Here is a 56,256-nt window from a genome sequence, read left to right on the forward strand (position 1 = left end):
CCATGGGGCCGCTGGAGCGAGTGGCTGACCGCCAACCCCGACCGCGTCCCCGGCACCCAGAGCCGCTGGTCGCAGGGGAAGGACCTCTCCTTCACTGCGCCGACTCGGCTACACGAGACGGGCTTGCGCCCGTTCGCCTCGCTCGCTTCGCTTCGCTCCAAGGCGTGCAGATGCGCCGACTCGGCTGCACACGACGGGCTGCGCCCGTTAGTCGAGCCCGATTGAGAACGCGGCTTCCAGGTCGACCTGGGAGTAGGTGCGGAAGGCGATGTGGGTCTCGGTCTCGAGGACGCCGGGGACCTTGTTGACCTTGTCTGCGACGACCACGGCCACGTCCTCGTGGGCGCGGACGCGCACCAGGGCGATGAGGTCGATCTGACCGGTGACGGAGTAGACCTCGCTGACTCCGTCGATGGCGGCCACGGCCTCGGCCACCTCGGGGATCTGGGAGACCTCGGCATTGATGAAGACGATCGCTGTGATCACGCAGGTCACGTTAGCCGATCGCACTAGAGGGCTGCTGCCCGGCGGCCCGCACCACCGATCGGACAGGTCCAGTCGCCCTCGATGTGGGCGAGGCGCACACCGGGGGACTCCAACCAGCGCAGCACCAGCTCGGTCTCCTCGGCGCTCGCGGCCGGAACCGGACCGGGTGCGTCCAGGACCGTCTCGGCGCTGAGCTGGAGGTCGGCGACGTAGGAGTGCGCGTTGGCCTCGCGCGGGATCACCCCGGCCGCCGCGAGCCGACCGTGACGGACCACATGGACCGCCCAGCGGCCGCTGTCCTCCCGCCGGATCGCGGTGAGGTCAGGCAGCCGGGTCAGCGCGCTGAGCCGCTGCGTGCGGGCGGCGGCGCGCAGGTAGGAGGCCAGCCGGTCGCGGTGGACGGCAGCCTCCTCGAACCGCTCCTGCTCGGCCAGGCCGGTGAGCCGCTCGGTGACCGTCTCGACGACCTCGTCGGGCCGGTGGAGGAGGGACTCGCGGACGCGTGAGACCAGGGCCGCGTACGTCTCCGCGGAGACGCTCTGGTCGCACGGGCTCAGGCAGCGGTGGAGCTCGGCGAGGACGCACGGGGTCCGCTTCGGGAGCAGGGGGAACCGGTCGGAGCATTGCCGGATCGGGAAGGTGTCGTGCAGCGCCTGGAGCGCCTTCTCGGCGACCTTCCTGGAGCCGAACGGGCCGAGGTAGTCGGCGTCGTCGTCGAGCACCTGCTTGACGAGCGACAGCCTGGGCCACGGCTCCCGGGTGAGCTTGACGAAGTGCATCTTCTCCGGCCGTCGCGAGCGGCGGTTGTAAGGCGGCTTGTGCTCGGCGATCAGGCGCAGCTCGCGCACGCCCGCCTCCAGCGCCGTCGCGCACTCGATCGCCTGCACGGTCGTGGCCAGGCCGACCATCTCGCCCATGCGGGACCGCGTCTCAGAGGCGGTGAAGTAGGTGCGTACGCGGGTCCGCAGGTCCTTCGAGGTGCCGATGTAGAGGACCCGGCCCTGGGCGTCCTTGAACAGGTAGACGCCGGGGGCGTGCGGCAGGTCCTCGGCCAGGTGACGCTTCTTGCGCTGGGCGGTGGTGACCTTGGCCGAGAAGACGCTGAGGTCCTCGAGGGTCTGCACCCCGATGTTGCCGAGGCGCTCCATCATCCCGTGGAGGACGTCGACGGTCGCGCGGGCGTCGGAGAGGGCGCGGTGGTTGGGCGTCGTGGGGGAGCCGAAGACCCGGGCGAGCGAGCCGAGCTTGTGGTTGGGCGACTCGTCGCGGGTCACCACCCGGCGGGCGATCTTGACCGTGTCCAGCACCTCGAACCGCGGCCACGGGCGCTGCTGCTCGGCCGCGCAGTGCTTGAGGAAGCCGACGTCGAAGGGGGCGTTGTGGGCGACCAGCACGCAGCCCTCGGCGAACTCGAGGAACGTGGGCAGCACCGACTCGATGGTGGGGGAGGAGGCGACCATCGAGTTGGTGATCCCGGTCAGCACGGCGATGGACGGCGGAATCCCGGTGTGAGGATTGACCAGGGTCTGGAACTCGCCCAGCACCTCGCCACCGCGCACCTTCACCGCCCCGATCTCGGTGATCATCCCGCCGTTGTCGGGGCTGTTGCCGGTGGTCTCGAGGTCGACCACGCAGAAGGTGAGGTCGCGCAGCGGCCTGCCGAGCTCGTCGAACCCTCGCTGCGCCTCCCAGTCCCCGGTGACATGCTCGCGCTGGCGGCGAGCGACCGCACGGGCGCGCATCTCCAGGCGCGCCTCACGCACCGCCGGACTACTTCGCATGCGAACACATTAGCGAGTGCCGCCGACACTCCTGCGCCACTAGGGTGTGGTCCACCTGACAGGGGAGGTGCGGGCGATCGCGGCGAGAAACGGGGGCAACGAGGGCTCCACGGGCGGGAACGAGGAGCGCCCGTGGGCGCGCTGGTTCGCTCGCTCGGGCTCGTTGCAGGTCGAGCCGGCAGAGGCCGGCGAGCAGGCCAGGACGTTGCTGGACGCGGACGGGCTGGCCGCGGCGCTGCGGTTCAACGAACGAGTTCTCGACACGCTGACCGGCGACCTGGCGGGCCTGGTCGAGTACGTCACCGTGCTCGACGGCGCGCAGACCGATGAGGTCCTCAACACCCAGAAGCTGATCGACAACGCCTTCGCGCGGGTCGCCGCCCAAGGTGTCGACCGGTTCGTGGCCTGGCTCGCGCAGCTGCGTACGCAGGGCCGTCCGGCCATCGCGGTCCAGGCCCTGCACGCGTACGGTCGAATCGCGGACGGCGACCCGGCCGCCGCGGCGACCTCCCTCGACTCGGCCGCGGACCGGGTGATCCTGATCGCGGCGGCCGCGTTGCACCGCCCGCCCGAGGACGCTGCCCGGCTGGCGATCGAGACCGAGCACGATGCCTCCATCGCCTATGCCGTCATCCACGACGTGCTCCGGCAGCGGACCGTCCCCGACATCGCGCGGTTCCTCCGGGCCCTGCACCTGCTCGGCGCGACGGCGCTGGTCAACGACACCGTGAAGCAGTTCGCGGCCCTCTCCAGCGGCCGCTCGAACCTCGACAAGGCGCTGCTCTACGTCGCGCTGGACGCCACCCCGAGGCTTCGGGAGATCTCGCTGGACCTGCTCTGGCGCACCCTCGGCGCGATCGGTGATTTGGGCCGGACGCCGGGTCCCGGCCAGCAGCACGACCTCGTCGCCGCGTTCTGGGCGCTGTGCCCGGGCGGCCGCGTGCTCGAGGACTGGTTCAAGCTGCGCCTCGACGGCAGGGAGAATTCCGAGGAGGCGCGTGAGCAGGTGGTCCTCCTGCTGCGTGGGAGCCGGGGACCTGGCCGCGATCGCCTCGTGGCGGCCCTGGCCGCCGACGCGACGCCGACGAACCTGAAGCGCATCTGCGAGACCCTCATGGACGAGGGGAGCGAGGTCGAGGCGGCGCTGCTGGTGCGCGCGCTCGCCCGTAGCGGCCACATCGAGCGGCTCGGCGACTTCCTCGACCGGTGGTCGTGGGCGCAGCCCTCCGCCGAGACCACGCGGAACCTGCTCCACTGGGTCCTCACCCCCGAGGGCACGGACCGCGAGCCGATGGGATCCGCCGTCGTGGAGGGCATCGTGACCTATCTCGCCGACGCCCACGGCAGGTCGCTGGGTGAGGACCTTCGCCGTCAGGCCGCCACCCTGGTCAGGCTCCGCCCGCCCGGGGAGATCGTGGGTCTGCTCGACCGCGTACCTTCCCGGGTCGGCAGGCGGGGCCGGTCGGCCGTCGCCGCGGACGTCGGCTGGCGGCTGGCGGAGGATCTGCTCGGCTATCCGACGCCGACCGAGGAGCGGTACGTCGCCTGGTACGCCGAGTGTCTCGCGGCCCTCGAGGCGGCCGGGTTCACCGACGCGGTGCGTACGTCCTGGCATCACCTCGCCGACGAGGCGATCAGCAGGCGAGGCGCCGGGCCGACTCTCGCCGAGACCGCCCATCGGCTCCGCCTGGCGGCGCCCTCGGCGAGCGATGAGCGCCTCGGGGAGCTGGCCCGCACGGCCGACCGGCTGCTGATCCGCTACCTCGACCAGGCGCAGAGCGTCACGCCCACCGACATCGTCGGCATCACCACACGGCTGCGCCTGCACCGCTATCCGACGGCGAGCCGGGCCGGGGTGCTGCGGCGCTCGGTGGGGCGATGGCAGGACCGTGCCCGGGTCGACGCCGTCGTCGAGACCCTCGTCGCCGCCGGCCAGGAGGAGGAGGCCGAGTGGGTCAGGTCCGGGTCGTCGTGAGCTGGGTCTGCCTGAGGTAGCGGCGGCCCGCGCCGACGAGGAGGACGAACGCGCCCGAGGCGACGATCATCACCAGACCACGCAGGCTCCACACGCTCCAGACGGAGTCGTCGCCGACCCGGTGACGGACGGCGCTCAGCAGCGTCAGCGCGGCGAGGTACACCGCGAGCACGACGAACGGACGGTTCGCCGGGTCGCGGGAGAACAGCCGCGCGCCGTGGTTCTTGGCGTCGTACCAGCCCAGGCCGGGGAACCGGAGGTGATGGAGCCAGGGGAGCACGAGGAGGACGAGGGATCCCCAGGCGATGACCGCCACGCCCTTCCACACCCGGTCCCAGGCGGACTCGTTGACGACCAGCGCGATGGCGACGAAGGCCGCGTACGCCGCAACGGGCAGGAGCTGCTGGAACCCCGCGCCGAGCAGCTCGGACCGCACCGCCAGGACGACGCAGGTGACCGCGTACAGGATCAGGATCGGGATCGTGTTGAGCACGGCCAGGGTGTGCCAGTCGCCGCCGACCGCCACCAGGACGACCAGCGCGAGCACCAGGTTGACGAGCAGGATCAGCCAGAAGGAGTCGCTGGTGCGGCCGGGGAGCCTGGATGCCCGCGGTTCGTGCAGCCCGCTCGGGACGTACCTCTCCGCGCTGAGCGCGTACACTTCGCGGCTGAGGGCGTAGGTGAACACGATGCCCGAGCCGATCGGGGCGATGATCGCGGCGAGGCGGACCAGCACGACCAGCCAGTCCATCGGTGCTCCGATCAGCGTGGCCGAGTCGGTCAGCCGCGCGTACGAGGTGCCGTGCTCGGCTCCGGAGCCTGCCATGTGCTCCGCGTAGACCAGCTGGAGGGCGGAGTAGAGCAGGAACGAGCCGACGACAGTGCCGTAGACCGCCCAGCGCACCCGTCTGGCGACCGCGCGAGGACCGCCACGGACCTCACCGGTCACGTCGAGGGGCGCCTGGAAGCCGATGTAGGCGTAGATCACGCCGCTGGTGATCAGCGCGCTCAGTACGCCGGTCGAGGTGGGCCCGGGTGGCGTGGCCCCGGCCCCTGGTCCCGACCCGGCCAGAGCGGGCGCCGCGAGCGCCAGGCACACCACGAGAACCACCGGAAGCGCGATCTTGACCAGGGTCAGGACCGCGTTCGTGCGCAGGACGAGCCGCCGGGGCAGCAGGACGAAGCCGATGATCGCGGCGGTCACCAGCACCGCCAGGACGGAGCCGGTCCCGGTCAGCCCGCCCGGGCCGGCGAGCGCGGGGACGATCTCGGCCAGCCCGTCGACCGCGGCCGCTGCCTGGGCGGCAGGGTTGATCGCGTACGAGATCCACAGCGACGCCGCGAGGATGATCACCACCAACGGCCCGAAGGCGTCGTGGGGGTGGAACAGGAGCCCGCCGGTGCGCTGGGAGATGAGCCCGAACTCGACCATCACGACAGCGATCGTGAGCATGAGCACGCCGCCTGCGGCCCAGCCGAGGAGCGCGGCCTCGCCCAGCCTCTCGTGGAGGCCGGGGACGGCCAGGAGCCAGCCGGACCCGATGACGCCGCCAGCGGCGAGACCGACGACCTCGACGAGGCTCAGCTTGTCGCCGTCCTCGGCGGGGCTCTCGCTCGGCTCGTCCTTCCGGGGCTCGGTGCGGGCCTCGACGGTCGCCACGGGCTGGGGAGCCCGACCCGCAGAGGCCCGGGGCCGCTGCAGGACCGCGAACGCGATCGCTGTCAGCACGCTGCCGAAGACCGTCAGCCAGAAGATCGGCTCGTGCAGCACCTCACGGAAGCTCAGCGACTTGAGCCGGTCGAGCTGCAGGGTGCCGTAGATGGCGATCACGAATCCCGCGGCGCACAGGAGCACCCTGGCGATCGCGTTGAGGGCGTGCCGCACGCGCTGGTCTCCCACTTTCCGGTGATTCGAACGTGCGCAGAACCTATCGAATCAGGTCGGTGCGGCGCAGGAAGCCGGCTGGATCAGCCCAGCAGGGGCGAGAGGGAGGCGAGCGGGACGGTGCGGGCGCCGGCGCGGCGTACGTCCTTGACGACCTCGGCGTCGTCGGTCGCGACCAGGACGATGCGGCCGGAGGGCTCGGCGTCGACGAGGTCGCGGATGACGTCGTCGGCGATGACGCCCTCAGGGGAGAAGAGGACCTTGACGCCACGAGGCGGCACGGCGGTGGGGCGTACGGACGCCGAGTGGGCGTCGAAGACGACGGTCGTCTCGGCGCCGGTGCGGGCGGCGATCGGCGCGATCGCCCGCAGCAGCCGAAGCCGCTGGGCATCGAGCGCCGAGCCGGGCCACAGGGCCTTGGAGACGTTGTAGCCGTCCACGATCAGCCGGACCCGCGGCATGGCCAGGAACTGCTCGAGGTGGGCGCTGCTGGTCACTCCGGCTCCGGCGACGGGGTCGGCCGAGGCCAGCTCGGACTCCACCCGCTCGCCCGGGGTGCCGGTGACGGGAGGCAGCGCGAGCTCACGTCGGAGCCCGCCCGCGGCGTCGAGCAGGGTGTCGAGCAGGAACCGGGCCCGCAGCGAGGCGTCCTCGCGATCCGTCTTGGACGTACGCCGCTCGGCGGCCGCCTCGCGCTCCAGCTTGTCGATCTGGCTGCGGAGCTGGCGCAGCTGGCGGTCGCGCGCGGAGAGCTCGTCCTCGGCGCGGGAGAGCGCAGCACGGGCCTCGGTCAGCGCCTCGTCCAGTCCGGTGCCGGCCTCGCGGGCGGCGGCCCGGGCCTCCCCGAGCTTGCGCCGCAGAGCGGTGTTGTCGGCCTTGAGGTCGTCGATGCGGACCTTGCGGTCGGCACGCACCTCACGGATCTCGTCCTCGGCCGCGGCGAGCTTGACGCGCAGGCGGGCGACCTCGGCGTCGACCGCAGGCACGGCGGCGGCTTCGAGCCGGTCCAGGGCCTCCTTGAGCGAGACCTCCCAGCCGTCGGGGCGCACGAGCCAGAGGACGGCGGCCGCCTCCGTCGGCTCCTCGGGCAGGACGAGGTCGTCGGGGGAGCCCTCGGTGACGTACGCCGGGCGCAGCTGGCTCCCGATCTTCTCCCGCACCTCGTCGTCGCCGTCCAGCACCGAGGCGATCATCGCGCCACCGGCCTTGGCGCGCCGGGCGGGCGCGAAGTCGGCGATCCGCTTGAGCGCGGGTGGGAGACGCGCCACGTCGGGAAGCACCCCGGCCGTGAGCGCGACGATGCGCCCCCGGACCGTGTCGGGGAGCGTCGCGTACGCGGAGACCTCCATGGTTCAAGTGTAGGGACCCGGTCCGCGATCGCCGCCTCGAATACTCCGCTGCGATGGTGATGACACGCCGGACGCAACCGTACGAAAGCAAAAATGTCGGTGCTCGGTGAGACCGTCACTCACATGACGACGAGAATCGACTGTGACACCTGCCTGGTGCGGGGACTGGCGTGCCACGACTGCGTGGTCACCGTGCTGCTGGGCCCGCCCCCGGAGCTCATCACTCCTCCGGAGCTGATCGAGGACGAGGAGCGCCGGGCGCTCGACGTGCTCGCCGATGGTGGCCTGGTCCCGCCGCTGCGGATGGTGGCTCTGCCATTGGTGGAGGGTATGTAGCCGAACTTTTGGGCGTGGGTGGTTGGCAGGTGGGGGATGGCGTCGGCTAGTGTGCGCAGGGAATTGGCGCTCGTGGAAGTGGGTCAACCGGCCCACGCGGGTGCCGCGCTCAATCCAGGTCCGCTTCGGGGTGGGCCAGGAGCCGGGGAACCACACCGGTCGTACGCCGCAACATGGAGTGCGATCACCTGGGGTGCATCCGCCGCGAGGACGATCTGGAAGCTCAGGTCGAGGAGCGGTGGTAGGGCAGGTCGTGCCTGAACCCGTCAGCTCACCCGGTAGGCGTCAACGACTACACAAGGAGACCGTCCGCTCGTGACACGCGACCGGAAGCGACTCATTGCCGGAGCAGCCGGCATCGCCGCCATCGGTGTCGCCGGGATCATTCCCGCCGCGACCCCCGCCCAGGCCGAACCAGACATCGACGACGTTCGCGAGAAGGTCGACAAGCTCTACACCCAGGCCGAGGCAGCCAACGAGGACTACAGCAACGCCAAGCTGCGGCTGCAGGACATCAAGGACCAGCTCAAGGACCTCAGCGCCGACGAGAAGCGGCAGAGCAAGGAGCTGGACAAGATCCGGGCCGAGCTCCGTGACTCCGTGCTGCGGCAGTTCGAGGGCTCCGACGTCTCCGCCGTCGGCCAGGTGATCACCTCCGAGGACCCGCAGGAGTTCCTCGCCGGGCTCTCCACCGTCTCGTCCTACAACGCTCTGCAGGGCGACCTGCTGGCTCGGTACAACACCGAGGCAGAGGCCCTCCACGTGCGCCGGGAGGCGACCGAGGAGAGCAAGGCCGAGATGGCCAAGGTCAAGACGACCATGCAGAAGAAGAAGAGCGAGATCGACAAGAAGTTCGAGGCCGCTCAGGCCGAGCTCGACGAGCTCGAGGCCGACGAGCTCGAGGAGTTCCAGGCAGCCGGCGCCGGTGCGGGCATCCCGGCCAACCTCCCGCCGCCCTCCGGGCGCGCGAAGGTGGCCGTCGACTACGCCCTCGCCCAGGTCGGCGACGCCTACGTCTACGGCGCCACCGGCACCGCCTCGTGGGACTGCTCCGGTCTCACCATGGGTGCCTGGGGCCAGGCCGGTGTCGGGCTCCCGCACTCCTCCTCTGCGCAGTACAGCAGCGGACCCCAGGTCTCGCGCGGCCAGCTCGCTCCGGGTGACCTGGTCTTCTTCTACAGCCCGATCAGCCACGTCGGCATCTACATCGGCAACGGCATGATGGTGCACGCGTCCAACCCGAGCACCGGTGTGAAGGTCTCGCCGATCGACCAGATGCCCTACACGGGCGCGGTCCGCCCGGGCTGAGCCGTTCGACAGGCTCAGGAACCACTTGACCCAGGACCCCGAAGAGGCCGATCGTTCGCAGGTGCGAACGGTCGGCTCTCTTCTATCCCGCCTTCAGGCCCGACCGGCCCTGATCGGGGCCGGTCTCGTGCTGGTGATGCTGCTGGCGGGCTTCGTCGGCTGGCGGCTGACCGGCGGCGGCGAGTACGTGGCGCCGACCCCGACTGCCGCCCCGGTCGTGCGCGCCGACACCGCAAACGCCCGGGTCTCGCTGGAGGAGCTGGTCACCGGCGTACGTGAGGGGGCGGAGCCCGACGGCGAGGACACCGTCTCGGTGGCGGTGCGCAACGCACACGCCATCGGCGTCGAGGACGTCACCGCCAAGTATGTCGCCGAGTCGGGCAACGTGGCAGCGGACGGCTCTTGGACCGCCGACGTCGAGATGTCGTGGCGCACGCCCGGGGATCCGGTGCTGACCGAGGAGCTGAAGGTCGGGTTCGACGCCGACGGCGCGATCACCGGGTTCTCGGCGGCCCGGGGCACCCGGCTGCCGCTGTGGCTCAGCGGCCCGGTCGAGGTGCGGCGCACCGACTCCACCCTCGTGGTCGTCCAAGCATCCGCCGACGTCGCCGACCGCTACGCCGAGCTGGCCGCGACCGCGGTCGACGAGGTTCGCAAGGTGATCTCCTGGGACGATCCCCGCCTGGTCCTCGAGGTGCCCGCGGCCGGACTCGAGTGGGCGCTCGGCGCGCAGCCCGGGGCCTACTCCGCGGTCGCCGCGGTGACCGCGACGGTCGACGGCTCCACGAAGGCCGGAACACCGCTGCATGTGTGGGTCAACCAGGGCGTCATCGGCGACCTGGACGCCCCCGGCGCCCAGGTGGTCATCACCCACGAGGCGACCCACGCGGCCACCGACGCCCCGACCGGCACCAACCGGCCGATGTGGCTGGTCGAGGGCTTCGCCGACTACGTCGCGCTTCGCGACACCACTCTCCCGCTGAGCAAGACCGCCGGACAGATCCTCGCCCAGGTCCGCGAGAACGGCGCGCCCGACCATCTGCCGGGCAAGGCCGAGTTCAACACCCGCTCGGAGCACTTCGGTGCGGAGTACGAAGCCGCCTGGCTCGCCTGCGAGGTGCTCGCCGAGGCCGGCGGTGAGGAGGCTCTGGTCGATCTCTACGAGGAGACCGGGCGTGGCATCGCTCTGGAGAAGTCCCTGCAGAGCAGCTTCGGCTTCGGGGAGGACGAGCTGACGGCCCGCTGGCGGACCCATCTGTCAGACTCTGCGGCGTGAGCGAGCGTCAGCGAGTGAGCCTTGCGTGCAACACGCCGCCGCGTCCGTATCCTGGCGCTTGCGCTACGGGGGTGGCGGCGTGATCGCAACAAGACGTACGTCCTGGGTGGTTCTCGCTGTCGGGACGGTCGCGTTCGTGGTGCTCGCCTGGCTGCTGATCCCGTGGCAGCCCTATCCCGGTGGCGCACTCGAGCTGCCCGACGAACGGGACGTGTTCGCGGCCGAGGAGCTGGAGCGGATGCTGGCCTACTCCGGCGCCGCTCGCTGGATCAGCCGGGCCGGCCTCGTCGTCTCGCTGGCGGTCGCCTGCGTGCTCGGGTTCACCCCGATCGGACGGCGTCTGGTGGCGAGGCTGCGGGGACCGTGGCTGCTCCGGGTGGTGCTGGCGGTCATCGTGGTCACGTTCCTCGGCTGGATCGCGACGCTTCCGTTCGGGGTGGCGATCCAGCGGCTGCAGCTGCGCTACGGGCTCTCCAGGCAAGATTGGGGGGCCTGGCTGGGTGACTCGCTGCTGAACCAGGTCGTCGGCATCGTGACCACGTCCCTGGCGCTGCTCGTCCTCTTCGCGTGCATCCGCCTCGGCCGGCGCTGGTGGCCGGCGCTCGCCGCCGGCCTGGTCGCCGGCCTCGTGGTGGTCGGCTCGTTCGTCTACCCGGTCGTCATCGAGCCGCTGTTCAACGACTTCGAGCCGCTGCCGCGCGGCCAGTTCCGCACCGATGTGATGGCGATCGCCGAGCGGGAGGGCGTCGACCTCGACGACGTCCTGGTGGTCGACGCCTCCCGGCGCACGACCTCGCTCAACGCGTACGTCACCGGCTTCGGATCCACCCGCCGGGTGGTCCTCTACGACAACCTCGTCGACTCGCAGCGAGGTGCGGCCGCGCGCGGAGCCGTCCTGGCCGTGGTCGCCCACGAGCTCGCCCACGCCAAGCACGACGACGTCCTGGTCGGGACGGTCATCGGTGCCGCCGGCGCGGTCGCCGGGGTCGGCCTGCTGGGCCTGCTGCTGTCCTACCGGCGCCGAGAGGACTACTCCACCCCCGAAGCCGTCCCGATGCTGATGGCGGTCTTCGCACTGGCGAGCGTGCTGGCGATGCCCGTCGAGAACGGGCTCAGCCGGCACGTCGAGGCCCGCGCGGACGTGGACGCACTCCGTGCCACCGGCGACCTGGAGTCGTTCACGAGGCTGCAGCACGACCTCGGCGTACGTTCGCTCTCCGACCCGTCCCCGCAGGCCTGGTCGCAGTGGTGGTTCGGCTCGCACCCGACGACGCTGCAGCGCATCGCTATCGCTCACCGGGTGCTCGACTGACATCAATGCGCAGCACGAGACAGATGCGCCTCGCGGCGCCACGAGAGCTACTTGCTGTAGAGCGCCTCGACCTCGTGGCTGAACTCGCGCATGACCACGTTCCGCTTGAGCTTGAGGCTGGGGGTGAGCTGGCCACCCTCCTCGGTCCAGGAGTCGGGGATGATCACGAACTTGCGGATCGACTCGGCCTTCGAGACCGCCTTGTTGGCGTCGTCGACCGCGCTCTGGACCGCGGCGCGCAGGTCCTCGTCCTCAGCTAGGGCGTCGATGTCACCGGACTTGCCGTTGGCCTCCGCCCAGGTGGGCAGGGCCTCGGGGTCGATGGTGACGATGGCGCCGATGAAGGGCTGACCGTCGCCGACGACGATGCACTGGTCGACGAGCACATGGGCACGAAGGCGGTCCTCGAGGACGGCCGGGGCGACGTTCTTGCCGCCGGCGGTGACGATGATCTCCTTCTTGCGGCCGGTGATCTTCACGAAGCCCTCGTCGTCGACCTCGCCGAGGTCGCCGGAGTGGAACCAGCCCTCCGCGGTCTTGGCCTCGGCGGTCGCCTTCGGGTTCTGCCAGTACTCCTTCAGCACCTGGCCGCCCTTGAAGAGCAGCTCGCCGTCGTCGGCGACGCGCACCGCCGTGCCGGGCAGCGGCCGTCCGACGGTGCCGATCTTGAACGCCTCGGGCAGGTTGACCGTGAGCGCGCCGGTCGTCTCGGTAAGGCCGTAGCCCTCCAGAACGGTGACGCCGATGCCGCGGTAGAAGTGGCCCAGGCGGTCGCCGAGCGGCGCCCCGCCGGAGATCGCGTAGGAGCAGTTGCCGCCGAGCGCGGCCAGCAGCTTGCCGTAGACGAGCTTGGAGAACAGCTTGTGCTTGGCCGCGAGCAGGAACGGCGCTTTCCCGGTCTCGGTGGCCCGGGAATACTCGATCGCGACCTCGGTGGCCAGGTCGAAGATCTTGCCCTTGCCGTCGGCGACCGCCTTCTGCGAGGCGGTGTTGTAGACCTTCTCGAAGACTCGCGGCACCGCCAGCACGAAGGTCGGCTGGAAGGTGCCGAGGTCGGCGACGAGGTTCTTGATGTCGGGGGTGTGGCCCAGGCGGGTGCGCGACTTGATGCAGCCGATCTGGATGATCCGCGCGAAGACGTGGGCCAGCGGGAGGAAGAGCAGCGTGCTGCGACCCTCGAAGGTGAACAGGTCGTCGAGCGAGTCGACGACGACGCCGAGCTCGAACATGAAGTTGCCGTGGGTGAGCACACAGCCCTTCGGTCGCCCGGTGGTGCCGGAGGTGTAGATCAGGGTCGCGGCGTCTTCGGGGGTGATCGCGCTGCGACGGGCCTCGAGCTGCTCGTCGGTGATGTCGGTGCCGAGCTTGCCCAGCAGCTCGACGGCGTTGTCGTTGATCGACCAGACGTTGTTGAGCGCGGGGCAGTCGGCGCGGACCTCGCTGATCCGGCTCATGTGACCGGCGTCCTCGGCGATGACCGCCACGGTCGCGGAGTCCTGGAGGATCCACGCGATCTGCTCGGCCGAGGAGGTCTCGTAGATCGGCACCGTCGTCGCGCCGGCGAACCAGATCGCGTAGTCGAGCAGCGTCCACTCGTAGCGCGTCTTCGAGAGCAGCGCGACCCGGTCTCCAGCGCCGACACCCGCGGCGATCAGGCCCTTCGCGACCGAGGAGACCTCAGCGAGGAACTCGGCGGAGGTGACGTCGTCCCAGGTGCCGTCGGCGCTTGGGCGGCTCAGGACAGCGACACCGGGCGCCTCGGCGGCGTTGCGAACGACGTCGTCGGTCAGGTTGCCGGTGGGGGGAACAACGTACGTCGCGGGCGTGGAGAACTCGCGCACTAGGGCCTCCGCATACTGATGGTAGGTGGGTACGAACCGGAGGTTACCCCCGTCACAGCCCGACCATTTCACCGGGATGCTATCCGGTACGCTCCATGGCACCTAGCAAGTCAGGGAGTGAGGACACCATCGATGGCCGATCAGACCACCTCGACGATCGTGATCGAGGCTGCGCCCTCGGCAGTGATGGCGGTGATCGCGGACTTCAAGTCCTATCCGGCCTGGGCCAAGGGCATGCAGCAGGTCAGCGTCGTGGAGACCGGCGTCGACGGGCGGGCCGAGCAGGTCCGGTTCGTGCTGGACGTCGCGCCGATCAAGGACGAGTACACTCTGGCCTACGACTGGGACGGTGACCGCCAGGTGACCTGGTCGCTGGTCAAGGGCAACCTGCTGCGGTCGATGGACGGCGCCTACGTGCTGCGCGACCTCGGTGGCCGCACCGAGGTCACCTACCGGCTCGCGCTCGACCTGAGCATCCCGCTGATCGGCATGCTCAAGCGCAAGGGCGAGAAGGTCCTGATCGACACCGCCCTGCGAGGGCTCAAGCAGAGGGTCGAGAAAGACACGCCTTCGTGAGAATCCTTCTCTTCACCGGCAAGGGCGGCGTCGGCAAGTCGACCGTCTCTGCCGGCACCGCGGCGATGTCCGCGGCCCGCGGGCTGCGCACGCTGGTCCTCTCGACCGATGCCGCCCACTCCCTGGCTGACGCCTTCGGCCTCTCAGACGGACTTCCCGGCGGTTCGTTGGGCTCGGAGCCCGTCCAGGTCACCGAGCACCTCTACGTCCAGCACGTCGACGCCCAGCGCCGCTTCGAGCAGTCCTGGGCGGAGGTGCAGGGCTATCTGCTGAGCGTCCTGGACACCATCGGGGTCGACCGGATCGCGGCCGAGGAGCTGACCGTCATCCCCGGCGCCGAGGAGGTCTTCGCGCTTCTGGAGCTGCGCCGGACGGCGGTCTCGGGGGAGTGGGACACGATCGTGGTCGACTGTGCCCCGACCGCCGAGACGCTGCGGCTGCTGGCTCTCCCCGAGGCCCTGGGCTGGTATCTCGAGCGGATCCTCCCGGTGCAGCGCAAGATGGTGAAGGCGCTCAAGCCCATGCTCACGAAGGCTGCGGGGGTGCCGATGCCCGGCGACTCAGTCTTCGACGCGATGGTCCGGCTCCACGGCGAGCTCGCGGAGGTGCGAGCCCTGCTGTCGGGACCCGAGGCGTCCGTACGCATCGTGCTGACCCCGGAGCGGGTCGTGCTCGCCGAGGCACGCCGGTCCTGGACGACGCTCTCCCTCTACGGCTACCGCGTGGACGGTGTCGTCGCCAACCGGATCTTCCCGGCAGGCGGATCCGACGACTGGCGCGCCGGCTGGGTCAAGGCCCAGGACGACGTGCTCGGCGATGTCGAGGCATCCTTCGAGGGGCTCCCGGTCTGGCGCTCGTTCTACCGGCCCACCGAGCCGGTCGGGGTCGATGATCTGCGCGAGGTCGCCGAGGCGGCGTACGCCGGCTCAGGTCGTATCGACCCGCTTGCCGTTCCCGAGACCGCGGCTCCGTTCCGCACCGAGACGACCGGTGAGGTCACGATCGTCCATCTGGCGCTGCCAGGACTGGCCCAGTGGGTCGCGCGCGACCAGGTGCAGCTGGGTCGCAACGGGGACGAGCTGGCGATCACGGTCGGCTCCTACCGGCGGCTGCTGACCCTCCCAGCCGCACTCGCCCGGATGGACGTCAGTGGGGCGCGGGTCGAGGGTGGCGAGCTGCGAGTAACGTTTTCACGCCAGACGACGAACACCGAGAGCGAGTAGTGTCGCGTGAGCGAGCAGCAGCACCGCCACGAGTGGGCCGACGAGCCGTTGGGGTCGACCGCCGAGGAGCTCGGCCGGCTGATGGAGGCGATCGGGGAGTGGGCCAAGGACTCCCGGTTCGCCCATCTCGCCGAGTCGTTCGGGGAGCATCTCGATACGGGAGCACCGGAGTGCGCCTACTGCCCGCTGTGCCGTACCGTTCATGTCCTCCGGGAGTCGAGCCCGGAGGTCAAGGTGCACCTGGCCAGCGCTGCCGCATCGCTGATGCAGGCGGCTGCCACGGTGCTCAACGCGGCGGCCACGAGTCCGGGTGCTGGCCCTAGTGAAGACGAGGATGCTCACAGTGATGGCGTGCGGGCTGAGGAAGATGCGACCCGGGAACGGGCACAGCGCTCGGAGAGGGTCGACCGGATCGATCTCGACGGCTGGAGCTGAGTCATGACGACGACGAAGAAGCTCGCCTGCGGCGTCGACGTCGGGGGCACCAAGATCCTCGGCGGCGTCGTCGACCACCACGGCAACATCATCGAGGACCACCGCGTCGAGTCGCCGGCCAAGAGCCCGGAGGCCGTCGAGGCGGCGATCATCGAGGTGGTGCAGGAGCTCAAGACCCGCCACCCGATCGAGTGCGTCGGTATCGGTGCGGCCGGCTATATCGACAAGGACCGTTCGACGGTCATGTTCGCCCCCAACATCGCGTGGCGCGACGTGCCGCTCAAGGAGCGGCTGGAGAAGGTCCTCGAGCTTCCGGTCGTGATCGAGAACGACGCCAACGCGGCTGCGTGGGGCGAGTTCGAGTACGGCGCGGGCGCCGAGGTCGACAACATGATGCTGGTGACCGTCGGCACCGGTGTCGGCGGCGGCCTGGTCCTCGAGGGCGAGCTCTATCGCGGCGCCTTCGGCGTCGGTGCCGAGATCGGCCACATGCGGGTCGTGCCCAACGGCCACCTCTGCGGCTGCGGCAACCGCGGCTGCTGGGAGCAGTACGCCTCCGGGTCGGCGCTGGTGCGCAATGTCCGTTCCGCGGCGCGCGCCGGCTCGCTGCTGGCTCGCGACGTCCTGGACCGCGCCGAGGGCGACCTCGACAAGATCAAGGGTCCGCTGATCACCGAGGCGGCCCGCGACGGGGACGCCTTCGCGATCGAGGCGCTGACCGACCTCGGCATCTGGCTCGGCGAGGGGATCGCCTCGATCGCCGCCGTGCTGGACCCGGCCGTGGTGGCCATCGGCGGGGGAGTGGCGGACGCCGACGACCTGCTGCTCGGACCGGCCCGGCGCGCCTTCGAGGCGCAGCTGACCGGCCGCGGACACCGGCCGATGCTCGACATCCGCAAGGCGACGCTGGGCAACGACGCCGGGCTGATCGGTGCCGCGGACCTGGCTCGCAAGTGAGCGAGCGCCAGCGAGCGACGGTGAGATTCACGCGGCGACGTCCGTATGATTGCGCTTGCGCTACGGAGGTGGCCGCGTGAGCGAGAGCGGGTCCGTCCATGTCGGTGTCGACATCGGCGGCACGAAGGTGCTCGCGGCGGAGGTCTCGCCGGAAGGTGAAGTTCTCCGCACCGCTCACCGCAGCACGCCGGGCCGCCGGGTCGAGCTCGAGCTCGTGGAGGACGCGCTGACCGAGGCAGTCACCGAGGTGGCCGCCGGCCGGCCCGTCGCCGGAGTCGGGCTGGCAGCGGCCGGGTTCGTCGACGCAGCCGGTGAGCGGGTCATGTTCGCTCCCCACCTGCCCTGGCGAGGCGAGCCGACCCTGTCCCGGCTCTCCGAGCGCTGGGGCACCCGGGTGGCGCTCGACAACGACGCCAACTGCGCCGCCCTGGCCGAGCTGGAGCTCGGTGCGGCCCGCGGGGTCGACTCGGCCCTGCTCATCACCCTCGGCACCGGGATCGGCGGCGCCGTCGTCCTCGACGGCCGGGTCGTCCGGGGTCGCAACGGCATGGCCGGGGAGTTCGGCCACATGCAGGTCGTGCCCGGCGGGCTGCCGTGCGAGTGCGGTCTCACCGGCTGCTGGGAGCAGTACTCATCGGGCAACGCGCTGGTCGCCTTCGTGCGCGCCCGCGTCGAGACCGAGGAGTACGCAGGCTGCGCGCTCGACGAGCTTGCCGCGGGAGACCCGCTCAAGATCACCGGCCCGGCGGTCACCGCCGCCGCGGCCAGCGGCGATGCGCTCGCGCTGGCGGCGTACGAGTCGGTGGGGTCGTGGCTGGGGGTCGGGATGGCCGGCCTGGTCGCTGCCTTCGACCCGGAGCTGCTGGTCGTCGGTGGGGGAGTCTCGACGGCCGGCGACCTGCTGCTGGCACCTGCCCGGGCGGCGCTGGAGGCCTCGCTCGTCGGGCGCCACCATCGCGAGGTGCCACGGATCGTGACGACTGCCTTCGGTGCGGAGGCGGGGGTCGTGGGCGCGAGCATCCTGGCTCGCCGGCTCATCTCGAGCCCGGGCCAGGATCGGACCTAGACTCGGGCGCCGTCGTCCCAGGGATCGCGGGGCTCGGACGGCATCGTCGCCAGCAGGTAGACGAACCCGGCCAGGAAGGCGGCGACCAGGCCGCCGATGACCCAGCTGCTGAAGTGTCGATCGGTGATCTGGATGACCACGATCAGGATCAGCACGGCGACCGGCGCGCCGAGCACGCCGATCCAGGCGAGCAGGCGTGCCGGGGTCGGTTTCGGCAGCGGGGGCGGGGGCGGTGGGACGTACCCCTCGTCGTCGTCGCGCCACATGTCGTCGTAGGAATCGGGCTCGTCGACCTCCTCGACGATGTCGATCTTCTTCTCGAAGAGGCCGCTGGAGACGGGCTCCTCGATAGCCGGGCGGTCGCCGTAGTTCTCGACGATCTGGCGCCAGGCCTCGTCCTCCGACGGCTGGCCGTCGGAAGGCACAGAGGCATCATCGGGGGCCCCGGTCGCGTCCTCGGGCCGGTCGTCTCGCTCGCTCACGCCGCCACCCCCGTAGCGCAAGCGCCATAATACGGACGCGGCGGCGTGTTGATCGCTTGGTTCACTCGCTGACGCTCGCTCACGTTCCCAGCCTAGCCCGACTGCATGACAGGGCGCGGGGGTAGAAGTACCTATCTCGTTATAGGCTGACCGGTCGAAGGCAATAAGGGAAGGCGATGGGGTGACGACGAAGCTCTTCTACTCGTTCTTGAAGTGGGTCGCGCTCGGGCCAATCCTGCGAGCGGTGTTCCGTCCGACCTATGAGGGCACGGACAACATTCCGCGGAAGGGCGCGGCGATCATGGCCAGCAACCACCTCTCCTACGCCGACTGGCTCTTCATGCCGCTCGGGATGAAGCGGATGGTGCGGTTCGTGGCGAAGGCGGAGTACTTCACCGGGACGGGTGCCAAGGGGTTCCTGCAGAAGGCGTTCTTCTCGGGCACCGGCAATGTGCCGATCGACCGCGGTGGCGCCACCGCCGCCGAGGGCGCCCTGATCGCCGCCAAGCGGGTCCTGGCCGAGGGCGAGCTGTTCGGGATCTACCCCGAGGGCACGCGCTCCCACGACGGCAAGCTCTACCGGGGACGTACGGGCATCGCCAGACTGACCCTGGACACCGGTGCGCCGGTGATCCCGGTCGCCGTGATCGGCACCGATGTGATCGCGCCTCCGGGCAAGAAGTTCGGCAGGCTCGTGCATCCGCGGGTCGTCTTCGGTGAGCCGCTGGACTTCTCCCGCTACGAGGGCATGGCCAACGACCGCTACATCCTGCGGGCGATCACCGACGAGATCGTCTATGAGATCCTGAAGCTCTCCGGCCAGGAGTACGTCGACATGTACGCCACCGAGGCCAAGAAGCTCGCCAACGACGAGAAGCCCGCGAAGAAGACCTTGCGGCGTTCCAAGTCCGGTCCCGCCAAGACCGGACCTACCAAGGACGTAGCCTGACGATCCACTCGTCCCACCCGTTCCCGACGCCGGAAGATCCCGTGCGCCGGTGGCGAGGTCGTCTGGGGGGACGGGTGTCGCTGTGGACGTCCGGCTCCGCCGGGCTCACGGTCTCGTCGCTGATGGTCGCCAACGGCTCCCCGGGGGCGCTGCTCGGGCTGCTCGATCCGGACTCTGATCTGCGCGACGAGCTCGAGGAGACCGGCCTCGCGGTGGTGTCGCTGCTCCACTGGCGCCACCGGGACCTCGCCGAGGCGTTCGGGGGCACCGCTCCTGCTCCCGGTGGTGCGTTCCGCTCTGGGACCTGGGTCGAGACCGAGTTCGGGCGGCGTCTCGCCGACGCCCCGACCTGGGCGGGGGTGCGGCTGACGTCGCTGACCGAGATCGGCTGGTCGGCCCTGGCGACGTGCGAGATCGTGTCGCTCGAGGTCGGTGACGACACCGACCCGCTGGTCCACCGGCACGGGAGGTACGAACGATGATCGAGGGCTATCTGCGACGGCTCGGCATCGAGGGACGGCCGGAGGCGACGTACGAGACGCTTGTCGATCTTCATCATCGTCATCTCGACACGCTTCCCTACGAGAACCTCTCGATCATGCTCGCGGCCATCGGAGCTGTGGCCTCGCCCGACTCGGTGGACCCGAAGGAGACGCTCGAGCGGGTCGCCGCCGGCGGCAACGCGGGCTACTGCTTCCACCACAACGGCCTGGTCTCGCTGGTCCTGGAGGAGCTCGGGTTCGACGTCGTACGCCGTCCCGGACAGCTCATCGAGACGACCGGACCGAGCGGGCAGCTGGACCATCTCGCCTTCGAGGTCCGTGGGCTGCCGACGGCTGCGAACCCGGGCGGCCGCTGGTGGCCCGATCTCGGCTTCGGCGATGCCTTCCGCGAGCCGTTGCCGCTGGTCGAGGGACATCACCGTCAGAACGGGTTCGTCTACCGGCTGGTGCGGGTGGGCGAGGCCGGCTGGACCTTCCACCACGACCCGTCGGGGTCCTTTCACGGCAACCTCGTCCGCGGTGTGGTGGAGCTCGACGTGGTCGTGGCGAGGCATCCGGAGCTCTCGACGCCGCCCGGCCCTTACACGAGCAAGCTGGTCGTGCAGCGGCGCGACGCGACCGGCGCCGACACCGTCCGCTCGATCCGCCACACGCGGATCGGCGAGGACGCGTTCACGCGTGAGCTGTGGGACTTCGCGGAGTGGTCGGCCGCCCTGGAGGGCCTCGGGCTCTCGTTCGCCGGGGTCGAGGAGGGCGCGCTGCGCACCCTCCACGAGCGACAGGCCGCCGGCTATGACGACTGGCTGCTGACGCGGTAGTCGGCGACGTGCTGAGATGGCGGACATGAGCGACGAACCTGCCCCCGAGCTGCTCGACGTCGCGGCCGACCTCTACGGGCTGCCGCTGGCCGACTTCACCCCCGAGCGTGACGCGCGGGCCAAGAGCCTGAAGGGAACGCCTGTCGCCGGTTCCGTCAAGGCCCTGAAGAAGCCCTCGACCGCCGCTTGGGTGATGAACCTGCTGGTCCGCTACGAGACCGAGCAGGTCGAGCAGGTGATCTCGGTCGGCGCCCTGCTGCGCGAGGCGCAGACGGGGATGGACGCCGCTCAGCTGCGAGAGCTCACCAAGCAGCGGCGACAGCTGACCGCGGCGGTGACGACCCGTGCGCGCGGCCTTGCGCGTGAGCACGGTCTGCGGGTGACCGAGGCGGTGGCCACGCAGGTCGAGGCCACGTTGACCGCCGCGATGATCGACGCCTCCGCCGCCCAGGCCGTACGCAGCGGCCTGCTCGTCTCCCCGCTGTCCGCCACTGGGGTCGACGCCGTCGACGCCGCGGCCGCCGTCGCGCTCCCCGACGCACTCGGCTTCGAGGTCCCCGAGGTCGTCCCGCCGCCCCGCGAGCCGCTGCGGGCGGTCCCCGACCTGCCCGACACGGCCGCGCTCGACGAGGCCCGGGAGGCGCTCGAGGAGGCGGAATCGGCGCTTTCCGGTGCAGAGACGGAGCGCGATCGCGCTGCAGCGGCGTTCAAGGACATCGAGGCCCGCTCGCTCCAGGTGAAGTCGGAGATCGAGGACCTACGCCGCCGCCTTGCGGATCTGGAGGCTGCCGCGCTCGAGGTCGAGGACGAGCTCACCGAGGCGGAGGAGACGCGCGACTCCGCCGAGACGGCCGTGTCGGAGGCTGCCGCTGCCCGTGACTCTGCCGCGGCTGCGGTCGAGCGGCTCGACGGGTAGGCGTCCCTGGTCGCTCGGCTGTTGGAACTGATCAGTCGTGGCAGACTCTGGCGCCGTGAGCACCGACTGGCGCCAGTGGCACGAACACTATGACGATCCGGCCTCTGGCCTGGCGCGACGCCTGGCGGTGGTGCGCGACGAGGTCAGGCGTCTGTTGAGCGGTCGCCGTGGCGCTCGTACGCAGGTCACGAGCATCTGTGCGGGCGACGGGCGCGACCTGCTGCCGGTACTCGCGTCGATGGAGGTCGATGTCGACGCCGTCCTCGTTGAGATCGATCCGGTTCTTGCGGATCGGGCGCGGGCCACAGTTGCAGCCTCGGGATTGGCTCAGGTGGAGGTGCGCACTGGCGACGCCGGACTCGCCAGCGCGTTGGCGGGGGAGACGCCGGCCGACGTCTTCCTGGCCTGCGGCGTCTTCGGGAACATCACCGACTCGGATCTAGAGACGACGATCGGTGCGCTGCCCGGGCTCGTGGCGCCCGGTGGCGCTGTCGTCTGGACGCGGGGCGCGAGTCTCCGCGACGGCGAGCTGAGCGATCACGCCGGTGATCCGGCGGACCTCGTTCGCGAGCTCTTCACTCGTCACGGTTTCGCCGAGGACACGTTCGTGCGTCCGGCCGACGCCGCCTTCCGCGTAGGGGTCCATCGGCGGTCCTCGGACGCCGCGTACGTCGCTCTGCCGGAGCGGATGTTCTCCTTCGCTCGCTGAGCCTCAGCCGGCGAAGGTTTCTCCAGAGTCGGTCGTGATGCTCTTCCGCATCCGGACAAGGGGGACCGGTGCGCCGCCTCGGTCGTCGGTGATCCGCTCGACCGATTCGAAGCCGTACGCGGAGTAAAGCGGCTCGCCGGACAGGGTGCCCATCAGCTCGAGGGTGGTGAAGCCCTCCGCTGCGGCTGCTTGCTCGCAGAGGTCCAGGATCAGTCTGCCTACGCCGCGTCGGGTGAAGGCAGGGTTGGTGTACATCGCTCGTACTCTGGCCGGGTCTCTTGCTGGGTCCAGGAGGGTCGGCTCGCGGCCCGGGGTGTGGTCGCCGCCGTAGAGGGTCGCTCTTCTGCTCCAGCCGCCGCAGCCGGCGATCTCGTGGTCCTCTTCGACCACGAAGTAGGTGCCATCCTCGATCAGCTGGGTGTCGATGCCCATCACTGTCTTGCTCGAGGTGATCTGGGCCTTTGTCAGGAACTCTTTCTGGAGCTCTGCGATCGAGCTGTGCATGATCGCTGTCAGGGCTGGGATGTCCTTGGGGGTTGCAATGCGGTGGGTGAAGGGCACGGGGCGAGCCTGCCATGTCTCCTCCGCTGGTCGAGCCGCCGGCTTCCCGCTGGTCGAGCCGCCGGAGCCGCTGGGCGGAGGCGTGTCGAGACCAACACAGTCGCTCCGGTGGTCGAGCTTGTCGAGACCTCCCCTGAGGAAACCTCGCTTAGCGACCGTTTCTTCGTTTCAGGGTTCGCCGCCGACCCTTCCTCGAGTGTTTCTCGATCATGCGCCGCGTCAAGGACGGGCTTCGCCCGCCGGCTTCGCCGGCCGCTTCGCGGTCCTTGACTCGGCACCTGATCGAGAAAGATTTCGCCATTATCGGGGCGGCGGCGAGGGTGTGGCGCGGGGTTCAGGTTGCTTGTATGCGGACCGCATAAATCGGGTCGGACCAGCACAAACAGGTAGCCATGGACGACTCTTTCACATATAATGGGGCGTATGAACGAGACCGTCGACCAGCTCCTTGCCGGGCCGCCCCTGGGTGCGTCCGAGGGTGAGCTGGTCGACTGGATCAGCCGGCTCGAACAGATCAAATGCGCCGCTGAGGCCGTTCAGGCAGAAGCAGCGGTACGCCTCGAGGAAGCCACCCGCGTCCGGCAGGCCGAGGCTGGGGTTTCGGCCCGGAAGCTGGGGGAGGGCGTGGCCTCGCAGGTGGCGTTGGCGCGGCGGGTCTCACCGGCCAAGGGCGCCAAACTGCTCGGTCTGGCGAAGATCCTCCTCGCGGAGATGCCGCACACCTTCGCTCTGATGAAGGCCGGTCTGTTCTCGCAGTGGCAGGCCACCATCCTGGCCCGCGAGACCGCCTGCCTCTCGCTGGAGGACCGCCGGGTCATCGACCACCGGCTCTGTGCCCTCAGCCCCGACGGTGAACCGCCTGCTGTGGTGGCCATGGGGCTGCGGCAGCTCGAGAACGCCGCCAAGAAGCTCGCCATCACCCTCGACCAGGAATCCGTCGTTGCCCGGGCCGCGAACGCGGAGAAGGACCGCCGCGTCAGCGTGCGGCCGGCACCGGACACGATGACCTGGCTCGGGGCCTTGTTGCCGGTCCAGGACGGGGTCGCCGTATTCGCGGCGCTGGACCAGGCCGCGAAAGCTGCCCAGGCGGCTGGGGATGAACGGTCTCGCGGTCAGGTCATGGCCGACACGCTGGTCGACCGAGTCACCGGCCGCGCCACCGTTGAGAACGGGGCGAGGCCTCGGATCGAGGTCAAGGTCGTCATGACCGCCGACGCCCTCGCCAACGACAGCAACCAGCCGGCGATGGTCGAGGGCTACGGACCAGTCCCTGCCGCTTGGGCGCGTGAGGCGCTCGCGGATGCCGCGGTCTTCGTGCGGCGTCTCTTCACCGATCCCGCCGGGCAGCTGGTCGCGATGGAGTCCCGCTCGCGCAAAGCACCCGACGGCCTGGCGGAGTTCATCACCACCCGGGACGGCGGGATCTGCCGCACCAACGGCTGCGACGCCCCGATCCGGAACGTCGATCACGTCGAACGCCACGCTGACGGCGGCCCCACGAGCGCCGAGAATCTCCAAGGCCTTTGCGAGCGCTGCAACCAGGCCAAGGAGGCCCTCGGTTGGCGGACCAGACCAGGACCCGACGGCAGCATTGTCACCATCACACCCACTGGCCATACCTACACCAGCCCGCCACCCGACACCTGGCGACCGGACCCACCGCGACTGTCGCGGGCGGAGTTCGTGCTGCGCGACGTACTCCTTGATCATCGCCCCGCAGCCTGAGCGGAGCGCTCAGACCTCCTCGGCGACGTCCTCTCCGGAGGCGGGGTCGTAGAGGTAGACCTGCTCGCCCGCACGGGGATCGCGGGCGGAGAGCACGTGGAAGCTGGGGGAGGCCGGGTCGGCGAGGTCGACGACGGAGGCGCCGGCGCCGAGGACACCGCGCACGAGATGTGGGGGTGCGGTGGTGTCGATGCGGGTGACGACGCCGGGGGTCACCCAGACGGGGACGCCGGCGAGGAAGCCGCCGGCCTGGAAGTGGAGGTGGCCGGTGAGGATCGCACGTACGTCGCTGCCGCGCACCGCGCGGCCAAGGGCGGAGAGGTTGCGGAGCACGACGTCGGCGACCCAGGGGAGGGAGGCGAGATGGAGGGGCGGATGGTGGAGGACGAGGACGGTTCCGTCGCGTGTCGGGGTGGCCAGCTCGGTCGTGAGGCAGGCGAGCTGGTGCTCGTCCAGGAAGCCGTGGGTCTTGCCCGGGACCAGGCTGTCCAAGGTGATGATCCGGAGCTCACCGAGAAAGCTGACCGAGGCGCACAGGTCGGATTCCGGATCCAACAGGCGACCGCGGTCGCTGCCGTCTGCGTCCCGGTGCCCGCTGCCGAGCACCTCGCGGAACGGGCCGCGGGCATCGTGGTTGCCGGTCGAGTAGATGTGCGGGATGCCGCGTTCGGCGGCGAAGGCTCCCACCCGCTCCAGGACCGAGCGGCAGCCTGCGTCCGATCCGTCGTCGGCGATGTCGCCGCTGACCACGATCGCATCCAGTCCGGGCAGGTGGCGGGCGTCGCGCAGGATGCCCTCGAGTGCAGCCACGGCGTCGACACCGTCCATGTCGATGCCACTGGCGGTGACGTGGGTGTCGGAGAGATGCAGGATCCGGGTCATGGGCGCGGCCGGGTTCCACCAATGATCGCGGTCAGGAACGTGTCGACCTCGTCGACTGCATAACCGGACGGGCTCACGCCCAGGCCTTCGAGCGCCCGACGGCCTCGGTCCAGGAGGCGTACGCCTCGTCGGCCGCATCGCGACGCGAGGCGTCGGGGGAGAAGGTGCGGTCCAGCGCCCAGGTCTCGCGGATCTCGTCGAACGAGGACCACACGCCGACCCCGAGCCCGGCCAGGAACGCCGCACCCAGACCAGTCGTCTCGACGTAGCGGGGACGGGAGACGTCGACCCCGAGCTGGTCTGCCTGGAGCTGGCACAGCAGGTTGTTCGCCGCAGCGCCGCCGTCGACGTTGAGCGAGGCGACCGGAGTGGGCATGGTCGCCATCACGTCACGCACCTCGAAGGTGATCGCCTCCAAGGTCGCCCGGACGATGTGGGCACGGGTGGTGCCGCGGGTGAGACCGATGATGGTGCCGCGGGCATCGGGATCCCAGTGCGGCGCACCGAGACCGGTCAGCGCGGGCACGAACACGACCCCGTCGGACGAGGCGACCGTGCTGGCTAGGGCCTCGGTCTCCGCGGCCGAGCCGATGATCTGCAACCCGTCGCGCAGCCACTGCACCGCGGCGCCGGTCACGAAGATCGAGCCCTCGAGGACGTAGGTGACCTCTCCGGAGGGGGACATCCAGCCCGGCGAGGTGAGCAGGCCGGAGTCCGACCGCTGCGGTGTGGTGCCGGTGTTGGTCAGCACGAACGATCCGGTGCCGTAGGTGCACTTGGAGTCGCCGACCTCGAACGCGGCTTGGCCGAACAGCGCCGCCTGCTGGTCACCGGCCACCCCGGCGATCGGCAGCGAGAGATCCAGGAAGGAGCGTGCGTCGGTGACCACGCCTTCGCTCCAGTTGGGGCCGATCTCCGGCAGCGCGTCGCGGGGCACGCCGAAGAGCGAGCAGAGCTCGTCGGACCAGTCGTTGGTGTTGATGTCGAACAGCAGCGTCCGCGAGGCGTTCGAGACGTCGGAGACATGATGCAGACCGCGGGTCATCCGGGCGATCAGGTAGGAGTCGACGGTGCCGATCGCGTAGCGCCCCGACTCCACATGCGCCCAGGTGTGCGGCTCGTTCTCACGGATCCAGGCCAGCTTCGTCGCGGTGAAGTACGGATCCAGGCGGAGCCCGGTCAGCTCGCGGACGCGAGTGTCGTGCTCGGCCATGGCCGAGCAGATCGCCGTCGTCCGTCGGTCCTGCCACACGATCGCGCGCCGGGGCGACCCCAGCGTCTCCCGGTCCCACAGCACGACCGTCTCGCGCTGGTTGGTGATGCCGATGCCGACGAGGTCGTCCTTACCGTGGGCCGCGAGGGCCGCACGGCACGCCTCCAGGGTCGCCTGCCAGATGCCCTCGGGCACGTGCTCGACCCATCCCGGACTCGGGAAGAGCTGGTCGAACTCCTCATAGCCCCTGGCCGCCACCTCGCCCTTCTCCGTGACGATCAGCGCGGTGACACCGGTGGTGCCGGCGTCGATGGCGAGGATCGCGCTCATTTCGGGGTCCTGATGATGTCGAGGATGCGCTGGTCGATCCAGGACAGGTCTTCGGCCACCCGCATCTCGTAGTTCTCGGTGGCGACCCAGGCGAGGAAGCCCGAGGCGCCCTGCGCCGCGGCGTACGTCTCCAGCTCGGCCTCGATCTGCGGGGTGACCGGCACCTTCTCCGCCTCGGTCGAGGCGGTCAGGTAGAGGTCGCTGAGGTCGAGAAGTCGCTTCAGCTCGGTGATCGGCGCGGGATTGTCGTCTACTCGCAGGTCGGCCGCGATGTCGTCGTTGCCGCCGTAGCCGGCCTCCTCGCGTACGACCAGGAGGGCCGCGCTCTGCCGTCCACGGCTGTCGCCGCCGGCCTCGTCGCCTGCGGCCAGGGCTGCCAGGAGCCGGTGCTGCAGAGGTTGCTCGGGCGAGGAGGCGAGCCAGGCGGCCTCCATCGCCTCGACCACCTCAGGACCGGTGAGGATGTTGCCCTGGATCGCGTACGCCCCGTCCCCGGTGGAGCCGGTCCGGCCGCCCGCCCAGTCGTAGCAGGACGGCCCGGTGTGGGAGGCGGCGTTGCCGTCGACGTCGACGATGCCGACCTGGCGGTGGTCGCGGCGCTCGTCCTCCTCCAAGAGCCTCTCGAGGGCGACCGAAGCGGTCGCGCCCTCGTCGAGATGGGCGAGTGCGAGACCCTTGTAGGCGACGTTGGCCTCGGCCTGGGTGGCGATCGCACCGACGCCCGCGACGGCGGCCGGGACGGCCGATCCGACGGCCAGGAACTTCGAAGCGACAGCCACACCCCAGGTGGGCTGGCCGGTGCCTGGGTCGACTGCTCTGGCGACGATGGAGAAGGTCATGGCGCGACCCTATCCGTGAAATTTCGACCCGTAACGGCGTGTTGACGAATTGTCGTACACCTGACGGCAACGGTGGGCTTTGATTGAGGGATCCCTTCATCCCAATTTCGGAACCGAGTTTCGATCGTGACCAGGAAGGACGTCATGACGACCCTGGCGAAAGAAGAAACACCCGAGCTGAAGAGAGTGATGGGGCCCTGGCTCCTGCTGCTCTTCATCGTCGGTGACATCCTGGGGGCCGGCGTCTACGCCGTGACCGGGACCATGGCCGGCTACGTGGGCGGCATCTTGTGGTTGCCGTTCCTGCTCGCCTTCGTGGTCGCGACGATGACCGCGTTCTCCTACCTCGAGCTGGTGACGAAGTATCCCAGCGCCGCCGGTGCCGCGCTCTACACCCACAAGGCGTTCGGCATCCACTTCCTCACCTTCATGGTGACCTTCGCGGTCGCCTGCTCGGGCATCACCAGCGCGTCGACCTCGGCCAACACGCTGGCGCAGAACTTCTTCGGCGGCCTGGAGATCAACGGCTGGATGGACGCGCCCAGCGAGGGTGCCGTCACGACCTTGGCATTGGGTTTCATGGTCCTGCTCGCGCTGATCAACCTGCGTGGCGTGGGCGAGAGCGTGAAGTTCAACATCATCCTGACCATCGTCGAGATGGTCGCGCTGAGCATCGTGATCGGCGTCGGTTTCTACGTGATCGCCCAGGGGAAGGCCGACATGGCCGAGCTGATCTCCTTCGAGGACTACAGCAACATGGGCATCGTCTTCGCGGTCACGGCGGCCACCTCGGTGGCGTTCTTCGCGATGGTCGGGTTCGAGGACGCGGTCAACATGGTCGAGGAGACCAAGGAACCGGAGCGGATCTTCCCTCGCACCATGCTGATGGGCCTGGGTGCCGCCGCGCTCCTCTACATCCTGGTCGCCATCTCGGTGGTCAGCGTGCTGAGCCCGGGTGAGCTCGAGACGATCCGCGAGTCCGAGGGTCGGGCCCTGCTCGAGGTGGTCGAGAAGGGCGCCCCGGATTTCCCGATCGAGAAGGTCTTCCCGTTCCTGGCGGTCTTCGCCGTCGCCAACACCGCGCTGATCAACATGCTGATGGCCAGCCGGCTGGTCTACGGGATGGCCAGGCAGCGGGTGCTGCCCAAGCAGCTGGGCGCAATTCTGCCCGGCCGCCGCACGCCGTACATCGCGATCATCTTCACCACGGTGATGGCGCTGGGGCTGATCTGGTACGTCTCCAGCGACCCGGACAGCAACATCGTCGCCAACCTCGGATCCACGACCGCGCTGCTCCTGCTGTGCGTGTTCGCGATCGTCAACATCGCCTGCACGGTGCTCCGCAACCGCCGCGCCGACACCGACAAGACGTTCTTCACCGCGCCGCCCTGGCTGCCGCCGATCGCCGCCCTGCTGTGCATCTACCTGGCCGGGCCGTGGGTGGACCGCGACGGCATCGTCTACGAGATCGCCGGCGGCCTGATGGTCATCGGCGTGATCCTGTGGGCGGTCACCTGGCTGATCAACAAGTTCGCCAACAAGGACGACGAGCCGCCGCACTTCCAGGACATCGAGCACATGGACGTCAAGCCCGAGGACGACAAGTAGCTCAGCTGACCGCGATCGAGGCCGGCGTACGAACTCTCGGGAACGTACGCCGGCCCTGCCGTGTCTGAGATGACTTCGTGACAACCGGGTGAGCCGCGTACCCTGAGGCTCGTGAACGACGCCTTCCCCTCCCTCGAGCAGCTGCACGCCATCGGAGCCCTTCAGCAGCCGACCTATTCGGACCCGGTCGCGCTGACCGCAGCGGTCGAGAAGCTGAGGAATCAGCCGCCCCTGGTCTTTGCGGGGGAGTGTGACCAGCTCAAGAGCTCGATCGCCGCCGCCGGCCGCGGTGAGGCGTTCATCCTGCAGGGCGGCGACTGCGCCGAGGTCTTCGCGGAGGCGACCGCCGACAACACCCGCAACAAGCTGCGGGTGCTGCTCCAGATGGCAGTGGTCCTGACGTACGCGGCCTCCGTCCCGGTCGTGAAGATCGGCCGGCTCGCGGGGCAGTACGCCAAGCCGCGCTCCTCCGACACCGAGACCCGCGACGGCGTGACCCTGCCGGCCTACCGCGGCGACGCCGTCAACGGCTTCGAGTTCACCGAGGCGTCCCGCATCCCGGACCCGCAGCGGCTGCTGGACGTCTACCACGCGTCCTCCTCGACCCTGAACCTCGTGCGTGCGTTCACCACCGGTGGCTACGCCGACCTGCGCCAGGTGCACACCTGGAACTCCGAGTTCGTGCGCAACTCGCCCGTCGGCGCGAAGTACGAGGCGATGGGCTCCGAGATCGAGCGCGCGATCGCTTTCATGGAGGCCATCGGCGCCGACCCGGAGGAGTTCCACCGGGTCGACTTCTACTCCTCGCACGAGGCGCTGCTGCTCGAGTACGAGCACGCGATGACCCGCATCGACTCGCGCACCGAGACGCCCTACAACGTCTCCGGTCACTTCGTCTGGATCGGTGAGCGCACGCGTCAGCTCGACGGCGCCCACGTGGAGTACTTCCGCCACCTCAACAACCCGATCGGCTGCAAGCTGGGCCCCACCGCGACCCCCGACGACGCGCTCGCGCTCGCCGCCAAGCTCAACCCGAAGAACGAGGAGGGCCGGCTCACCTTCATCACCCGCTTCGGTGCGGGGAAGGTGCGTGACGGGCTGCCCGCGCTGGTCGAGAAGATCACCGCCGAGGGCGTCAACGTCACCTGGATCTCCGACCCGATGCACGGCAACACCTTCTCCACCTCCAACGGCTACAAGACTCGCCGCTTCGAAGACGTCCTCGACGAGGTCCAGGGCTTCTTCGACGTCCACCACGCCCTCGGCACCGTCCCCGGCGGCATCCTGGTCGAGAACACCGGCGACGACGTCACCGAGATCATCGGCGGCGGCGAGGAGCTCGACGAGGCCGGCCTCGTGCACCGCTACGAGTCCGTCGTCGACCCGCGGCTCAACCGTGTCCAGTCGCTCGAGATGGCCTTCCAGGTCGCGGAGATGCTCAGGTCTCGCTGAGAGACCAGGCGAGCTGCATGATCTCGTCGCCGTCGCGGAGGGTGCTGCGGTTGCTGGTGTCGGTGAAGCCGGTGCGCTCGTAGAGGCGCTGGGCGCGCCGGTTGTCGGTGCGGGTCCACACGCTGAGGCCCTCCCAGCCGCGCGACTGGAGGTCGCGGATCATCTCGGTGCCGACGTGGGAGCCCCAGACGGCGGGGTCGACGAAGACCATCGAGAGGTGGCCGTAGCCGGGTAGGGGCACGCCGTCGACGAGGTAGGTCTCGGCCACCAGCATCCCCGCGGGACGGGGGCCGTAGTGGGCGAGCAGCGCGAGCTCGGCGGTGTCCAGCTTCTCCTTGATCCTGCGGATCCTGGCCTCGGTCGCGGTGCGACGACGAGCGGCGTTCGCTGCTCGCCAGACGTCGACGGCGACGGCGCGCTGCTCGGCGCTGTCTATCTCGGCGACGATGATTCTCGGCATATCCGGGTGGCCAGGACCTACAGCGTCATCAGCCAGACGCCGAGCACGAGCATCACGATCATGAAGATCGCACCCACCCACAGCAGCACGATCCAGGTCGAGGGGTTGTCCTCGGACTCGCCGGCCATCAGCGAGGAGACGTACTCCTGCTGTGCCCCGTAGTCACCGAAGTCCTGCTCGAGCGGTTCCGGCTCGCCGGCGTACCCATGGCCGGTCTGCCAGTCGCCGGAGCCTTCGGCGGCGAAGGCCTCCTCGGCGTAGCCGGTCGCATAGGCGGGCTCGGCGTCGTAGATCTGCTCGGACGGCGTCTCCTCCGAAGGCGGGGCCCAGTGACGGACCTTCCCGTTCCGCGACTCCTGGACGAGGGTCCCGGAGGGCTCGACGAAGGGCCGGTAAGTCGCTTCGGCGGTGGCCTGGGAGACCGGCTCGGGCTCGGGGACGGGCTCGGGGACCGGCCCCGGGAGCGGTCCCGGCTCGGGATCAGGAAACGGCTCGGGTCCGGGGAGCGGCCCCGGTTCGGGGACCGGGTTGGGCGTCGGCTCGGGGTCCGGGACGGGCTCTGGCCCCGGGACCGGCTCCGGGTCAGGGATCACCGCGCCTGCCGCGGCCGGCGCCTGCGCCGGCGGAGGGGCGGTCGGCGGTGCGTACGTGGTGCGGATCGCGGTGGACTCGTTCGGCTCGTCGGTGTCGAGTCGCTCCTCGACGTCGGGCGACGTGCGCCTCGAGGTGCGCTCCGTGGGTTCGTCGTCCGGGGTCTTGACCGAGCCCGACGAGGCTGACGAGGCCGACGACGCCGGACCCGGCCGGTCGTCGTCGCCGTAGGCGCTGATCCGGGGCAGGCTCAGTGAGGTCTGCTCCGCCTCGGGCACGTCGTCGACGGCCTCCGGGGAGACCGCTGCGACCGGCTTCCGGATCACGGTGGACTCGTTGGGCTCATCGAGCTCATCGAGCTCATCGGGTGCGGGCGTGATGTCCTGGTTTGCAGCAGAGTGCATGCCTTCGGGCTTCGCTTCAGCACTGGACACGGGTGGCGTCCTTTCCTCTACATCGATGGAGTCGGCCTCGGCCGCTCGGTCGGGCTCCGTGGCGACCTCGAGGCCGCACATCGGACATGTGGGCTCGCCGAAGAGCCGGTGCCCACATTGTGCGCAGCTGGTCATGCCACCCCCATGGCGTCGAAGATCACTCCCGTGCGTTCCCAAGCCTAGGTCACACGCCTTGACCCTGGGCCGATGCCCGCAGATCGCGGAGCAGCGCGATATCGGGGTTGTCCGCGTCGCGAGAGCCCGGAGTCTCCAGGATGAAGGGCACCCCGGCGGTCGCCGGGTGCGCGAAGAGCTCCTCGAAAGCCGGTGTGCCGATGTGGCCGCGGCCGATCTGCTCGTGGCGGTCGAGATGCTTGCCGCGTACGTCCTTGGAGTCGTTGGCATGGATCAGCCGGAGTCGCTCGGGGCCGCCGATCTCGACGATCCGGTCGACGCACGCGGTGGCCCCGCCCGGCTCGTCGAGCGGGGCTCCGGCGGCGAAGACATGGCAGGTGTCCAGGCAGATCCCGGCCTTGGGGTGGAAGTCGAGGGCCCCGAGGTAGGCGGACAGATCCTCCACGCCTGCGCACAGTGATCGCCCCTGGCCGGCGGTCGGCTCCAGGAGCAGCCAGGGGGCACCCTCGGCCGAGATGTCGTCGAGCACGGGGAGCAGCGCCTCGCGCACCTGCTTCATCGCGGCGGCGTGCTTCTCGACCGCGTCCCCCTCGGGAGAGACGAACGAGCCGGTGTGGACGACGACGCCCTCGGCCCCGATGTCGGCGGCCCGGCGCAGGTTGTGCGCGACCAGGGCTGCCGACTTCTCGTACGTCGCCGGCGTGGGTGAGCCGAGGTTGACCAAGTAGGGGGCGTGGATGAAGGCACGCATCCCGCGCCGCTCGATCTCTGCCCGGAAGGCATTGTCCTCGGCCGGCTTCCCTGCCGAGAGTGCCCATCCCCGCGGGTTGCCGACGAAGATCTGCAGGGTCTCGCCGCCGATCGCTTCGGTGTTGGCGATGGCGCCGGCGACGAGACCCTTGCCGACCTGTACGTGGGTGCCGATCGGGTTGCGGCCCTGCGGCGTCGAGAGGAGTTGCTGGGTCAAGGTCAGTTCAACCAGATGGTGATCTCGGAGCCGTACGGCGCCTCGCCGCCCGCGGGCTCCTGACGGGTCACGTAGCCGAGGCCGAGGTTGATGCCGCCCTCCTGCTCCTCCTTGACCTTGAACCCGGCGGCCTCGAGGGCCTGCTTGGCGGTGTCCTTGTCGGTGCCGACGACGCTGGGGACCGGCACGGCGGCCGGGCCCTTGGCCACGACCAGCGTCACGGTCTCGCCCTTGGGAAGGCTGCCGGAGCTGGGGCTCTGGCTGAGCACGGTGCCGGGCTGGATCTCCTGGTTCTCCTCCTCCTGGATCTCGACCTTCAGGCCGTCGGCCTCCAGGGACTTCTTGGCGCGCTCGGCGCTGCGACCGGTCCAGTCGATGATGTCGACGGGCGCCGCGCCCTTGCTGATCACGAGCACCACCGACTTGCCGGGGCGCACCAGCGTGCCGGGGCGAGGCTGGGAGTTGATGACGTGGCCCTCGGGGACGTTGTCGTGGAACCTCTTGATCGGGTCGCCGACGCTGAGCCCGAGCTCCTGGATCACGTCCTGGGCGTCGTCGGCGAGCATGCCCTTGACCTTGGGCACGGAGTACTCCTCCACACCCTTGCTCACGCTGATCTCCACCTTCGACCCGGGCAGCGCCTTGTGGCCGCGGCCGGGGTCGGAGTCGATGACGATGCCCTCATCGACGGTCTCGGAGAACTCGGTGTTGGCCGAGACGTCGAAGCCGGCCTCCTGCAGCTGAGTCGTCGCCGCGGCTTTGCTCAGGCCTGCTACCGACGGGACCCGCTCGTAGCGTCCGTCGATGAACCACCACATCCCGGTCGCCACCAGCGCGACGGCCACCACGGCGGCGGTGATCGCGATCGGGCCCTTCCAGCTCGCCGGCATGCTCCGGCGCTGCTTCGGCTGCACGGGGGTCGGCGCGATGCGTACGTTCTCCTCAGGCTCGCTCAGCGAGAGCCGCGCGCCCGCGGGGAGGCCGACGCCGGGAGGCGGGCCCGCCGGACCCGGCGGCCGGCCCGGCGGGGGGCCGGAGGGTCCCAGGCCGAGCGGGGGCAGGACTGCGGTCGACTCGGCGTCGGACTCGTCGTGGGCGCGTGCCGGGGAGTCAGCCGCGCGGGTCGCCGTGTCGGGGGCGCCGGGGGAGGGGAGCGCGAGGTCGGCGGTGAGGTCGGGGTCGTCGAAGATGCCCGCGGACAGGGTGGCCATGACACGGTTGACCATGCGCAGCAGCACCCCGGCGTCGGCGGGACGCAGCTCGGGGTCGCGGGCGGTCGCGCGGGCGACCAGGGCATCGACGTATCGCGGGATCCCGGGCGCCGCCTTGGAAGGCGGCGGGATGTCCTCGTGGACGTGCTTGTAGGCGATGTCGACCGGGGACGGGCCGCTGTGGGGCTTGCGCCCGGTGAGCAGCTCGTAGAGCACGACGCCGGCGGCGTAGACATCGCTGCGCGGCCCCGACTTGGACTCGGTGACCAGCTCGGGGGCCAGATAGGAGACGGTGCCGACCAGGTTGCCGGTCGTGGCGTCGTTGGAGTTGTTGCTCATCACCCGGGCCAGACCGAAGTCGGCGACCTTGACCCGCTGCGAGATCGAGCCGGGGCCGGTGGTGATGAGCACGTTCTCGGGCTTGATGTCGCGGTGCACGATCCCGACGGCGTGCGCCGCGGTCATCGCGCTCAGGATCGGCTCGATGTAGGCCAGCGCCTTCGCGGCGCCCAGCGGCGCCTGCGACGCGATCGTGTCGCGCAGGGTGTGGCCCTCGATGTACTCCATCGCGAGGAAGGCGACGCCGTCGTCATCGTCCTGATCGTAGACGGCGACCACGTTGGGATGGGACAGCTTCGCGGCGGAGCGGCCCTCGCGTACGAACCGGTCGCCGAAGTTGCCCTCCTCGTCGAGATCCTGGTGCATGACCTTGACGGCGACGATTCGGTCCAGCCGGGTGTCGTGGGCGACGTAGACCGTCGCCATCCCGCCCTTCGCGACCTTCTCGACGATCCGGTAACGCATCCCCAGGACCTTGCCCAGAAGGGGGTCGGATGCGGTAGCCGAGCTTCCGCCGTGGCGTCCGATGACGCTGTCACGGGGGTCCGCCTCACTAGCCACGCGATCCTCCTGTCTCCGGTTGGAGAAGTATTCCGGACCGGGCAATGGTACGGACCAGGGGGTCCGACTCACGACTTTCCGCCGTGGCTACCCGGGCCGGTAATGTGATTGTTATGAGCGAGCGTCAGCGAGTGACCATGGGCCTCAGGCCGCCATGTCCGTATCTTGGCGCTTGCGCTACGGAGGTGGCGGAATGAGCGACTTGCGGCTGGCGGAGCAGGACCTGGGTGTCCTGGTGGACGAGTGGATCGACTGGGCCACGGCCGCGTCGCTGCTCGGGGTGACTGTTGGGAAGGTGCGCACCATGATCCGCGAGCACGAGCTCGCCGCGGCGGTTCCTCCAGGGGTGAAGGGCCAGCACATCCCGGCCCTGTTCATCCAGGACGGTCTGCCGGTCAAGGGCCTGGGCGGCCTGCTCCACGTGCTCCACGACGGGCGCTACGACGACCGCGAGATCATCGCCTGGCTCTTCCTCGACGACAACCTTCCCGGCCGTCCGATCGACGCGCTTCGGGAGAACCGCGGGTCGGAGGTCAAGCGCCGGGCCCAGGCCATGGCACTGTAGGAAGACCTGGTCCGTACGTCTCGGAGGAGCCTCGTGAGGTCGAAGTCCGCCCTGGTTGGCCTGCTGCTCGCACTGTTGATGGCGCTGGTCGCCGGATGCGGAGGCAGCCCCGGCTCGGACGGGGGCGCGAAGAGCGGCACCGACCCCGAGAGCGGGCTCGCCTGGATCGCAGAGTCGGACCTGCCGCCCGAAGGAGCCGAGACCCTCGAGCTGATCGACGCGGGCGGCCCCTTCCCCTACCCGGGCAAGGACGGCAGCACCTTCGGCAACCGCGAGGGGATCCTGCCGGAGGAGGCCTCGGGCTACTACGCGGAGTACACCGTGCCGACGCCTGGCTCCGACGACCGGGGTGCGCGGCGTATCGTCGCTGGTGAGGGTGGAGAGTTCTACTACACCGAGGACCACTACGAGTCGTTCTCACGGATCGACCGGGGGTGAATGACCAGAATGAGCGGACTGGCAGGGCTTCTGGCCGGGAAGATCGATCCCGGCGTCTACCGCTGGCACACCGAGCTGGCGGCGAGAGATCTGGCCGAATCGGTGACTGGTGCCGGCTGGTCGCTGGCGCAGATCGCCGACGTGGCCGAGACCAAGGACGAGGTGCTCGGCGCCATCGGCGCAGCGCTCGGGTTCCCGGCTCACTTCGGCCGCAACCTCGACGCGCTGTGGGACTCGCTGCGCGACGTGTCCGCGCCCACCGTGCTGCTGTGGGAGACGTGGGGGTGCGCGGCCTACGCGGATCGAGCCGCGTTCGACCAGATCGTGGGGGTCCTGAAGGACCGCTCCGCGGAGATCGCCGAGGACCGGCCGGCATTCACCGTGCTGCTGCGCGGGGACGGTCCCGAGACCGACCTCGTCGACCTGGGCTGATCTGGGCCGAGCTGGGCCCGGGGATCACCCGACGGTGACGGTGCGGGTGGGGTAGCCGGTGGCGCCGTCGGGGGCCGGGGGCGCCTCGTCGGCGGTCTGTGGCTTCCCGGACCGGTCGAAGGCGCGCGCCTGGATCTGGTGCTCGCCCTCGGTCGCGTCCCAGCGGTAGATCCACTGCCGCCAGGTGTCGATGCTGTCCTCGGCGGCGAGGTCGGCGGACTGCCAGGGGCCGTCGTCGATGCGTACCTCGACCTTGCTCACGCCGCGGTGCTGCGCCCAGGCGACCCCGGCCACGGTGACGGTGCCGGGCATCGTCTCCTGGCCGGGGATGTCGATGCGGCACGCGGTCTTGATCGGGCCCTCGGCGGACCAGCCGCGATCGGTCCAGTAGGCGCGGAAGTCGGCGAAGCGGGTGACCTCGAGCTCGGTGAGCCACTTGGTCGCCGAGACATAGCCATATAGACCGGGGACGACCATGCGTACGGGGAAGCCGTGCTCCCGGGTCAGCGGTTCGCCGTTCTGCGCGATCGCGAGCAGCGAGTCGCGGCCATCGGTGAGCGCCTCGAGGGGCGTGCCGATGGTGATCCCGTCGGCACCGGTCGACTTCACCGCGTCGGCATCGGGGTCGAGGCCCGCTCGTTTCAAGACGTCGCGGATGCGTACGCCGGTCCAGGTCGCGTTGCCGATCAGGTCGCCGCCGACCTCGTTGGAGACGCAGCAGATCGTCACTCGCCGCTCGTAGAGGGGCATCGCGAGCAGATCCTGGTAGGTCAGCTCGATCGGGTTGTCGACCAGGCCGTGGATCTTGAGCCGGTAGTCGGCGACGTCGAGGCGTGGGGTGAGCAGCGCGATGTCGATGCGGTAGAAGTCGTCGACCGGGGTCAGGTGGGGCGTGAGGCCGTCGATGCGGAGCTCCGCGCCCGCCGGGAGGGGCGCGGCGGGGGAGACGGTCGCGGGGATCACCACCTTCGTCGCCGGATGGCGGCGGGCGGTGACCACCTTCGCGCCGACCCCGCTTGCCACGCCCGCCGCGGTCACTGCCGATGCCGCGACCAGGAACCTGCGGCGGTCGAAGCCGTCGGGGGCCTCCGCTTCGGTGGTCGCGGCGGTCGTCGAGGCGCTGTGCCTTCTCAGGTGGCGGGTCAGGAGGACCAGCGAGGCGATGCCGACCGCCAGGCCGACCAACAGCGCGACGATGCCCGTCGTCGGGCTCGCGGGCCCGTTGCCGGACCTGCCGGCGAGCAGGGCGGCGATGTCGACCGCCCCGAGGATCACCAGCATGCCCACGCCGAGCGGGAGGCGGCGTACGGCCAGGGCGCCGGCCACGCCGAGGAGGGCCAGCGTCACCAGCGCGACACAGGCCAGCAGGATCGGCTTGTCGGCGGTGCCGAACGTGGCGACCGCCGCCTCCTTGAGCCAGCGCGGGGTGAGGTCGATGACTCGGTCGCCGAGCGCGAGCAGGGGAGAGGCGCCGCCGGCGAGGGCGGCGATGAGCTCGGCGATGCCGAGGCCGAGTACGCCGGCTGCGATGCCGGCGACAGGGCCGCTCGGGGGCGTGCGGGATGTCATGCTGTGGGTTCGTGGCTGATCGATGCTCGGATGGGACCAATCCTCCCACTCTTCGGCTGCGAATCCGTAGTGAGAGCTGTCGGTCTGTCGGAAGGAGCGCGCGTGCGGCGAGCATTGCGGGTCGTGGGCGAGGAGTCGTCACCCGACCCCGATGACGACCTGGACGTGGCGGGCGTGCTTGCCGCGGTCGCCGGTGGCGACCTGCATGCCTTCGGACGGATCTACGACGACCTGGCTCCGCTCGTCTTCGGGGTGGCGCGGCGGGTGGTGCGTGACCCTTCGCGTGCGGAGGAGGTGACCCAGGAGGTGTTCACCGAGGTGTGGCGGCAGGCCGCTCGGTTCGACGCGGCGCGTGGCTCTGTCCGGACCTGGGTGCTGACGATCGCACACCGGCGGGCGGTCGACGCCGTGCGCTCCTCGGAGGCCTCGCGTGTGCGAGAGGAGCATGTCGCCCGGCGCGAGCCGGTGGAGGTCGCCGGCCCGGAGGAGGCGGTGGTCACGGCGTCGGAGCACGATGGCGTACGCCGCTGCCTGGAGGCGCTCACGCCGCTGCAGTCGCAGGCCGTGCGCCTCGCCTACTACCAGGGGTTCACCTATCCCGAGGTCGCGGAGATGCTCGGCCGGCCGCTGTCGACGGTGAAGACGCGGATGCGGGACGGGCTGATCCGTCTCAGAGACTGTCTGGAGGCTCGCGATGGCGCCTGACGTACACGGCCTGCTCGGGGCCTACCTTCTCGATGCCCTGGTGCCGTGGGAGCGCGCCGAGTTCGGGGCCCACCTGGCGGCCTGTGCCGAGTGTCGCGAGGAGGTCGACTCGTTGCGGCCGGCGACCGCCGCGCTCGCCGGTGGGGTCGCCGCGACACCGCCGGCTCCGCTGCGCGACCGGGTGCTGCGTACGGCCTCGCAGACGCCGCAGCTTCCACCGGTGGTGACCGCGGCCCGGCCACGCCGTCGCTGGCTCATGGGCGCGGTGGCTGCGGCGGCCGCGCTGGTCATCGGCGTCGGCGTGGGTCTCGGAGTGGTTCTGAGCGACGACGACCCGCCCACCATGACCGCCGCCCAGGTGATATCGGCCCCGGACGCGAAGATGCACAAGGAGAACACCTCCGACGGCGAGCTGATGGTCGCGATGTCGCCCGAGATGCACATGGTCGCCGTCGATGCCGCCCACCTCGACCGCCCCGCCGGCATGACCTACCAGGTCTGGTGGCACACCGACGCCGGGATGGAGTCCGCCGGTGTCCTGGACGAGGAGATGTCCGTCGCCGTACCCGTCGAGGACGGCGACCTGATGGTCACCATGGAACCCGAGGGCGGCTCCGACCAGCCGTCCGACAAGGTTCTCTTCGAGATGCCCGCCACCTCGCTCTAGCCGAGACGTCAGGTACGTCGGCCCAGACGTCACCCAGGTCGGCCGAGAAGTCACGTGCGTCGGTCGAGGTGGCACGCCCGTGACGCTTCGGCCGACCGCAGTGACGCTTCGGCCGACCGCAGTGACGCCTCGGCGTCAGAGGGCGCGCTGGGTCGCGGCCGTCGCGAGGGCGCGGAGGGTGGTGGCGGCGTGCGCGTCGAGGAGTCCTGAGGCCCGGGCGTCGTCGAGGGCGGTGAGGCCTTGGTCGGCGAGCTCGGTGATGGTCTTCTCGACCTGCCGCTCCGCGCCGGATGAGGCGATGATGGTACGCAGCGCCGAGACCTGGTCCTCGGTGAGCGGCTGGCCGAGCGAGCGGTCGAGGAGGTCGGCCTCGGCGGGCGGTGATCCGGTGAGGGCCAGGGCGACCAGGACGGTGCGCTTGCCCTCGACGAGGTCGTCGCCGGCGGGCTTCCCGGTGACCGAGGGGTCTCCGAAGACGCCGAGGAGGTCGTCGCGGAGCTGGAAGGCCTCGCCCACGGGCAGGCCGTAGGCCGACAGTGCCTCGATCTGCTCGGTCGAGGCCCCGCCCAGGGCGGCGCCGACGTGAAGGGGGCGCTCGACGGAGTACTTGGCGGCCTTGTAGCGGACCACCTTCATCGCGGCCTCGACGTCGGCTGCACCGCGCGCCTGGACGGTGATGTCGAGGAACTGCCCGGCGATGACCTCGGTGCGGGTGTGGTCGAACACAGAGAGCGCGTCGGCGGTCTCGGGCGCCCCGAACCCAGCGGTACGCAGCAGCTCGTCGGACCAGGTCAGCAGCAGGTCCCCGAGGAGCACGGCTGCGGCATCACCGTAGGCACGGGACCGCCCGGGCCACCCCGCGGCGGAGTGGTCGGCCTCGAACGCGCGGTGCGCGGACGGGGCGCCGCGGCGGGTGTCGGAGTCGTCGATGACGTCGTCGTGGACGAGGGCCGAGGCCTGGAGCAGCTCGAGCGCGGCGGCCGCCCGCACCAGCGACTCCTCCTCGGCAGGGGAGGGGGCGGGGCGCACCGCGCGGAAGCCCCAGTAGCAGAACGCGGCCCGCAACCGCTTGCCTCCGGACATCGACTCGCGGGCCCGGCGCAGCAGCGGTTCGACTTCGTCCCCGAGCGGGACCAACCGCTCGAGCTGCGTCGCGAGGAAGGTGTCCAGAGCGCCCTGGACGCGACTGCGGAATTCATCGGCGTCCCACGTTTCATTCACTCTCCGAGCCTATGGCACTCACCTCTGGTTGGGACCGACCGCCTGCGCGACCAGCGCGGACGACAGCCCGGTGAACGGCAGCCCGGAGCCGGGGGTGGCGTGGGCGCCGGCGGCGTAGACGTTCGGGATGGGGGTGCGCGGTCCGAGACGCTGGAACACCGTGCCCCGTCCTTCCCACTTGACGCCCAGCGGTGACCCGCGCCAGCGGCGGACGAGCTCGGCGGCGCCCAGGTCGACACGGTGCACGACGTGCTCGCGGAGGTCGACCTTGTGGCGGGCCAGGGCGAGCAGGACGTCCTCCATCAGCTTGCCGTAGGAGTGGACCGTCCAGGCGTGCTGTCCCTCTGGAGCGAGCCCTCGGGTGCGTACGACGAGGGTCGGCTCGCCGTGCAGGACCAGCTCGTCGGGCAGGTCGAGCAGATGGTCGGGCAGCGAGGAGAGCCCGAGATGGAACGTCATCGGCGGGATCGCGGGCAGCGTGCGTTCCACCATGGGTCGCAGGGCCGGCACCGAGCGCGGGTCGAAGGCGACCACGACCGCTCCGTCGGCGCCGAGATCGATCTCGCCGGCGGTGGTGCTGACCGCGACCGCCCTACCGCCGCGGAGGATGATGTCCTCCACTCGGGTCGCGGTCTGCACCGAGACCCGGCGGGTGGTCATCCGGGCCGCGAGCACCTCGGCGACGACCCCCATCCCGCCCTCGACGCGCCAGCCGCCGAAGCGCTGCTCGAGGTAGGCGGTGAGCCCCGCCCAGGCAGGTACGTCGCGCAGCTCCTGCCCCGCGGCGACGAACGGGTGCCCCGCGACCAGCCGGAGCCGCTCGTCCTTGAACGTCTTGCGCAGCCGCTTGTGGAGGGTCTCGCGAGACCGGAACCGCTCTGCGACGGCCGACGGCAGCGCGGAGGGCTCCCACGGCACCTCGAAGTAGTGCTTGCGCAAGACCTCCCAGTCCTCGCTGAACCGGGCGACGTAGTCGGTCCACTGCCGGCCCATGCCCGCCCCGAGCTCGTCGAAGGCCGCCAGCTGGGCTCCGCGGGTGCCGCCGGGCACCGCGACCGAGGTCTTGTCGGCGAACCGGTGCTCGCGGATGACGTCCATCGGCACCAGCTCCAGCTCGCGCTCCGCGGGCCGCCCGGACTTTCGGAACAGGTCCCGCATCACCGCGGGCAGCAGGGTCGAGGTCGCCGAGGCGTCCCACGTGAATCCCTCCTCGCGCACCGGCACCAGGGCGCCACCGAGCTCACCGGAGGCCTCGAGGAGGGTCACCGAGTGGCCGAGCTTGGCCAGCCTCGCGGCGCTGGCCATCCCTGCGTACCCGCCCCCGAGGACGACAACGCTCGTCATTGGACGGGGTAGGGCTTGGTGGTGCCGTCGGAGGGCTCCTCCGGCGGCGGGGCGCCCCGCCGTCCGCGGCGGGTGAGCCTGCGCCAGCCCCCGCGAACCGTGCGGACGATGAAATACACCAGCACCAGCCCGGCTGCCAGCAGAACTGCGGCGATCCCGGCGGCGGCCAGCGGGTGCTCGGTCGCGAACCAGACCACGCCGAGGACGAGGCCGTCCTCGACCAGGCTGACCACCGAGTTGGAGACTGGCTCCGGGGAGGAGTTGACCGCCAGTCGCTCGCTGGCCTTGACCAGATGCGACATCAGCGCCGAGGTGCCGCCCACGACGCCGCCGACGGCCGCGCTGAGCGAGTCGGCCTCACCGGCGAGCAGGACGCCGATCACGGCGCCGATCGTGGGCCGGATCACCGTGGAGATCGAGTCCCACGTCGAGTCGATGTAGGGCACCTTGTCGGCGACGAACTCGATCGCGAACATCACCCCTGCCGCGGTCAGCACGGGCCAGGTGCCGAGCACGTCGGGGATCTCCTCGGCCCCCGTCGTACGCTGCACGACGCCGAGCACCAGCAGGACGAGGTAGGCGTTGATGCCACTGGCCCACCCGCTGGAGAAGGTCAGCGCTAGAGATTCCATGGGGACATCTTGGCCTACGCCGGCGCGGGTCCAGACTCCGTCCTGTCGGAGAACGGTGCCGTCTTCCCGTATTTACCCTCGTCACACCCCGTACGGCAGAATGGGCTGCTCAACCCAGAGACGACCCCCACGTGGCAAGGAGACCGGATGACCATGACGACACCCGACGAGAACGAAGGTGTGGTCGTGAACGAGGACCCCGAGGCCGCCGTAGAGGTGGCCGCCCTCGCGGCTGAGCCCGTGCCGCGGGAGATGACGTGGGCGATTCGCTTGATCATCGGGCTGGTCGCGTTCAGCGCCGTCGTGGTCGTGGTGATGGTGCTGCGTTCCGACGACCTGGTGCGCGCCTGGGCGGAGGGCAACCCCTCGGCCAAGCGCATCTTGGAGACCGAGGGCCTCGAAGCCCTCATCAACCCGCCCACCGACAACCGGATCAGCGCGCCGGCGTTCATCGCCCCCGCGATCACGCTGTTCGGGGTGATGGCCTGCATGCTGGGCGTACTCGCGGTCTTCCTCCGCAACGGCTTCGAGTGGTCTCGCATCACGATCACCTTCCTGGTGTTCATCTCCGCTGTGGCCAGCGTCGGTGGCATCCTGACCGGACCGCCGGTGATCATCACCGTTCTCACCGCGATCGCGATCGTCATCGCCGCGGCCCTGCTGGTGGTGATGTGGCTGCCGGCGAACACGCGCTACATCCACCCGCCGCACCAGATCCGCGGCATGGTCGTCGAGGACTGAGCGACCCGCAGCACTTCTCGACTCGCCCCGTCTCCGAAACGTCTTGTGACTGTCGGTGGCGGGGTGTAGTTTGATTCTTGTGTTCGAACAAACGTTCGAACAACAGGCTCTGGCGGGTGTCGTCCTCGACCCCCGGCGCCCGCCGGAGCCGTCCACTGCGGGGTCGACCGTGAGCGAGAAGGACGACCCCGATGCATCTGCTGCCGGCGACGACACACAGCTATCTCTTCCGCGCGACCGAGTCGCTCTCGGAGGCCATCGTGGGCGACGACGTGCCGAGCCGGTACGCGATGGCGCACGTCGCCGCCCTCCAGGCCGCCGCCGCGCTGATCGCGGCCCGCACCGACCCTGTCGAGGCCGCGAGCCGCGCCGGTCGTCGCCGCCCGTGGAACGCCTGGGTCCGCCTGAAGAAGGTCGCACCCGAGCTCTCCGAGTGGGCCGACTACTTCGCCGCCGGCGCCGCCAAGCGCGCCGCCGCGGAGGCCGGCTCGATCCGGGCGGTCACGGCGGAGGAGGCCGACGACCAGGTGCGCGACGCCGATCGTTTCCTCGCCGTCGTCGAGGAGTCCCTCGGGCTGATGGCCCACACCTCGGTGGTCAGCCGGCCTCGGCACGACCGCCTCGTGGGCTGATTCAGGTGAGGTGGGCACAGGGCCTACGCTTGGCCTCATGGCAGCTGGCTCCGCATCAACCAGTCGTCGGGCAGGCGCCCGGACCGTCGCCGTCTGGGACGCGCTCGACCCGGTCCTGGCCTCCGGCTCGCTCGACGTCCTCGACATCGGCGGTGGCACCGGCACTTCTGCCGTACGTGTCGCCGGGCTCGGTCACACGGTCACCGTCGTCGACCCCAGTCCCGACGCCCTGGCCGCGCTCGACCGCCGCGCCCGCGAGGCCGGCGTCTCGGTCGACGCGCGCCAAGGTGACCTTGCCGCACTCTCCGACGTCGTCGATCCCGGCGGTGCCGACGTGGTGCTCTGCCACGGCGTTCTCGAGGTCGTCCCCGACCCGGCGGCGGCACTGGCAGGGATCCGCGAGGTGCTCCGTCCCGGCGGCACCCTCAGCCTGCTGGTCGCCCAGCGCACCGCCGCCGTCCTCTCCCGAGCCCTGGCCGGCCACTTCGCGCAGGCCGCCGAGCTCCTCGACGACACCACCCCGCAGGGGCGCTCCGGGCGCCGGTTCTCGCTCGACGAGGTCACCGGGCTGCTCGAGGCCGCTGGTTTCGAGGTCTCGGAGGTTCGTGGCGTACGCGTGTTCATCGATCATGTTCCCGGGGCGCTGCTCGACGCCGATCCTGGTGCGACCAACGCGCTTGTGGATCTGGAGCAGGCGGCTTCTACGCGTCCGGATTACCTGCCGTTGGCTTCGCAGCTGCATCTGCTTGCTTCGCTTCGCGGTTAGCTCGCTCCGCTTCGCATGTGGCTCGCTTCGCTTCGCCGGTTGGCGCCGACGCGGCGCAAAGGTCCCACCTCCGCCAGCGCTCCGGAGGCCACCGGACCTTCCGGACAGATCCACCGGTGCCCAGGAGACCTTCGGCCATGATCTGAGCGACCGTGAGGACATCGTCCGCGAGCTGCTGCGCCTCTCGGCGCGTGTCACCCGGCGGATGCGGCGGGCCGGCACGGTCGGCCGCACCATCGCGTTGACAGTCCGGTTCACCGACTTCAAGACGATCTCCCGCTCCCGCACCCTGCTCGACCCCACCGACGTCACCCAGGAGGTGCAGGCCACGGTCGCCCGCCTCTACGACGAGCTGAACCTCCGCGGCCGGGCGCTACGCCTGGTCGGGGTCCGGGTCGAGCACCTCATCGCGCGCGAGGGGACCGATCGACAGCTCGTGCTCGGCGCGCGGGAACGAGGCTGGTCCGAGGCCGATCGAGCCACGGACCGGGTCGCCGAGCGCTTCGGTTCCAGCCTCGTACGTCGTGCGAGCCTGCTCAGTGACGGCCAGGGTTGACGCGACAGCCGGTTTGCTTGACACAATCACCTCAGGTTGTGCCATGTGGCAGAACGTCGAGGGGCAAGAATTTTCGGGGCTCACTACCGCCTTCAGGGTGGCGAGCCTAGACTTGGAGATGCCCCAACAGGACATGGGAGGTACGGTGCCACTCTCGGAAGAGGAGCTTCGCCTGCTCGAGCAGATGGAGCGCGCGCTCTCGGCGGAGGACCCGAAGTTCGCCTCCGCCCTCCGAGGCACGGCCTTGCGCCGTGCCCAACGTCGGCATGCGGTCATCGCGGGCGTCGTGCTCGCCGGTGGAGTCGCGCTGTTGATGACCGGTGTGATCTCGCGGATGTGGGTCATCGGGGTGGTCGGCTTCCTGGTGATGCTGGCCTCGACCTCCGTGCTGCTCACCGCTCTGCGCGGCGCCGCCACGGTCGAGGAGGACGACGGAGACCATGAGCCCCGCAGCTCTTTCCTCGACCGCGCCAGCGAACGCTGGAAACAGCGTCGCCGCAACAGCGACGACCTCTGAGCCTCAGGAAGAGATCAGTTCCCGCTCGGACCGCGCCGCCGGTCCGGCGGCAGCCGGTGCAGTCGGACGGCGGAAGACCGACGCCGGCCACAGGCGTGCCCGGCGCCGTGCGCGCCTGTCGACGTGCTCGCTGAGCGTGGCCGAGACCAGGCGTACGTCGTCCCCGACCGCGGCTGTGTCACGACGCTCGGCGTAGCGGTTGCGCTCGACGGCGGTGACGATCCGCTGCAGCGCGGCCATCGGCTCGCGGTCTCGCAGGTGAGGGGCGAGCCCGGTGGCCTCCTCCCGCGGTGATCGAGTCCCGGACCAGGGCAGACCCAGGTCGATCGCGGTGTCGCCCAGCTCGGCCCAGCAGGCCTCCGCGTCACCGGCGAGCCGAGCCTTACGACGCCGGCGCCGGATCACGGCCGGGGCCGCGAGCGCGATCGCGCCGATCAGCGCCGCGATCCCCAGACCGGTCCAGACAGCACCGGAGCCGGACTCCTCGGAGTCGGTCTGGCTGGCCTCGGGAGTCTCCGGCGCCTCGCGCTGCGGCCGGTTGGGCAACGGCTCGACGTTCGGGTCGGTGCTGGGGACCGGCGCCTGCGGCTCGTTGCGGACGTTGCCCAGCGCACCCGAGGTGTAGCCGGGCTCGCTGGTGTCGGCGGCCGCCGGGGTCGGCTCGAAGCGGACCCAGCCGATGTCCTCGAACCACAGCTCGGGCCAGGCATGCAGGTCGCGGCCGCGGAACAACCAGGCGCCGTCCTCGTCCTGGTCGCCGCCCAGGAAGCCGAACGCGACCCGGGCCGGGATGTCGAGCTCGCGGGCGAGCACGGCCATCGCCGTGGCGTACTGCTGGCAGTAGCCGACCTTGTTGTCGGTCAGGAAGTCCACCAGGGCGGCGCTGTCGGTGCCGACGTCACGCTCCAGGCTGTAGGTGAACTCGCCGCTGTGCCGAAACCAGTTCTGCAGGGCGACGGCTTGGGTGAACGGCCGGTCGTGGCCGGCGGTCTGCTCCAGGGCGATCTCGGCGATCTCGTCGGGGAGCAGCGGCAGGTCGGTCATGCCCGGCGGGGTGCCGACCCCAGGCTCGCCGGCGGCCAGCAGACGCTCCTGCGCGGGTTCGACCGGGGCGGCGGTCATCCGCCAGCTCTGCCCGGCGACGGTCTCGTCCCTGCCCTCGGTGGACATGAAGTCGAGGGTGTCCTCGTCGTAGCGCCAAGGCCCCTTGGCAGTGACCTCGAGGGGATGGGTGAAGACCGGGAGCCAGGTCGACTCGAACTTGTCGCTGGCGCGCAGCTGGTAGGTCGTGGGCTCACCCAGCAGGGTCTCGTCCGACATCGGCGGCTCGAAGGTGGCCACGCCGGTCTGGTCGGAGGGCACGTCGCGGTTGCCCGAGGTCCACTCGGTGCCGGTGAACTTGGTGAGCGCACCCACCCGCAGATAGGACGGGGGAGTCTCGGTGTCGCCGTAGACGGGGGTCACGGTCACCATCACCTGGTTGCTCTGCCGCCGCAGGTCGTCGTAGAGCCCGACGGTCGGGTTGATCACCCGCAAGGGGCCGTCACCGTCGCCCGCACCCAGACCGGGGAGGGCGACGTTCGCGCTGGGCAGCCATGCCGGGGAGAGCAGGGCGATCGCGACCGCGGAGACGCCGATGAGCGCCGGGCCGGCGGCGGGCACCACCGGCAGGTCCTCGTCGAGGCGTCGACCCCACCGACCGAGCTGCTGGGCGCGGTCGAGTCTCAGCATCACCAGGAACGAGGTCGCGGTGAACGCGAAGACGACCCAGGAGACCCCGCCCCAGCCGCCGGCGCCGATGATGGAGAACGGCACCGTGAAGACCCCCAGCACCACGAGGCCCATCATCGGCGGTTGCCGCAGCGTGACCGCCAGGACGTCGGCGAGCAGCACCGCCGCCACCCCGGCCGGGATGAGATAGGGAGCCACCCCCGATGCCGACATCGGCAGATCGAACGGGTCGAACGCGGCGTACGCCTCGGTCATCTCGGCCACGACCCGCGCCCGGCCGCCGCCGGTGACCGGGAAGGGATGCTGGACGACCAGAAGGCCGGTCGCGATCGTGCCGAGAAGCACCTGCAGCAGCACCACGACCGAGCCGTGCACGCGCAGCAGCCGCGCCGAGATGCCGGTGCCGACGATGAGCAGGCCGGCGACCAGGATCGGGCCGAGGTAGGGGAACCGGGTGCTCGTGAACGAGCCCCACGACGCCAGTGCGAACAGGACGGTCAGGAAGCACGTCAGCGGTACGGCCATCGCGGGCGCGACGCCGCGTACGTCGGAGGACGTCATCATCGCGTTGCCCCCGCCCCCGCCGCCGCGCCCCGGGTGCCGAGCTCGCGCCAGCGGGTGGCCAGCGAGTCACCGGGGCCGAGGTCGACCGCCTTCCAGCCGTGCTGGACGAGCAGAGGTACGCCGCTGGGCCGCCGCTGCTCGGGCGCGAGGTGGACCGCGCTCCAGTCGTCGACGGCGAGCGCGAAGGCGAGCGCGGCCCCGGTGTGGTGCCGGACCCGGCGAAGGACCCCGGCGTCGTCCTCGTCGAGGGAGCCGAGCACCGCCACGGTGACCCCGCCCTGTCCGGCCTCGCCGATCCAGGACGCGTCGATGCGGTGTTGGTGGACGGTCTCGACCACGGCGAGCGCCTCCAGCAGGGCGGCCGCGTCGGCCTGGCCCTCGCGGTCGTGCCAGCCGGCGCCGAGCTGGGTGGGGGTGGCACCTGCCGCGGTGCCGGCGGAGGTCACCAGGCGCACGGAGTAGCCGGCTGTGACCAGGTGCACCGAGACGGAGGCGGCGACCACGACGGCCTGCTCGAACGACGAGCCCGCACCCTGGCCGCGGTGGACCGAGCGCCGGTTGTCGAGGAAGACGGTGGCGCGGGCCTGCCAGGGCTGCTCCTCCCGGCGGACCATCAGCTCGCCGAGGCGGGCCGAGCTGGGCCAGTGCACTCGGCGGAGCTCGTCGCCGCGACGGTATTCACGCACGGTGATGTCCTCGGCGCTGCCGCCGAGGAAGGCCCGGGGGCGAGAGTCGCCCGAGGAGGTCGCGTTGCCGGTCAGCGGAGTCGGCGGCAACGGGACCACTCGCGGCGTGACCGTGAACGGGACCGTGGACTGGAAGGCGCGGTTGAGCTCGACCAGGCCGAACGGGTCGGCCACCGTCACGCGCATCGGGCCGATGTCGAACCGGCCCCGGATCTCGGAGCGGATCTGGTAGCCGAGCTTGTGGCGCCACCCGAAGCCGATCCTGTCGACCACGAAGCGTGGCCGCCCACCGAGCGCGTAGGGCACCGTCTCCTCCAGCAGGAGGGTGCCGGTGGGGATCCGGCCCTCGTTGGCGATGGTGAGCTCGACCCTGGCGGGCTGGCCGGCCTCGGTCAGGTGGGGCTCGATGTGGCGTACGAGCGCGAGCCGGTAGCGGCCCAGTGCTGCGACCACCGCGGTGACCAGCGGCAGCGCGACCAGCAGCATCCCGATCCGAGACAGCGTGGACTGGTCCAGCAGGATCCCGCAGACGACGGCGGTGATCCCGGCGGCCAGGAAAGCCCGGCCCCGGACCGTGAGCCCGGACAGCGCCTCGCGCATCGTTTTCCCCTTGGAGGTCGGTCCGGCAGGTCAGGTCTGCGGCACCGGCACGGCGGACACGACGGTCTCGAGGATGTCGTTGACCGAGCGGCCGTGCATCGCCGCGGAGGCGCTGGGGAGAAGACGATGGGCGAGGACCGGGCCGGTCAGCCGGCGAACGTCGTCGGGGAGGACGAACTCGCGTCCGTGCAGAGCGGCATGAGCCTTCGCGGCCCGCAGCAGGTGCAGGCTGGCTCGCGGCGATGCGCCGAGGACCAGCTCGTTGCTGGCGCGGGTCGCCGAGGTCAGCGCCACCGTGTAGCGGCGCACCGCGTCCGCCACGTAGACCTGGTTGACGACGCCGACGAGCTTGCGGATCTCGGCGGCGTCGGTCACCGGGTCGAGGTCGTCGAGCGGGTTGGAGGCGCTGTGGCTGGTCAGCATCGCGATCTCGGAGGCGACCGGTGGATAGCCGACCGAGACCCGAGCCATGAAGCGGTCGCGCTGCGCCTCGGGCAGCGCGTACGTCCCCTCCATCTCGATCGGGTTCTGGGTCGCGATCACCATGAACGGCGACTCCAGCTGGTAGGTCACGTTGTCGACCGTGACCTGATGCTCCTCCATGCACTCCAGCAGCGCCGACTGGGTCTTGGGGGAGGCGCGGTTGATCTCGTCGCCGACGACGATGTTGGCGAAGATGCCACCCGGTCGGAACTCGAACTCCCGGGAGTTCTGGTTGAAGATCGACACCCCGGTGACATCGCTCGGGAGCAGGTCGGGCGTGAACTGGATGCGGCGCACCGAGCAGTCGATCGAGCGCGCCAGCGCCTTCGCGAGCTGGGTCTTGCCGACCCCGGGCACATCCTCGATCAGGAGGTGGCCCTCGGCGAGCAGCACGGTGAGCGTGGAGTCGACGACGTCGGTCTTTCCTTCGATCACCTTCTCGATGCTGTCGCGAATGCGGCCCGCGACCCGCACCAATGTCTCGATCTCTGCCTCATGCACTGCGCCCGATCCTGGGGCCTCCAAAGGCGTCGTCACGTCGCGTCCTTCCGACTCACACCTGCTTATGGGGAACACCGTACGGGGTAGTGCCTACGGCGTCTGTGGCATTCACCCGACTGTGACCTGCGCATGGCCCCTCGCCGGCTGTTCTGACACATGTCCGCGAGGAGCGGGATGTGGTGGGAAATCGCCTGGTGGGGGAGGAAGGTGGTTTGAAAGTGGGGGATAGTGGGGTACGGTGGGGCAAAGTGGAGGAACGATCCACGTTGAGCTGACCGCGGGGGCGAGCACATGTTCTTCATGGGCACGTACACGCCGAAGCTCGACGAGAAGGGCAGGGTCTTCCTCCCGGCAAAGTTTCGAGATCGACTGGCGGAGGGGGTTGTCGTGACGCAAGGTCAGGAGAACTGCCTCGTGGTCTGGCCCGAGGACGTCTTCATGCAGGAGGCGCAGCGGGCCCAGCAGACGCCGCTCACCTCTCGGGACGCACGTGACTACGCCCGTGTCCTCTTCGCGGGGGCCGAGCAGACGACACCCGACAAGCAAGGCCGGATCGGCATCCCGCCGCTCCTGCGTGACTACGCCGGGATCGTCAAGGACGTGGTCGTGATCGGTGTGATGGACCGCATCGAGATCTGGGACCCGGCCAAGTGGGCGGAGTACTCCGCGGGTGCACAGGCCAAGTTCGCAGACCTGGATGAGTCAACGGACTGACAAAGGGACAGATCGACAAAGCGACAAGAAGCAAACAAGTCAACAGCGGATCCGCAGGACGAGGTCTCAGTCCCGCTCCACTCATCCGGCCATCCGGGGCACCTTCCCCGGCTCCGGACGGCACTCGATGTGACGGAGCGGGCATGAGACCTGGCTCTGCGGATCCGCAGCGTTGTCAGCCCGTGGCTCTGCCAGAGAGCCGGGGAGAACACACACCAGATGAAGCCGTGCGATGGGGGTCGAGGCGGTGACGAACCAGAAGCACGTGCCGGTGATGCTCGATCGCATCGTCGACCTGCTCGCGCCTGCGCTCGCCGACGGCGGCGTCCTGGTCGACTGCACGACCGGTCACGGTGGTCACACCGAGGCGGTCCTGGAGCGCATCCCCGGGTCCCGGGTGATCGGCATCGACCGGGACACCTACGCTCTCGGCATCGCGGGCGAGCGGCTGGCCCGGTTCGGTGACCGGTGGACGGGCGTCCACGCGGTCTACGACGAGATCCTCGACGTCGTCGAGGGGCAGGGTCTGGACGAGGTCCAGGCGGTGCTCTTCGACCTCGGCGTCTCCTCGATGCAGCTCGACCAGCGTGAGCGGGGCTTCGCCTACGCGGAGGACGCGCCGTTGGACATGCGGATGGACGCCACCCGCGGACAGACCGCGGCGGACGTGCTCAACACCTACTCCCCGGCCGACCTGACCCGGATCCTGCGCGACTACGGCGAGGAGAAGTTCGCCAAGAAGATCGCGTACGCAGTCGTCAACCGCCGCGAAAAGGTGCCGTTCACGACGAGCGGGCCCTTGGTGGAGCTCCTGTACGCGGAGATCCCGGCTCCGGCCCGTCGCACCGGCGGGCATCCGGCCAAGCGCACCTTCCAGGCGCTGCGGATGGAGGTCAACGACGAGCTCGGGGCGCTGCGTGCGGCACTGCCGGACTCGCTCGAGGCCGTCGGGGTCGGTGGCCGGGTGGTGGTCGAGTCCTACCACTCACTCGAGGACAGGCTCACCAAGCGGGCCTTCGCCGAGGCGACGAAGCTCGACGTACCTCACGACATGCCGTTCGTTCCGCCCGAGGCTGAACCGTCCTTCCGCCTGCTCACCCGTGGTGCCGAGCAGGCCAACGAAGCAGAGATCGAGGAGAACCCGCGCGCCGCCTCGGTGCGACTGCGCGCGGTGGAGCGCACGAAGCGCCGGACCAACCTTCCCAAGTCAACCCCTGGAGCGACCAGATGAGCATTGCCGCCGCGCCACAGGCGCCCATGCGCAGCCCGGACCGGGCGCCCGAGACGACCCAGACGCGGCTCACCGCTGTCCCGGCGCCGCTGCCGGCGCCGACGGCGCCGCGGCTGCCGTTCGTCGTGCTCGTCTCGATGCTGCTCGTCGGTGGCGTCGTGGGCCTGCTCGTCTTCAACACCTCCATGCAGCAGTCGGCCTTCCAGGAGCAGCGCCTCCAGGAGCAGGCGACCACCCTGGCCGCCCGGGAGCAGGCGCTCGACGGTGAGCTGAAGAAGATGGAGGACCCGCACAAGATCGCCGCCGAGGCGAAGCAGCTCGGCATGGTCGTTCCGCAGACCGCCGCCATGCTGCGGGTTCCCGATGCGAAGGTCGAGGGCGAGGCGGTCCCGGCCGACCGCTCCGCGACGCCGCCGCTGCACCCGAAGGTGGCCAAGCCCTACAGCGTGCTCGTCGCCGAGCAGAAGGCGGCCGAGCAGGCTGCCGCGAAGAAGAAGGCGGCCGAGCAGGCGAAGAAGAAGGCCGAGCGGCAGGAAGCGGAGGAGCAGCAGCGTACGTCTAGGGACGAGGCTCGCTGAAGGCGAGTCGCTGGCTGGCCCCAGGGATCACTTGGGACACACTGACAACATCAGTCACAGGTGCGGTCGAAGGCTGCATCGATCGGTAGGGGAGGAGAGCGATGGCCCAGCGACAGGTCAAGCGGAAGGACCGCCGACCCGCGCGACGCCCCGCCCCACGCCCCGCCCCACGCACCGCATCGAAGACGACGCAGCGACGCGGACCGGTGCACATCCGGCTCCGTGTCGGCTTCATCCTGGTGGCGATGGTGCTCTCGGTCTTCGGCGGCCGGCTGGTGCAGCTGCAGGGCATCGACCCGCACTCGTACGCCGCGATGGCGGCCGCCGAGAACGTGGTCGACGTCGTGCTGCCGGCCGAGCGTGGCGAGATCCTCGACCGTGACGGCGAGGCGCTGGCCGACTCCGCCGACGGGCTGATGGTGCTGGCCGACCCGAAGCAGACGAAGAAGGACGCTCCGGCGATCGCCGCGTTCCTGGCCAAGGAGCTCGGCGTCGACTATGCCTCGGCGCTCACCAAGCTGCGCAAGGACGGGAGCCGGTTCCAGTACATCAAGCGCCAGGTGCCCGCGACCCAGGCGACCGCCGCGGTGGAGAAGGCAGGCAAAGAGGGCTACCAGGGGCTGTGGACGAGCCGCGACCCGCTGCGCAACTACCCCAACGGCGACGTCGCGGCCAACCTGGTCGGGTTCCTCGGCAACGACCAGCCGCTGGCCGGCCTCGAGGTCGCCTTCGACAAGCATCTGGCCGGCAAGGACGGGCACGCCGAGTACGACGCGACCAGCCCGGCCAACGGCACCCGGATGCCGCTGGGCACCAACAACCGGGTCGCCCCGGTCGACGGCGACGACCTGAAGCTCACCATCGACCGCGACCTGCAGTACTACGTGCAGCAGACCCTGATGGACGCCGTGCAGAAGTCGCGCGCCGAGTCGGGGATGGCGGTGGTCATCGACACCCAGACCGGCGAGATCCTCAGCCTGGTCGACTACCCGACCTTCGATGCCCGCGATCCCGCGGCCTCGCCGAAGACGCTGCGCGGGAGCAACGCGCTCTCCAACGTCTACGAGCCGGGCTCGGTGCAGAAGGTGCTCACCGTCGCCGGCCTGCTGGACCAGGGCCTCGTCTCGCCCTCGACCCGGATCAAGGTGCCGGAGTCCTACATGTCCGGTGGGCGCCCGATCCGCGACTGGTATCCGCACGGCGTCGAAAAGCTCACCCTCGCCGGCGTGATCGCGAAGTCCTCCAACATCGGCACCGTGATGGCCGCCGACAAGTACGCCGAGGGCCAGCTGCGCGAGTACCTGTCCGCGTTCGGTCTGGGGCGGCGTACCGGCCTGGGCCTGAACACCGAGTCGGCGGGCCTGCTGGCCTCGCCGGAGGCGTGGAACGCTGCCGACGAGGACCGTATCGACTTCGGCCAGTCGGTCTCGGTCAACGCCGTGCAGATGGCCGCCGCGCTCAACACGATCGCCAACGGCGGCGTACGCATCGACCCCAGCCTCATCGCCGGGAGCGCCACCAACAACTCGGGCGTCGAGGTCGGCACCGACACCGCCGAGCGCACCCGGGTGGTCTCCCAGGAGGCCGCCTCCCAGACCGCGGAGATGATGGAGCGGGTCATCAACGACCCCGTCAACGGCACCGCCAAGCAGGCCGCCGTCCCCGGTTACCGCGTCTCCGGCAAGACCGGGACCGCGCAGCGGGTCAACTCCGAGTGCAAGTGCTACGACGGCACCAACACGGTCTCCTTCGGCGGCTTCGCCCCCACCGACGACCCGCGGTTCACGGTCTACGTGGCGATCCACAACCCCGGCAACGGCGGTGGTGGTGGCTCGGTCGCCGGCCCGGTCTTCTCCCAGATCATGTCCTTCGCCCTGCGCCGCTACGGCGTCCCGCCGACCGGCACCGAGCCTTCGAAGCTGCCGACGGGTTGGTAAGTATGTCGGGACCCGCCGGGCGGATAACCTTCACAGGTGAGCAGTGCGTACGAGACGGCGGACCCCAAGAGCCCGACCCGCCCGCGAGTGACCGAGCCGGTGACGCTGGCTGACCTGGCCGGTGAGCTCGGCCTGGAGGTGCGCGGCGAGGCCCGTGTCACCGGGGTCACGTTGAGCTCCCAACGGGTGCTGCCGGGTGACCTCTACGCCGCTCTTCCCGGCAGCCGGGCGCACGGCGCCCGCTACGCCGCCGGGGCGGTCGAGGCCGGCGCGGTGGCGGTGCTCACCGACGCCGCGGGCGCCGCTCTGCTGGAGGACCAAGGCCTCGGCGAGGTGCCCACGCTGCTCGTGGAGCAGCCCCGCAAGGTGCTCGGTGCGCTCTCGGCGCGCGTCTACGGCAAGCCGTCGGCCAAGCTGCGGCTGATCGGTGTGACCGGCACCCAGGGCAAGACGACGACCACGCGGCTCGCCGAGAGCGCGCTGCTCGACGCGGGTCACCGCGCCGGCGTCATCGGCACGGTCGGCACCCGGATCGGCGGTCACGACGTGAAGACCCCGCTGACCACGCCCGAGGCGCCCGACCTGCACGGTCTCTTCGCCCGGATGGTGGAGGAGGGGACCGAGGCGTGCGCGATGGAGGTCTCTTCCCACGCCCTGGTGATGGGACGCGTCGACGGGGTCGTCTTCGACGTCGCCGTCTTCCTCAACTTAGGCCGCGACCACCTCGACTTCCACAGAGGAGTCGAGGACTACTACGCGGCGAAGGCCGACCTGTTCACCCCCGAGAGGGCGCGGCTGGGCATCGTCAACATCGACGACGAGTACGGCCGCCGCCTCGCGGCCGAGGCGAGGATCCCGATCCTCACCTACGCCCTGCACGACGACACCGCCGACTGGCGGGCCACCGACATCGAGCTGCGCCCCGACGGCTCCAGCTTCACCGTCCACGGCCCGG

At 70.3% G+C, this 56,256-nt stretch carries 54 protein-coding genes, 1 pseudogene and 1 riboswitch (1 of these 56 only partly in view); of the genes and pseudogenes, 34 read left to right on the forward strand and 21 right to left on the reverse strand.

The window, feature by feature from the left end; all coding sequences use genetic code 11:
- Positions 1 to 225 (forward strand): annotated as a pseudogene (locus ABZZ22_RS11370) (ATP-dependent DNA ligase); the annotation flags it as partial.
- Here the strand turns inward: ABZZ22_RS11370 and ABZZ22_RS11375 are convergent.
- Together ABZZ22_RS11375 and ABZZ22_RS11380 are read right to left on the reverse strand one after the other, a co-directional pair.
- Positions 208 to 486, reverse strand: a complete 279-nt coding sequence (locus tag ABZZ22_RS11375; RefSeq protein WP_179657112.1) for an Lrp/AsnC ligand binding domain-containing protein — start codon at positions 484 to 486, stop codon at positions 208 to 210. The pseudogene ABZZ22_RS11370 and the gene ABZZ22_RS11375 overlap by 18 nt on opposite strands.
- Before the next feature lie 23 nt (positions 487 to 509).
- The gene (locus tag ABZZ22_RS11380) at positions 510 to 2,267 is read right to left on the reverse strand and encodes a DEDD exonuclease domain-containing protein (RefSeq protein WP_354930842.1); all 1,758 of its coding nucleotides are present in this window, start codon (positions 2,265 to 2,267) and stop codon (positions 510 to 512) included.
- A gap of 46 nt (positions 2,268 to 2,313) precedes the next feature.
- Between ABZZ22_RS11380 and ABZZ22_RS11385 the strand changes: the two genes are divergently transcribed.
- Positions 2,314 to 4,242, forward strand: coding sequence for a hypothetical protein (locus ABZZ22_RS11385; RefSeq protein ID WP_354930845.1), 1,929 nt, complete (start codon positions 2,314 to 2,316; stop codon positions 4,240 to 4,242).
- Here the strand turns inward: ABZZ22_RS11385 and ABZZ22_RS11390 are convergent.
- Positions 4,223 to 6,127 carry an APC family permease gene (locus ABZZ22_RS11390; protein ID WP_354930848.1) on the reverse strand — a complete coding sequence of 635 codons (1,905 nt, stop codon included), beginning with the start codon at positions 6,125 to 6,127 and terminating at the stop codon, positions 4,223 to 4,225. The two genes, ABZZ22_RS11385 and ABZZ22_RS11390, sit on opposite strands and share 20 nt — an antisense overlap.
- Positions 6,128 to 6,210: 83 nt before the next feature.
- Positions 6,211 to 7,476, reverse strand: a complete 1,266-nt coding sequence (locus tag ABZZ22_RS11395; RefSeq protein ID WP_354930851.1) for an NYN domain-containing protein — start codon at positions 7,474 to 7,476, stop codon at positions 6,211 to 6,213.
- A gap of 123 nt (positions 7,477 to 7,599) precedes the next feature.
- On the opposite strand from ABZZ22_RS11395, the gene ABZZ22_RS11400 reads away from it, so the two are divergent.
- The 4 genes from ABZZ22_RS11400 (at position 7,600) to ABZZ22_RS11415 (ending at position 11,708) form a co-directional block, all read left to right on the forward strand.
- Complete coding sequence (locus ABZZ22_RS11400; RefSeq protein ID WP_354930854.1) at positions 7,600 to 7,812, forward strand: hypothetical protein; 213 nt, start codon at positions 7,600 to 7,602, stop codon at positions 7,810 to 7,812.
- A 96-nt stretch (positions 7,813 to 7,908) separates the two neighbouring features.
- A riboswitch (cyclic di-AMP (ydaO/yuaA leader) is annotated at positions 7,909 to 8,112 on the forward strand.
- A gap of 15 nt (positions 8,113 to 8,127) precedes the next feature.
- Entirely contained in the window at positions 8,128 to 9,120 is a 993-nt protein-coding gene (locus ABZZ22_RS11405; protein ID WP_354930857.1) for an NlpC/P60 family protein, read from the forward strand.
- Between the two features lie 25 nt (positions 9,121 to 9,145).
- Entirely contained in the window at positions 9,146 to 10,396 is a 1,251-nt protein-coding gene (locus tag ABZZ22_RS11410) for a hypothetical protein (RefSeq protein WP_354930860.1), read from the forward strand.
- 79 nt (positions 10,397 to 10,475) lie between these two features.
- Positions 10,476 to 11,708 (forward strand): M48 family metallopeptidase, encoded by a 1,233-nt coding sequence (locus ABZZ22_RS11415; protein ID WP_354930862.1) that lies wholly within the window; start codon positions 10,476 to 10,478, stop codon positions 11,706 to 11,708.
- A 47-nt stretch (positions 11,709 to 11,755) separates the two neighbouring features.
- On the opposite strand, the gene ABZZ22_RS11420 is transcribed toward ABZZ22_RS11415, so the two are convergent.
- On the reverse strand, positions 11,756 to 13,549 hold the full coding sequence (locus ABZZ22_RS11420; protein ID WP_354930865.1) for an AMP-dependent synthetase/ligase: 1,794 nt from the start codon (positions 13,547 to 13,549) through the stop codon (positions 11,756 to 11,758).
- Between the two features lie 132 nt (positions 13,550 to 13,681).
- Between ABZZ22_RS11420 and ABZZ22_RS11425 the strand changes: the two genes are divergently transcribed.
- The 5 genes from ABZZ22_RS11425 to ABZZ22_RS11445 all read left to right on the forward strand — a co-directional run bounded on the left by ABZZ22_RS11425 (position 13,682) and on the right by ABZZ22_RS11445 (position 17,806).
- A complete protein-coding gene (locus ABZZ22_RS11425; RefSeq protein ID WP_292644461.1) occupies positions 13,682 to 14,125 on the forward strand; it encodes an SRPBCC family protein in 444 nt (147 codons plus the stop codon).
- Positions 14,122 to 15,348 (forward strand): ArsA family ATPase, encoded by a 1,227-nt coding sequence (locus ABZZ22_RS11430; protein WP_354930869.1) that lies wholly within the window; start codon positions 14,122 to 14,124, stop codon positions 15,346 to 15,348. The genes ABZZ22_RS11425 and ABZZ22_RS11430 overlap by 4 nt, the downstream gene beginning before the upstream one ends.
- 6 nt (positions 15,349 to 15,354) lie before the next feature.
- Entirely contained in the window at positions 15,355 to 15,783 is a 429-nt protein-coding gene (locus tag ABZZ22_RS11435; RefSeq protein WP_354930872.1) for a DUF5304 family protein, read from the forward strand.
- Positions 15,784 to 15,786: 3 nt separating this feature from the next.
- Positions 15,787 to 16,740 (forward strand): ROK family glucokinase, encoded by a 954-nt coding sequence (locus ABZZ22_RS11440; protein ID WP_354930875.1) that lies wholly within the window; start codon positions 15,787 to 15,789, stop codon positions 16,738 to 16,740.
- A 76-nt stretch (positions 16,741 to 16,816) separates the two neighbouring features.
- A complete protein-coding gene (locus ABZZ22_RS11445) occupies positions 16,817 to 17,806 on the forward strand; it encodes an ROK family protein (protein ID WP_354930878.1) in 990 nt (329 codons plus the stop codon).
- Here ABZZ22_RS11445 and ABZZ22_RS11450 read toward each other — a convergent pair.
- A complete protein-coding gene (locus ABZZ22_RS11450) occupies positions 17,803 to 18,288 on the reverse strand; it encodes a hypothetical protein (protein ID WP_354930881.1) in 486 nt (161 codons plus the stop codon). The two genes, ABZZ22_RS11445 and ABZZ22_RS11450, sit on opposite strands and share 4 nt — an antisense overlap.
- Positions 18,289 to 18,469: 181 nt before the next feature.
- Here ABZZ22_RS11450 and ABZZ22_RS11455 point away from each other — a divergent pair, with 181 nt between their 5' ends.
- From ABZZ22_RS11455 to ABZZ22_RS11475, 5 genes are read left to right on the forward strand one after another with little or no spacing between them, the layout of a single operon-like run.
- Entirely contained in the window at positions 18,470 to 19,237 is a 768-nt protein-coding gene (locus ABZZ22_RS11455) for a lysophospholipid acyltransferase family protein (protein ID WP_354930884.1), read from the forward strand.
- Between the two features lie 41 nt (positions 19,238 to 19,278).
- Positions 19,279 to 19,719 carry a flavin reductase family protein gene (locus ABZZ22_RS11460; protein WP_354930887.1) on the forward strand — a complete coding sequence of 147 codons (441 nt, stop codon included), beginning with the start codon at positions 19,279 to 19,281 and terminating at the stop codon, positions 19,717 to 19,719.
- Positions 19,716 to 20,558, forward strand: coding sequence for an arylamine N-acetyltransferase (locus tag ABZZ22_RS11465; RefSeq protein WP_354930890.1), 843 nt, complete (start codon positions 19,716 to 19,718; stop codon positions 20,556 to 20,558). Before ABZZ22_RS11460 ends, ABZZ22_RS11465 begins: the two co-directional genes overlap by 4 nt.
- A gap of 25 nt (positions 20,559 to 20,583) precedes the next feature.
- A complete protein-coding gene (locus ABZZ22_RS11470; RefSeq protein WP_354930893.1) occupies positions 20,584 to 21,474 on the forward strand; it encodes a hypothetical protein in 891 nt (296 codons plus the stop codon).
- Between the two features lie 55 nt (positions 21,475 to 21,529).
- Positions 21,530 to 22,183 carry a class I SAM-dependent methyltransferase gene (locus ABZZ22_RS11475; protein ID WP_354930896.1) on the forward strand — a complete coding sequence of 218 codons (654 nt, stop codon included), beginning with the start codon at positions 21,530 to 21,532 and terminating at the stop codon, positions 22,181 to 22,183.
- Between the two features lie 3 nt (positions 22,184 to 22,186).
- Here the strand turns inward: ABZZ22_RS11475 and ABZZ22_RS11480 are convergent, their stop codons facing one another.
- Positions 22,187 to 22,744: a GNAT family N-acetyltransferase gene (locus ABZZ22_RS11480; protein ID WP_354930899.1), complete on the reverse strand. Its 558-nt coding sequence runs from the start codon at positions 22,742 to 22,744 to the stop codon at positions 22,187 to 22,189.
- A gap of 423 nt (positions 22,745 to 23,167) precedes the next feature.
- Between ABZZ22_RS11480 and ABZZ22_RS11485 the strand changes: the two genes are divergently transcribed.
- A complete protein-coding gene (locus ABZZ22_RS11485) occupies positions 23,168 to 24,469 on the forward strand; it encodes a DUF222 domain-containing protein (protein ID WP_354930902.1) in 1,302 nt (433 codons plus the stop codon).
- 9 nt (positions 24,470 to 24,478) lie between these two features.
- On the opposite strand, the gene ABZZ22_RS11490 is transcribed toward ABZZ22_RS11485, so the two are convergent.
- The 3 genes from ABZZ22_RS11490 to ABZZ22_RS11500 form a co-directional block, all read right to left on the reverse strand.
- Complete coding sequence (locus ABZZ22_RS11490) at positions 24,479 to 25,351, reverse strand: metallophosphoesterase (RefSeq protein WP_354930905.1); 873 nt, start codon at positions 25,349 to 25,351, stop codon at positions 24,479 to 24,481.
- Between the two features lie 73 nt (positions 25,352 to 25,424).
- Complete coding sequence (locus ABZZ22_RS11495; protein WP_354930908.1) at positions 25,425 to 26,894, reverse strand: glycerol kinase; 1,470 nt, start codon at positions 26,892 to 26,894, stop codon at positions 25,425 to 25,427.
- Positions 26,891 to 27,733 carry a DUF1028 domain-containing protein gene (locus tag ABZZ22_RS11500; RefSeq protein WP_354930911.1) on the reverse strand — a complete coding sequence of 281 codons (843 nt, stop codon included), beginning with the start codon at positions 27,731 to 27,733 and terminating at the stop codon, positions 26,891 to 26,893. The genes ABZZ22_RS11495 and ABZZ22_RS11500 overlap by 4 nt, the downstream gene beginning before the upstream one ends.
- Positions 27,734 to 27,877: 144 nt before the next feature.
- On the opposite strand from ABZZ22_RS11500, the gene ABZZ22_RS11505 reads away from it, so the two are divergent.
- Together ABZZ22_RS11505 and ABZZ22_RS11510 are read left to right on the forward strand one after the other, a co-directional pair.
- The gene (locus ABZZ22_RS11505; RefSeq protein WP_354930914.1) at positions 27,878 to 29,341 is read left to right on the forward strand and encodes an APC family permease; all 1,464 of its coding nucleotides are present in this window, start codon (positions 27,878 to 27,880) and stop codon (positions 29,339 to 29,341) included.
- A gap of 111 nt (positions 29,342 to 29,452) precedes the next feature.
- Entirely contained in the window at positions 29,453 to 30,793 is a 1,341-nt protein-coding gene (locus ABZZ22_RS11510) for a class II 3-deoxy-7-phosphoheptulonate synthase (RefSeq protein ID WP_354930917.1), read from the forward strand.
- Here ABZZ22_RS11510 and ABZZ22_RS11515 read toward each other — a convergent pair.
- The 4 genes from ABZZ22_RS11515 to pknB form a co-directional block, all read right to left on the reverse strand.
- Positions 30,780 to 31,253 carry a GNAT family N-acetyltransferase gene (locus ABZZ22_RS11515; RefSeq protein ID WP_354930919.1) on the reverse strand — a complete coding sequence of 158 codons (474 nt, stop codon included), beginning with the start codon at positions 31,251 to 31,253 and terminating at the stop codon, positions 30,780 to 30,782. The two genes, ABZZ22_RS11510 and ABZZ22_RS11515, sit on opposite strands and share 14 nt — an antisense overlap.
- Positions 31,254 to 31,270: 17 nt before the next feature.
- Positions 31,271 to 32,248, reverse strand: coding sequence for a hypothetical protein (locus ABZZ22_RS11520; protein WP_354930922.1), 978 nt, complete (start codon positions 32,246 to 32,248; stop codon positions 31,271 to 31,273).
- A gap of 214 nt (positions 32,249 to 32,462) precedes the next feature.
- Positions 32,463 to 33,380, reverse strand: coding sequence for a deoxyribonuclease IV (locus tag ABZZ22_RS11525; protein ID WP_354930925.1), 918 nt, complete (start codon positions 33,378 to 33,380; stop codon positions 32,463 to 32,465).
- A 2-nt stretch (positions 33,381 to 33,382) separates the two neighbouring features.
- Positions 33,383 to 35,491 carry a Stk1 family PASTA domain-containing Ser/Thr kinase gene (pknB, locus tag ABZZ22_RS11530; protein WP_354930927.1) on the reverse strand — a complete coding sequence of 703 codons (2,109 nt, stop codon included), beginning with the start codon at positions 35,489 to 35,491 and terminating at the stop codon, positions 33,383 to 33,385.
- A gap of 193 nt (positions 35,492 to 35,684) precedes the next feature.
- Here pknB and ABZZ22_RS11535 point away from each other — a divergent pair, with 193 nt between their 5' ends.
- From ABZZ22_RS11535 to ABZZ22_RS11545, 3 genes are read left to right on the forward strand one after another with little or no spacing between them, the layout of a single operon-like run.
- Entirely contained in the window at positions 35,685 to 36,056 is a 372-nt protein-coding gene (locus ABZZ22_RS11535) for an Rv2175c family DNA-binding protein (RefSeq protein WP_354930930.1), read from the forward strand.
- A gap of 33 nt (positions 36,057 to 36,089) precedes the next feature.
- Positions 36,090 to 36,494, forward strand: coding sequence for a ribonuclease domain-containing protein (locus tag ABZZ22_RS11540; RefSeq protein ID WP_354930933.1), 405 nt, complete (start codon positions 36,090 to 36,092; stop codon positions 36,492 to 36,494).
- A gap of 9 nt (positions 36,495 to 36,503) precedes the next feature.
- A complete protein-coding gene (locus tag ABZZ22_RS11545) occupies positions 36,504 to 36,926 on the forward strand; it encodes a barstar family protein (protein ID WP_354930936.1) in 423 nt (140 codons plus the stop codon).
- A gap of 24 nt (positions 36,927 to 36,950) precedes the next feature.
- Here the strand turns inward: ABZZ22_RS11545 and ABZZ22_RS11550 are convergent, their stop codons facing one another.
- Positions 36,951 to 38,495, reverse strand: coding sequence for a molybdopterin-dependent oxidoreductase (locus tag ABZZ22_RS11550; protein WP_354930939.1), 1,545 nt, complete (start codon positions 38,493 to 38,495; stop codon positions 36,951 to 36,953).
- A gap of 102 nt (positions 38,496 to 38,597) precedes the next feature.
- On the opposite strand from ABZZ22_RS11550, the gene sigK reads away from it, so the two are divergent.
- Positions 38,598 to 39,200: an ECF RNA polymerase sigma factor SigK gene (gene sigK, locus ABZZ22_RS11555; RefSeq protein ID WP_354930942.1), complete on the forward strand. Its 603-nt coding sequence runs from the start codon at positions 38,598 to 38,600 to the stop codon at positions 39,198 to 39,200.
- Positions 39,190 to 39,867: an anti-sigma factor gene (locus ABZZ22_RS11560; RefSeq protein ID WP_354930945.1), complete on the forward strand. Its 678-nt coding sequence runs from the start codon at positions 39,190 to 39,192 to the stop codon at positions 39,865 to 39,867. The genes sigK and ABZZ22_RS11560 overlap by 11 nt, the downstream gene beginning before the upstream one ends.
- A gap of 135 nt (positions 39,868 to 40,002) precedes the next feature.
- On the opposite strand, the gene ABZZ22_RS11565 is transcribed toward ABZZ22_RS11560, so the two are convergent.
- The 3 genes from ABZZ22_RS11565 to ABZZ22_RS11575 are packed head-to-tail and all read right to left on the reverse strand — an operon-like array spanning position 40,003 to position 43,064.
- Positions 40,003 to 41,088, reverse strand: a complete 1,086-nt coding sequence (locus tag ABZZ22_RS11565) for a polyprenyl synthetase family protein (RefSeq protein WP_354930948.1) — start codon at positions 41,086 to 41,088, stop codon at positions 40,003 to 40,005.
- 18 nt (positions 41,089 to 41,106) lie between these two features.
- Positions 41,107 to 42,432, reverse strand: a complete 1,326-nt coding sequence (locus tag ABZZ22_RS11570) for an NAD(P)/FAD-dependent oxidoreductase (RefSeq protein ID WP_354930951.1) — start codon at positions 42,430 to 42,432, stop codon at positions 41,107 to 41,109.
- Positions 42,429 to 43,064, reverse strand: coding sequence for a DUF4126 domain-containing protein (locus ABZZ22_RS11575; RefSeq protein ID WP_354930954.1), 636 nt, complete (start codon positions 43,062 to 43,064; stop codon positions 42,429 to 42,431). The genes ABZZ22_RS11570 and ABZZ22_RS11575 overlap by 4 nt, the downstream gene beginning before the upstream one ends.
- A 147-nt stretch (positions 43,065 to 43,211) precedes the next feature.
- On the opposite strand from ABZZ22_RS11575, the gene ABZZ22_RS11580 reads away from it, so the two are divergent.
- From ABZZ22_RS11580 to ABZZ22_RS11600, 5 genes are all read left to right on the forward strand, one after another.
- Positions 43,212 to 43,805 carry a hypothetical protein gene (locus ABZZ22_RS11580; protein ID WP_354930957.1) on the forward strand — a complete coding sequence of 198 codons (594 nt, stop codon included), beginning with the start codon at positions 43,212 to 43,214 and terminating at the stop codon, positions 43,803 to 43,805.
- Positions 43,806 to 43,996: 191 nt separating this feature from the next.
- A complete protein-coding gene (locus tag ABZZ22_RS11585) occupies positions 43,997 to 44,437 on the forward strand; it encodes an SAV_6107 family HEPN domain-containing protein (RefSeq protein WP_354930960.1) in 441 nt (146 codons plus the stop codon).
- Between the two features lie 37 nt (positions 44,438 to 44,474).
- Positions 44,475 to 45,203, forward strand: coding sequence for a methyltransferase domain-containing protein (locus ABZZ22_RS11590; protein WP_354930963.1), 729 nt, complete (start codon positions 44,475 to 44,477; stop codon positions 45,201 to 45,203).
- The gene (locus tag ABZZ22_RS11595; RefSeq protein WP_354930966.1) at positions 45,184 to 45,759 is read left to right on the forward strand and encodes a hypothetical protein; all 576 of its coding nucleotides are present in this window, start codon (positions 45,184 to 45,186) and stop codon (positions 45,757 to 45,759) included. Before ABZZ22_RS11590 ends, ABZZ22_RS11595 begins: the two co-directional genes overlap by 20 nt.
- Positions 45,760 to 45,904: 145 nt before the next feature.
- Positions 45,905 to 46,276 (forward strand): DUF3040 domain-containing protein, encoded by a 372-nt coding sequence (locus ABZZ22_RS11600; RefSeq protein ID WP_354930969.1) that lies wholly within the window; start codon positions 45,905 to 45,907, stop codon positions 46,274 to 46,276.
- Between the two features lie 3 nt (positions 46,277 to 46,279).
- Here ABZZ22_RS11600 and ABZZ22_RS11605 read toward each other — a convergent pair whose 3' ends face one another.
- From ABZZ22_RS11605 to ABZZ22_RS11615, 3 genes are read right to left on the reverse strand one after another with little or no spacing between them, the layout of a single operon-like run.
- Positions 46,280 to 48,571: a DUF3488 and transglutaminase-like domain-containing protein gene (locus tag ABZZ22_RS11605; protein WP_354930972.1), complete on the reverse strand. Its 2,292-nt coding sequence runs from the start codon at positions 48,569 to 48,571 to the stop codon at positions 46,280 to 46,282.
- Positions 48,568 to 49,857, reverse strand: coding sequence for a DUF58 domain-containing protein (locus ABZZ22_RS11610; protein WP_354930975.1), 1,290 nt, complete (start codon positions 49,855 to 49,857; stop codon positions 48,568 to 48,570). The genes ABZZ22_RS11605 and ABZZ22_RS11610 overlap by 4 nt, the downstream gene beginning before the upstream one ends.
- Positions 49,858 to 49,887: 30 nt before the next feature.
- A complete protein-coding gene (locus ABZZ22_RS11615) occupies positions 49,888 to 50,841 on the reverse strand; it encodes a MoxR family ATPase (protein WP_354930978.1) in 954 nt (317 codons plus the stop codon).
- A gap of 300 nt (positions 50,842 to 51,141) precedes the next feature.
- On the opposite strand from ABZZ22_RS11615, the gene mraZ reads away from it, so the two are divergent.
- The 5 genes from mraZ to ABZZ22_RS11640 form a co-directional block, all read left to right on the forward strand.
- A complete protein-coding gene (mraZ, locus tag ABZZ22_RS11620; protein ID WP_354930981.1) occupies positions 51,142 to 51,555 on the forward strand; it encodes a division/cell wall cluster transcriptional repressor MraZ in 414 nt (137 codons plus the stop codon).
- A gap of 232 nt (positions 51,556 to 51,787) precedes the next feature.
- A complete protein-coding gene (rsmH, locus tag ABZZ22_RS11625; protein WP_354930984.1) occupies positions 51,788 to 52,786 on the forward strand; it encodes a 16S rRNA (cytosine(1402)-N(4))-methyltransferase RsmH in 999 nt (332 codons plus the stop codon).
- On the forward strand, positions 52,783 to 53,364 hold the full coding sequence (locus ABZZ22_RS11630; RefSeq protein WP_354930987.1) for a hypothetical protein: 582 nt from the start codon (positions 52,783 to 52,785) through the stop codon (positions 53,362 to 53,364). Before rsmH ends, ABZZ22_RS11630 begins: the two co-directional genes overlap by 4 nt.
- 101 nt (positions 53,365 to 53,465) lie before the next feature.
- Positions 53,466 to 55,301, forward strand: coding sequence for a penicillin-binding protein 2 (locus ABZZ22_RS11635; RefSeq protein ID WP_354930990.1), 1,836 nt, complete (start codon positions 53,466 to 53,468; stop codon positions 55,299 to 55,301).
- 114 nt (positions 55,302 to 55,415) lie between these two features.
- On the forward strand, positions 55,416 to 56,256 hold the 5' portion of the coding sequence (locus ABZZ22_RS11640) for a UDP-N-acetylmuramoyl-L-alanyl-D-glutamate--2,6-diaminopimelate ligase (protein ID WP_354931045.1). It continues 620 nt past the right edge of the window; the window shows 841 of its 1,461 coding nt (coding positions 1–841); it begins with the start codon at positions 55,416 to 55,418; its stop codon lies off the right edge, out of view.

This window comes from Nocardioides sp. NPDC006273 (genome assembly GCF_040613495.1).
Classification (GTDB): domain Bacteria; phylum Actinomycetota; class Actinomycetes; order Propionibacteriales; family Nocardioidaceae; genus Nocardioides.

Bases quoted from the DNA above. Each gene is read 5' to 3' on its own strand.
- ABZZ22_RS11380 (WP_354930842.1), bottom strand. From the start codon at position 2,267: ATGCGAAGTAGTCCGGCGGTGCGTGAGGCGCGCCTGGAGATGCGCGCC.
- ABZZ22_RS11395 (WP_354930851.1), bottom strand. From the start codon at position 7,476: ATGGAGGTCTCCGCGTACGCGACGCTCCCCGACACGGTCCGGGGGCGC.
- ABZZ22_RS11400 (WP_354930854.1), top strand. From the start codon at position 7,600: ATGACGACGAGAATCGACTGTGACACCTGCCTGGTGCGGGGACTGGCG.
- ABZZ22_RS11425 (WP_292644461.1), top strand. From the start codon at position 13,682: ATGGCCGATCAGACCACCTCGACGATCGTGATCGAGGCTGCGCCCTCG.
- ABZZ22_RS11440 (WP_354930875.1), top strand. From the start codon at position 15,787: ATGACGACGACGAAGAAGCTCGCCTGCGGCGTCGACGTCGGGGGCACC.
- ABZZ22_RS11465 (WP_354930890.1), top strand. From the start codon at position 19,716: ATGATCGAGGGCTATCTGCGACGGCTCGGCATCGAGGGACGGCCGGAG.
- ABZZ22_RS11470 (WP_354930893.1), top strand. From the start codon at position 20,584: ATGAGCGACGAACCTGCCCCCGAGCTGCTCGACGTCGCGGCCGACCTC.
- ABZZ22_RS11485 (WP_354930902.1), top strand. From the start codon at position 23,168: ATGAACGAGACCGTCGACCAGCTCCTTGCCGGGCCGCCCCTGGGTGCG.
- ABZZ22_RS11490 (WP_354930905.1), bottom strand. From the start codon at position 25,351: ATGACCCGGATCCTGCATCTCTCCGACACCCACGTCACCGCCAGTGGC.
- ABZZ22_RS11495 (WP_354930908.1), bottom strand. From the start codon at position 26,894: ATGAGCGCGATCCTCGCCATCGACGCCGGCACCACCGGTGTCACCGCG.
- ABZZ22_RS11500 (WP_354930911.1), bottom strand. From the start codon at position 27,733: ATGACCTTCTCCATCGTCGCCAGAGCAGTCGACCCAGGCACCGGCCAG.
- ABZZ22_RS11505 (WP_354930914.1), top strand. From the start codon at position 27,878: ATGACGACCCTGGCGAAAGAAGAAACACCCGAGCTGAAGAGAGTGATG.
- ABZZ22_RS11515 (WP_354930919.1), bottom strand. From the start codon at position 31,253: ATGCCGAGAATCATCGTCGCCGAGATAGACAGCGCCGAGCAGCGCGCC.
- ABZZ22_RS11520 (WP_354930922.1), bottom strand. From the start codon at position 32,248: ATGCACTCTGCTGCAAACCAGGACATCACGCCCGCACCCGATGAGCTC.
- ABZZ22_RS11535 (WP_354930930.1), top strand. From the start codon at position 35,685: ATGAGCGACTTGCGGCTGGCGGAGCAGGACCTGGGTGTCCTGGTGGAC.
- ABZZ22_RS11545 (WP_354930936.1), top strand. From the start codon at position 36,504: ATGAGCGGACTGGCAGGGCTTCTGGCCGGGAAGATCGATCCCGGCGTC.
- ABZZ22_RS11550 (WP_354930939.1), bottom strand. From the start codon at position 38,495: ATGACATCCCGCACGCCCCCGAGCGGCCCTGTCGCCGGCATCGCAGCC.
- ABZZ22_RS11560 (WP_354930945.1), top strand. From the start codon at position 39,190: ATGGCGCCTGACGTACACGGCCTGCTCGGGGCCTACCTTCTCGATGCC.
- ABZZ22_RS11570 (WP_354930951.1), bottom strand. From the start codon at position 42,432: ATGACGAGCGTTGTCGTCCTCGGGGGCGGGTACGCAGGGATGGCCAGC.
- ABZZ22_RS11575 (WP_354930954.1), bottom strand. From the start codon at position 43,064: ATGGAATCTCTAGCGCTGACCTTCTCCAGCGGGTGGGCCAGTGGCATC.
- ABZZ22_RS11580 (WP_354930957.1), top strand. From the start codon at position 43,212: ATGACCATGACGACACCCGACGAGAACGAAGGTGTGGTCGTGAACGAG.
- ABZZ22_RS11585 (WP_354930960.1), top strand. From the start codon at position 43,997: ATGCATCTGCTGCCGGCGACGACACACAGCTATCTCTTCCGCGCGACC.
- ABZZ22_RS11590 (WP_354930963.1), top strand. From the start codon at position 44,475: ATGGCAGCTGGCTCCGCATCAACCAGTCGTCGGGCAGGCGCCCGGACC.
- ABZZ22_RS11605 (WP_354930972.1), bottom strand. From the start codon at position 48,571: ATGATGACGTCCTCCGACGTACGCGGCGTCGCGCCCGCGATGGCCGTA.
- ABZZ22_RS11610 (WP_354930975.1), bottom strand. From the start codon at position 49,857: ATGCGCGAGGCGCTGTCCGGGCTCACGGTCCGGGGCCGGGCTTTCCTG.
- mraZ (WP_354930981.1), top strand. From the start codon at position 51,142: ATGGGCACGTACACGCCGAAGCTCGACGAGAAGGGCAGGGTCTTCCTC.
- rsmH (WP_354930984.1), top strand. From the start codon at position 51,788: ATGGGGGTCGAGGCGGTGACGAACCAGAAGCACGTGCCGGTGATGCTC.
- ABZZ22_RS11630 (WP_354930987.1), top strand. From the start codon at position 52,783: ATGAGCATTGCCGCCGCGCCACAGGCGCCCATGCGCAGCCCGGACCGG.
- ABZZ22_RS11635 (WP_354930990.1), top strand. From the start codon at position 53,466: ATGGCCCAGCGACAGGTCAAGCGGAAGGACCGCCGACCCGCGCGACGC.